At 69.3% G+C, this 49,892-nt stretch carries 55 protein-coding genes, 2 tRNA genes and 1 pseudogene; 30 read left to right on the top strand and 28 right to left on the bottom strand.

The features are described 5' to 3' along the window. Window positions 1-327 precede the first annotated feature (327 nt). From ABGB14_RS48490 to rpmH, 8 genes are all read right to left on the bottom strand, one after another. Window positions 328-1,290, bottom strand: coding sequence for a ParB/RepB/Spo0J family partition protein (locus ABGB14_RS48490; RefSeq protein ID WP_347650663.1), 963 nt, complete (start codon window positions 1,288-1,290; stop codon window positions 328-330). A 257-nt stretch (window positions 1,291-1,547) separates the two neighbouring features. Next, entirely contained in the window at window positions 1,548-2,483 is a 936-nt protein-coding gene (locus ABGB14_RS48485; protein ID WP_347650662.1) for a ParA family protein, read from the bottom strand. Window positions 2,484-2,620: 137 nt separating this feature from the next. Next, on the bottom strand, window positions 2,621-3,292 hold the full coding sequence (rsmG, locus tag ABGB14_RS48480) for a 16S rRNA (guanine(527)-N(7))-methyltransferase RsmG (RefSeq protein WP_347650661.1): 672 nt from the start codon (window positions 3,290-3,292) through the stop codon (window positions 2,621-2,623). A 284-nt stretch (window positions 3,293-3,576) separates the two neighbouring features. Beyond that, complete coding sequence (locus ABGB14_RS48475; RefSeq protein WP_347650660.1) at window positions 3,577-4,065, bottom strand: R3H domain-containing nucleic acid-binding protein; 489 nt, start codon at window positions 4,063-4,065, stop codon at window positions 3,577-3,579. A gap of 20 nt (window positions 4,066-4,085) precedes the next feature. Next, complete coding sequence (gene yidC, locus ABGB14_RS48470) at window positions 4,086-5,036, bottom strand: membrane protein insertase YidC (protein WP_347650659.1); 951 nt, start codon at window positions 5,034-5,036, stop codon at window positions 4,086-4,088. 4 nt (window positions 5,037-5,040) lie between these two features. Then, on the bottom strand, window positions 5,041-5,322 hold the full coding sequence (gene yidD, locus ABGB14_RS48465; protein WP_132632270.1) for a membrane protein insertion efficiency factor YidD: 282 nt from the start codon (window positions 5,320-5,322) through the stop codon (window positions 5,041-5,043). Next, window positions 5,319-5,684, bottom strand: a complete 366-nt coding sequence (gene rnpA, locus ABGB14_RS48460) for a ribonuclease P protein component (protein ID WP_347650658.1) — start codon at window positions 5,682-5,684, stop codon at window positions 5,319-5,321. Before rnpA ends, yidD begins: the two co-directional genes overlap by 4 nt. Window positions 5,685-5,746: 62 nt before the next feature. Continuing rightward, a complete protein-coding gene (rpmH, locus tag ABGB14_RS48455; RefSeq protein ID WP_043614899.1) occupies window positions 5,747-5,884 on the bottom strand; it encodes a 50S ribosomal protein L34 in 138 nt (45 codons plus the stop codon). A gap of 456 nt (window positions 5,885-6,340) precedes the next feature. On the opposite strand from rpmH, the gene dnaA reads away from it, so the two are divergent. From dnaA to ABGB14_RS48410, 9 genes are all read left to right on the top strand, one after another. Continuing rightward, the gene (gene dnaA / locus ABGB14_RS48450) at window positions 6,341-7,921 is read left to right on the top strand and encodes a chromosomal replication initiator protein DnaA (protein ID WP_347650657.1); all 1,581 of its coding nucleotides are present in this window, start codon (window positions 6,341-6,343) and stop codon (window positions 7,919-7,921) included. 543 nt (window positions 7,922-8,464) lie between these two features. Beyond that, window positions 8,465-9,604: a DNA polymerase III subunit beta gene (gene dnaN, locus ABGB14_RS48445; RefSeq protein WP_347650656.1), complete on the top strand. Its 1,140-nt coding sequence runs from the start codon at window positions 8,465-8,467 to the stop codon at window positions 9,602-9,604. Between the two features lie 46 nt (window positions 9,605-9,650). Further along, entirely contained in the window at window positions 9,651-10,595 is a 945-nt protein-coding gene (gene gnd / locus ABGB14_RS48440; protein ID WP_347650655.1) for a phosphogluconate dehydrogenase (NAD(+)-dependent, decarboxylating), read from the top strand. 73 nt (window positions 10,596-10,668) lie between these two features. Then, window positions 10,669-11,913 (top strand): DNA replication/repair protein RecF, encoded by a 1,245-nt coding sequence (gene recF / locus ABGB14_RS48435; RefSeq protein WP_347650654.1) that lies wholly within the window; start codon window positions 10,669-10,671, stop codon window positions 11,911-11,913. After that, a complete protein-coding gene (locus ABGB14_RS48430) occupies window positions 11,903-12,403 on the top strand; it encodes a DciA family protein (protein WP_347622925.1) in 501 nt (166 codons plus the stop codon). The genes recF and ABGB14_RS48430 overlap by 11 nt, the downstream gene beginning before the upstream one ends. A gap of 338 nt (window positions 12,404-12,741) precedes the next feature. Then, window positions 12,742-14,685, top strand: a complete 1,944-nt coding sequence (gyrB, locus tag ABGB14_RS48425; RefSeq protein WP_347650653.1) for a DNA topoisomerase (ATP-hydrolyzing) subunit B — start codon at window positions 12,742-12,744, stop codon at window positions 14,683-14,685. A gap of 84 nt (window positions 14,686-14,769) precedes the next feature. After that, window positions 14,770-17,268: a DNA gyrase subunit A gene (gene gyrA, locus ABGB14_RS48420; protein ID WP_347650652.1), complete on the top strand. Its 2,499-nt coding sequence runs from the start codon at window positions 14,770-14,772 to the stop codon at window positions 17,266-17,268. 2 nt (window positions 17,269-17,270) lie between these two features. Continuing rightward, the gene (locus ABGB14_RS48415) at window positions 17,271-17,945 is read left to right on the top strand and encodes a DUF3566 domain-containing protein (RefSeq protein ID WP_347650651.1); all 675 of its coding nucleotides are present in this window, start codon (window positions 17,271-17,273) and stop codon (window positions 17,943-17,945) included. A gap of 125 nt (window positions 17,946-18,070) precedes the next feature. Next, window positions 18,071-18,144: transfer RNA gene (locus ABGB14_RS48410), tRNA-Ile, on the top strand. Window positions 18,145-18,368: 224 nt separating this feature from the next. Here ABGB14_RS48410 and ABGB14_RS48405 read toward each other — a convergent pair. From ABGB14_RS48405 to ABGB14_RS48395, 3 genes are read right to left on the bottom strand one after another with little or no spacing between them, the layout of a single operon-like run. Further along, window positions 18,369-19,118: an ABC transporter permease gene (locus tag ABGB14_RS48405; protein WP_347650650.1), complete on the bottom strand. Its 750-nt coding sequence runs from the start codon at window positions 19,116-19,118 to the stop codon at window positions 18,369-18,371. Further along, on the bottom strand, window positions 19,115-19,993 hold the full coding sequence (locus ABGB14_RS48400) for an ATP-binding cassette domain-containing protein (RefSeq protein ID WP_347650649.1): 879 nt from the start codon (window positions 19,991-19,993) through the stop codon (window positions 19,115-19,117). Before ABGB14_RS48400 ends, ABGB14_RS48405 begins: the two co-directional genes overlap by 4 nt. Next, window positions 19,990-21,501: an alpha/beta fold hydrolase gene (locus ABGB14_RS48395; protein ID WP_347650648.1), complete on the bottom strand. Its 1,512-nt coding sequence runs from the start codon at window positions 21,499-21,501 to the stop codon at window positions 19,990-19,992. The genes ABGB14_RS48400 and ABGB14_RS48395 overlap by 4 nt, the downstream gene beginning before the upstream one ends. 170 nt (window positions 21,502-21,671) lie before the next feature. On the opposite strand from ABGB14_RS48395, the gene ABGB14_RS48390 reads away from it, so the two are divergent. From ABGB14_RS48390 to ABGB14_RS48380, 3 genes are all read left to right on the top strand, one after another. Next, window positions 21,672-22,961: a sensor histidine kinase gene (locus ABGB14_RS48390; protein WP_347650647.1), complete on the top strand. Its 1,290-nt coding sequence runs from the start codon at window positions 21,672-21,674 to the stop codon at window positions 22,959-22,961. Beyond that, entirely contained in the window at window positions 22,954-23,619 is a 666-nt protein-coding gene (locus ABGB14_RS48385) for a response regulator transcription factor (protein ID WP_347650646.1), read from the top strand. Before ABGB14_RS48390 ends, ABGB14_RS48385 begins: the two co-directional genes overlap by 8 nt. 200 nt (window positions 23,620-23,819) lie before the next feature. Next, window positions 23,820-24,158 carry a VOC family protein gene (locus tag ABGB14_RS48380; protein ID WP_347650645.1) on the top strand — a complete coding sequence of 113 codons (339 nt, stop codon included), beginning with the start codon at window positions 23,820-23,822 and terminating at the stop codon, window positions 24,156-24,158. A gap of 24 nt (window positions 24,159-24,182) precedes the next feature. Here ABGB14_RS48380 and ABGB14_RS48375 read toward each other — a convergent pair whose 3' ends face one another. The 4 genes from ABGB14_RS48375 to ABGB14_RS48360 form a co-directional block, all read right to left on the bottom strand. Beyond that, window positions 24,183-24,410 (bottom strand): hypothetical protein, encoded by a 228-nt coding sequence (locus ABGB14_RS48375; RefSeq protein WP_347650644.1) that lies wholly within the window; start codon window positions 24,408-24,410, stop codon window positions 24,183-24,185. Window positions 24,411-24,514: 104 nt separating this feature from the next. After that, window positions 24,515-24,940, bottom strand: coding sequence for a DUF5980 family protein (locus tag ABGB14_RS48370; protein ID WP_347650643.1), 426 nt, complete (start codon window positions 24,938-24,940; stop codon window positions 24,515-24,517). Between the two features lie 197 nt (window positions 24,941-25,137). Beyond that, a complete protein-coding gene (locus ABGB14_RS48365) occupies window positions 25,138-25,500 on the bottom strand; it encodes a hypothetical protein (protein WP_347650642.1) in 363 nt (120 codons plus the stop codon). A gap of 281 nt (window positions 25,501-25,781) precedes the next feature. Continuing rightward, the gene (locus ABGB14_RS48360; RefSeq protein WP_347650641.1) at window positions 25,782-25,991 is read right to left on the bottom strand and encodes a hypothetical protein; all 210 of its coding nucleotides are present in this window, start codon (window positions 25,989-25,991) and stop codon (window positions 25,782-25,784) included. 126 nt (window positions 25,992-26,117) lie between these two features. On the opposite strand from ABGB14_RS48360, the gene ABGB14_RS48355 reads away from it, so the two are divergent. The 4 genes from ABGB14_RS48355 to ABGB14_RS48340 all read left to right on the top strand — a co-directional run bounded on the left by ABGB14_RS48355 (window position 26,118) and on the right by ABGB14_RS48340 (window position 29,175). Further along, window positions 26,118-26,390, top strand: coding sequence for a hypothetical protein (locus ABGB14_RS48355; RefSeq protein ID WP_347650640.1), 273 nt, complete (start codon window positions 26,118-26,120; stop codon window positions 26,388-26,390). A 93-nt stretch (window positions 26,391-26,483) separates the two neighbouring features. Next, on the top strand, window positions 26,484-27,344 hold the full coding sequence (locus tag ABGB14_RS48350) for an enoyl-CoA hydratase (protein ID WP_347650639.1): 861 nt from the start codon (window positions 26,484-26,486) through the stop codon (window positions 27,342-27,344). Window positions 27,345-27,451: 107 nt separating this feature from the next. Beyond that, window positions 27,452-28,555, top strand: a complete 1,104-nt coding sequence (locus ABGB14_RS48345) for an LLM class flavin-dependent oxidoreductase (protein WP_347650638.1) — start codon at window positions 27,452-27,454, stop codon at window positions 28,553-28,555. Further along, window positions 28,552-29,175, top strand: a complete 624-nt coding sequence (locus ABGB14_RS48340) for an NAD(P)H-dependent oxidoreductase (protein ID WP_347650637.1) — start codon at window positions 28,552-28,554, stop codon at window positions 29,173-29,175. Before ABGB14_RS48345 ends, ABGB14_RS48340 begins: the two co-directional genes overlap by 4 nt. Here ABGB14_RS48340 and ABGB14_RS48335 read toward each other — a convergent pair. After that, window positions 29,158-29,502: a helix-turn-helix domain-containing protein gene (locus ABGB14_RS48335; protein WP_347650636.1), complete on the bottom strand. Its 345-nt coding sequence runs from the start codon at window positions 29,500-29,502 to the stop codon at window positions 29,158-29,160. The two genes, ABGB14_RS48340 and ABGB14_RS48335, sit on opposite strands and share 18 nt — an antisense overlap. A gap of 32 nt (window positions 29,503-29,534) precedes the next feature. Then, window positions 29,535-30,461: an LLM class F420-dependent oxidoreductase gene (locus ABGB14_RS48330; protein ID WP_347650635.1), complete on the bottom strand. Its 927-nt coding sequence runs from the start codon at window positions 30,459-30,461 to the stop codon at window positions 29,535-29,537. 266 nt (window positions 30,462-30,727) lie between these two features. On the opposite strand from ABGB14_RS48330, the gene ABGB14_RS48325 reads away from it, so the two are divergent. Then, window positions 30,728-31,201 (top strand): MarR family winged helix-turn-helix transcriptional regulator, encoded by a 474-nt coding sequence (locus ABGB14_RS48325; RefSeq protein ID WP_347650634.1) that lies wholly within the window; start codon window positions 30,728-30,730, stop codon window positions 31,199-31,201. A 158-nt stretch (window positions 31,202-31,359) separates the two neighbouring features. Here the strand turns inward: ABGB14_RS48325 and ABGB14_RS48320 are convergent, their stop codons facing one another. After that, window positions 31,360-33,201, bottom strand: coding sequence for a serine hydrolase domain-containing protein (locus ABGB14_RS48320; RefSeq protein ID WP_347650633.1), 1,842 nt, complete (start codon window positions 33,199-33,201; stop codon window positions 31,360-31,362). Between the two features lie 650 nt (window positions 33,202-33,851). On the opposite strand from ABGB14_RS48320, the gene ABGB14_RS48315 reads away from it, so the two are divergent. The 6 genes from ABGB14_RS48315 to ABGB14_RS48290 all read left to right on the top strand — a co-directional run bounded on the left by ABGB14_RS48315 (window position 33,852) and on the right by ABGB14_RS48290 (window position 37,724). Next, window positions 33,852-35,045 carry a histidine kinase gene (locus tag ABGB14_RS48315; RefSeq protein WP_347650632.1) on the top strand — a complete coding sequence of 398 codons (1,194 nt, stop codon included), beginning with the start codon at window positions 33,852-33,854 and terminating at the stop codon, window positions 35,043-35,045. Beyond that, window positions 35,042-35,725, top strand: a complete 684-nt coding sequence (locus ABGB14_RS48310; protein ID WP_347650631.1) for a response regulator transcription factor — start codon at window positions 35,042-35,044, stop codon at window positions 35,723-35,725. The genes ABGB14_RS48315 and ABGB14_RS48310 overlap by 4 nt, the downstream gene beginning before the upstream one ends. Window positions 35,726-35,793: 68 nt before the next feature. Further along, window positions 35,794-36,465, top strand: coding sequence for a class I SAM-dependent methyltransferase (locus ABGB14_RS48305; RefSeq protein ID WP_347650630.1), 672 nt, complete (start codon window positions 35,794-35,796; stop codon window positions 36,463-36,465). A 186-nt stretch (window positions 36,466-36,651) separates the two neighbouring features. Continuing rightward, entirely contained in the window at window positions 36,652-36,945 is a 294-nt protein-coding gene (locus tag ABGB14_RS48300) for a hypothetical protein (protein ID WP_347650629.1), read from the top strand. A gap of 58 nt (window positions 36,946-37,003) precedes the next feature. Beyond that, window positions 37,004-37,252, top strand: coding sequence for a hypothetical protein (locus ABGB14_RS48295; protein WP_347650628.1), 249 nt, complete (start codon window positions 37,004-37,006; stop codon window positions 37,250-37,252). 106 nt (window positions 37,253-37,358) lie between these two features. Then, window positions 37,359-37,724, top strand: coding sequence for a hypothetical protein (locus ABGB14_RS48290; RefSeq protein ID WP_347650627.1), 366 nt, complete (start codon window positions 37,359-37,361; stop codon window positions 37,722-37,724). Between the two features lie 180 nt (window positions 37,725-37,904). Here ABGB14_RS48290 and ABGB14_RS48285 read toward each other — a convergent pair whose 3' ends face one another. Both ABGB14_RS48285 and ABGB14_RS48280 read right to left on the bottom strand, forming a co-directional pair. After that, window positions 37,905-38,360: a transcriptional regulator gene (locus ABGB14_RS48285; RefSeq protein WP_347650626.1), complete on the bottom strand. Its 456-nt coding sequence runs from the start codon at window positions 38,358-38,360 to the stop codon at window positions 37,905-37,907. Between the two features lie 46 nt (window positions 38,361-38,406). After that, window positions 38,407-39,033: an FMN-binding negative transcriptional regulator gene (locus ABGB14_RS48280; RefSeq protein WP_347650625.1), complete on the bottom strand. Its 627-nt coding sequence runs from the start codon at window positions 39,031-39,033 to the stop codon at window positions 38,407-38,409. A gap of 34 nt (window positions 39,034-39,067) precedes the next feature. On the opposite strand from ABGB14_RS48280, the gene ABGB14_RS48275 reads away from it, so the two are divergent. Next, window positions 39,068-40,396, top strand: a complete 1,329-nt coding sequence (locus ABGB14_RS48275) for an aminotransferase class I/II-fold pyridoxal phosphate-dependent enzyme (protein WP_347650624.1) — start codon at window positions 39,068-39,070, stop codon at window positions 40,394-40,396. A 12-nt stretch (window positions 40,397-40,408) separates the two neighbouring features. Here the strand turns inward: ABGB14_RS48275 and ABGB14_RS48270 are convergent, their stop codons facing one another. From ABGB14_RS48270 to ABGB14_RS48260, 3 genes are all read right to left on the bottom strand, one after another. Next, a complete protein-coding gene (locus ABGB14_RS48270; RefSeq protein ID WP_347650623.1) occupies window positions 40,409-41,539 on the bottom strand; it encodes a Dyp-type peroxidase in 1,131 nt (376 codons plus the stop codon). Continuing rightward, window positions 41,536-42,063: a copper chaperone PCu(A)C gene (locus ABGB14_RS48265; RefSeq protein ID WP_347650622.1), complete on the bottom strand. Its 528-nt coding sequence runs from the start codon at window positions 42,061-42,063 to the stop codon at window positions 41,536-41,538. Before ABGB14_RS48265 ends, ABGB14_RS48270 begins: the two co-directional genes overlap by 4 nt. A gap of 87 nt (window positions 42,064-42,150) precedes the next feature. After that, entirely contained in the window at window positions 42,151-42,687 is a 537-nt protein-coding gene (locus ABGB14_RS48260; RefSeq protein ID WP_347650621.1) for an MFS transporter, read from the bottom strand. Between the two features lie 77 nt (window positions 42,688-42,764). On the opposite strand from ABGB14_RS48260, the gene ABGB14_RS48255 reads away from it, so the two are divergent. Further along, a complete protein-coding gene (locus tag ABGB14_RS48255) occupies window positions 42,765-43,478 on the top strand; it encodes a hypothetical protein (RefSeq protein ID WP_347650620.1) in 714 nt (237 codons plus the stop codon). Between the two features lie 116 nt (window positions 43,479-43,594). Further along, window positions 43,595-44,113: a universal stress protein gene (locus tag ABGB14_RS48250; protein ID WP_347650619.1), complete on the top strand. Its 519-nt coding sequence runs from the start codon at window positions 43,595-43,597 to the stop codon at window positions 44,111-44,113. Here the strand turns inward: ABGB14_RS48250 and ABGB14_RS48245 are convergent. Further along, on the bottom strand, window positions 44,069-45,475 hold the full coding sequence (locus ABGB14_RS48245; RefSeq protein WP_347650618.1) for a PLP-dependent aminotransferase family protein: 1,407 nt from the start codon (window positions 45,473-45,475) through the stop codon (window positions 44,069-44,071). The two genes, ABGB14_RS48250 and ABGB14_RS48245, sit on opposite strands and share 45 nt — an antisense overlap. 67 nt (window positions 45,476-45,542) lie before the next feature. Here ABGB14_RS48245 and ABGB14_RS48240 point away from each other — a divergent pair, with 67 nt between their 5' ends. Continuing rightward, the gene (locus tag ABGB14_RS48240) at window positions 45,543-46,793 is read left to right on the top strand and encodes an MFS transporter (protein WP_347650617.1); all 1,251 of its coding nucleotides are present in this window, start codon (window positions 45,543-45,545) and stop codon (window positions 46,791-46,793) included. 46 nt (window positions 46,794-46,839) lie between these two features. On the opposite strand, the gene ABGB14_RS48235 is transcribed toward ABGB14_RS48240, so the two are convergent. After that, window positions 46,840-47,052 (bottom strand): cation transporter, encoded by a 213-nt coding sequence (locus ABGB14_RS48235; RefSeq protein ID WP_347650616.1) that lies wholly within the window; start codon window positions 47,050-47,052, stop codon window positions 46,840-46,842. Window positions 47,053-47,555: 503 nt separating this feature from the next. Here ABGB14_RS48235 and ABGB14_RS48230 point away from each other — a divergent pair. The 3 genes from ABGB14_RS48230 (at window position 47,556) to ABGB14_RS48220 (ending at window position 48,510) form a co-directional block, all read left to right on the top strand. Further along, a complete protein-coding gene (locus ABGB14_RS48230) occupies window positions 47,556-47,675 on the top strand; it encodes a DLW-39 family protein (RefSeq protein WP_020542320.1) in 120 nt (39 codons plus the stop codon). 15 nt (window positions 47,676-47,690) lie between these two features. After that, window positions 47,691-48,419 (top strand): HAD family hydrolase, encoded by a 729-nt coding sequence (locus ABGB14_RS48225; protein ID WP_347650615.1) that lies wholly within the window; start codon window positions 47,691-47,693, stop codon window positions 48,417-48,419. A 15-nt stretch (window positions 48,420-48,434) separates the two neighbouring features. Further along, window positions 48,435-48,510 (top strand) — tRNA-Ala (locus ABGB14_RS48220). Window positions 48,511-48,786: 276 nt separating this feature from the next. On the opposite strand, the gene ABGB14_RS48215 is transcribed toward ABGB14_RS48220, so the two are convergent. The 3 genes and pseudogenes from ABGB14_RS48215 to ABGB14_RS48205 form a co-directional block, all read right to left on the bottom strand. Then, window positions 48,787-49,053: a transposase gene (locus ABGB14_RS48215; protein WP_347650614.1), complete on the bottom strand. Its 267-nt coding sequence runs from the start codon at window positions 49,051-49,053 to the stop codon at window positions 48,787-48,789. Window positions 49,054-49,115: 62 nt separating this feature from the next. Next, window positions 49,116-49,178, bottom strand: a pseudogene (locus ABGB14_RS48210) (hypothetical protein); the annotation flags it as partial. A 58-nt stretch (window positions 49,179-49,236) separates the two neighbouring features. Continuing rightward, window positions 49,237-49,623, bottom strand: coding sequence for an IS5 family transposase (locus tag ABGB14_RS48205; RefSeq protein WP_347650613.1), 387 nt, complete (start codon window positions 49,621-49,623; stop codon window positions 49,237-49,239). Window positions 49,624-49,892 lie beyond the last annotated feature (269 nt).

Below are 49,892 nucleotides of genomic sequence, written 5' to 3'. Positions count from 1 at the left end.
CCGCGTCCCCGCGTCCCCGCGTCCCCGCGTCCCCGCGTCCCCGCGTCCCCGCGTCCCCGCGTCCCCGCGTCCCCGCGTCCCCGCGTCCCCGCGTCCCCGCGTCCCCGCGTCCCCGCGTCCCCGCGTCGAGGATTATCGCGGTGGCTGGACGTACGTGAGCTGCGCACGTTTGACTCCGCGACGGTTCATCGCTCTCGGCGCTTCCATCTCCCGTCGAGGGTTGCGACGACGACCTGCCCGCTCTCCCTGGCGTGTGAAGCGAGGACGAGTGTTTCACGTGAAACAGCGCCTTACTCTCGGCGTGGTTTCACGTGAAACAGCCGTCGGTCACTCCTGCGCGTCCCGCATTGCCCGTACGGCCTCAGGCACCATGGTGTCGATGATGCGCTCAAGGTCATCGATCGTCGCGAACTCCACGACGATGCGGCCCTTGCGGCGTCCCAGATCGACTTTGACCTTGGTCTCGAAATGGTCGGAGAGGCGGTCGGCGAGATGCGTGAGCTCGGGGGCGGTGGGCTTGGCGGCCTGGCGTTCACGGGGGGCCTTCTGGGCGGCCTGGGCGCTCCCCATGGCGACGATCTCTTCGACCGCCCGCACCGAAAGGAGCTCCGCCACGATCCGCTGCGCGAGCTGGATCTGCTCCTCTACGGAGCTCAGCCCCAGCAGAGCTCGGGCATGGCCGGCACTGATGACACCGGCGGCAACCTTGGGCTGGATCTCGGGCGGGAGGTTCAGCAGGCGGAGGGTGTTGGTGATGTGAGAACGCGAGCGGCCGACCTTCTGTGCCAGCTGGTCGTGCGTTGCCTGGAAGTCGTCAAGAAGTTGCTGGTATGCCGCGGCCTCTTCCAGCGGGTTCAGCTGCTCACGCTGAAGGTTTTCGATGAGGGCGTCCCGCAGGAGGTCGGTGTTCTGCGTGTTGCGGACAATCGCGGGGACCGGGTCGAGACCGACCTGCTTGCACGCCCGCCAGCGCCGCTCCCCCATGATCAGCTCGTACTGTCCGCCGCCGACGGACCGCACCACGATCGGCTGCAGGAGCCCCACCTCGCGGATGGACTTCGCAAGCTCCTCAAGGCGTTCGCCGTCGAAGACCTCACGGGGCTGGCGCGGGTTGGGGACGATCGCCTCCAAGGCGATCTCCTTGAAGTACGCCCCGGCGACCGGCTTTGGGCCCGTCTCCGCCGTTGACCCGTTGGCCGGGGCCGGAACCGCCCCCGTGCCGTCAACGATGGGACCGGTCGGGATGAGCGCCCCGAGCCCCTTGCCCAATCCCCGCCGCTGCTGACTCACTGCGTCTCCTCATCCAGCCGGTCCATTCCGGTCACTCCTGGAGAGGTTACCGTTGCGCGCCGGACGGAGTGTCCGCTCGCCACACACCGTCCCGTTGGATTTACCCCGAGACGATCACAAATCTGCCCAACTCATGACCGCCCCCACGATCTCACGCTTCTCCCCCGCCCCAGCCGGCATCAGGTGACGTGAACGGGCGTGGCGCGCTCGGACGACGGTCGAGGCGCGGCGACCACGCCCTGGGGCAGGGCGTGAAGTCAGGCGACCGTGGCGCGGTGAGCGATCTCCCGGGCGGCGTCACTGTAGGCCATCGCACCGCTGGACCCCGGGTCGTACGTCATGACCGACTGGCCGTAGCTGGGCGCCTCCGACAGGCGGACGCTGCGCGGGATGACCGTGTTGAGCACCGTTTCGCCGAAGTGGGCCCGCACCTCGTCCGCCACCTGCGAGGCCAGCCGGGTGCGGCCGTCGTACATCGTGAGAACGATCGTCGACAGGTTGAGAGTCGGGTTGAGGTGCGCCTTGATCAGGTCAACGTTTCGCAGGAGCTGGCCGAGGCCTTCCAGCGCGTAGTATTCGCACTGGATGGGGATCATGACCTCGTCGGCGGCCACCAGGGCGTTCACGGTCAGGAGCCCCAGGGAGGGCGGGCAGTCGATGACGATGTAGTCGAGGTCGATCGCGTCGTAGGCCGCCAGCGCGCGGCGGAGGCGGGCTTCCCTCGCCACCAGGGAGACCAGCTCGATCTCCGCACCCGCCAGGTCGATGGTCGCCGGAGCGCAATAGAGGTTGGGCATGTCGGGCACTTGCTTGACGATGTCGGCCATGGGCAGGTCGTCCACAAGCACCTGATAGACATCAGGCACGTCGCCGCGGTGCTCCGTGGCCAGCGCGGTGGAAGCGTTGCCCTGAGGGTCGAGATCGACCACGAGGACTCGCTGGCCGTGCATCGACAGGGCGGCGGCGATGTTGACCGAGGTGGTGGTCTTGCCCACGCCGCCCTTCTGGTTGGCCACCGCGATCACCCTCGTCTTGGCCGGGCGAGGCCAGCTGCCGTCGCCGCCATTGGGGCTCTCGCCGGACTGGACGGCCGTGGGGGTTGCGGATGTTTCACGTGAAACCACTGAGCTGAGCGCCTCTCGTACCAACGGCGATTCGCCGGGGTTCAGGGGGGTCTGGGTCACGATGGCCATCCTTTCAACGAGTGGTGTGCCGGTGCCGGGAATTGGCTGTCGCGACACGCCCAATTCGGGCCAGCCAACTCCGGTTGGACTCTCGGACGGACGGCTGTCCGGCCAGCCAAGACCGCTTGACGCGACTGGCACAACCGTCACCTCCTTCGTCGCCGCCCGGCTCGCTCCGGCGCGCGACCCGCTACCACCCGAACCAATGTTGCAGGCGGCTCGACCTTACCGCGCCCGACGGTCACGAGCTCAGCCGTTCGGGCCCCGGTGGCGCGCAATTCGGCCTCCGCCTCGGCGAGCTCGCCCGCGGCACGCTCCCCCTTCATGGCGATCAGCTCGCCGCCTTCGCACAGCAGCGGCATGGCCCATCGGAGGAGGCGTTCGAGCGGGGCCACCGCGCGAGCGCTGGCGATGTCGTACTCGCGCTTGCCCGCCAGCTCCTCCGCCCGCCCGCGCAGCACCTCGACGTTACCGAGCTTGAGCGTGTCGACGCACTCCTGCAGGAACACGGTACGCCGAAGCAGCGGCTCCAGGAGTGTGACCGTGATGTCCGGACGGACGATCGCCAGCACGAGCCCCGGCAGCCCGGCGCCGGAGCCGATGTCCACCAGGCGCACATCAGGCGGCACGACCTCCGCCACGACCGCGCAGTTGAGCAGGTGGCGATCCCAGATCCGCGGCACCTCCCGCGGGCCCAGCAGCCCGCGGACGACTCCAGGACCCGCCAGCAGCTCGGCGTACGTGTTAGCACGCCCCCAAGCCTCCCCGGTGAAGACGTCACGCGCTATCTCCGGCGGCTCCGGAAGCTCATCGCTCACTGGTCGGTGGCCCTTTCTTGGTGCTTGGTCGAAGCCGGACGCCGATCGCCCTCGGGACAGCGAGGACGTCAGGAGTTCGTCCCCCACCCAAGGCTAGATGTGCGATCACAGGGGAAGACTAGCGGGCTGTCTCGCGGCTGACGCCGGGCCGCGCGAGCCGCGGGACCCGCGCGGCCGAGCGCGTCGACGTGGGTGCCCGCGTGGCGGCCGGTCACGATGGCTGAACATGCGAACGGCCGCCTGCCCCGCGTTCAGGCGGTGGGCAGGCGGCCGGTTGGGACGTGTCAAGCAGGCAGGACCACGACGTACCGCTGAGGCTCCTCGCCCTCCGACTCGCTGCGGAGCCCGGCGGTCGCCACGGCGTCGTGGACGATCTTGCGCTCGAACGGCGTCATCGGGTGCAGGGACTTCGGCTCGCCGCGTTCCCTGACCTGGTTGGCGACCTCGGTGCCGAGCTTGGTCAGCTCCGCCCTGCGGCGCTCGCGGTAGCCGGCCACGTCGAGCATCAACCTGGAACGCTCGCCGGTCTGCCGGTGCACGGCCAGGCGGGTCAGCTCCTGCAGCGCTTCGAGGACCTCTCCCCCGGGCCCCACCAGCTCCGTGCCCTTGAGCCCGACCACGGATACCAGGGCGCGGTCGCCCTCGACGTCCATGTCGATGTCGCCGTCGATGTCGGCGATGTCGAGAAGGCCCTCGACGTAGTCGGCAGCGATCTCGCCTTCCTGCTCCAGCGCGCTGAGATCAGGAGCCTTTTCCTGCTCGGCCTCGGTCATGGCCGGCCTCTCCTTCGTGTTCACGACTTCTTGCTGCCGGTGCGCTTGCTGCGGGACTGGCGGCTCGGCTGTTGCCTGATGATCTTAGGCTCCGGCGGGGGCGGCGGCGCCTGCTCCTCAGGGGGTGTCTTGCGAATCTTCGCGATCAGACCCTGCTTCGGCGGCACGGGGATCACGTTGCCCTTGGCGTCGTACTGCGGCATCGGGTGCCGGCTGTAGAACCAGTGCTGCTGGCCGAGCGTCCACACGTTGGTGGTGACCCAGTAGAGGATCAGGCCGAGGGGGAAGTTGAGGCTGAAGATGGCGAACAGCGGCGAGATGTACATCAGGATCTTCTGCTGCTGCGCCATGGGGTTGTCCGGCATCTGGGCCATGGACCGGGTGACGCTCTGCCGCACGGTGAGGAACGTGGTGAGCGAGCTGATCGCCACGAAGATGCCCAGCACGATCTTCGTCTGCACCGCGCCGGCCTGGAACGTCGCGAGCTGCTCGGCCGACATCCAGAAGTGGGCGGGCAGCGGGGCGCCGAAGATGTGGGCGCTTCTCGCGCTGTCGACCAGCTCCTGCGTCATGCCGTAGTCGGGCTCGCCGTTGGCCATCTTCTGGAGCACGGTGAACATGGAGATGAAGATGGGGAACTGCGCGACAACCGGCAGGCAGCCGCCGAGGGGGTTGGCTCCGGCGCCCTGGTAGAGCGCCATGACCTCCTGGTTCATCCGCTGCTTGTCGTTCTTGTAACGCTTGCGCAGCTCCTGCACCTTGGGGGCGAGTTCCTGCATCTTCCGCGAAGATCGCATCTGCTTCAGGAAGAGCGGGAAGATCAGGATCCGCATGAACACGGTCAGCGTGATGATCGTCAACGCCCAGGTCAGCCCGCTGTCCGGGTCGAGGACCGTGCTGAATGCAGTATGGATCCAGATGATGACTTGGGCTACGGCTTGGTACAGCCAGCTCAGCCAGGACAGCTCCACCGAGCTATCTCCCTTGCGTTTCGTGGGACCGGACCGGGCGTGGGGGCACCGGGTCAATACCTCCGGGATGGAATGGGTGGCACCGCCCGATGCGCCGGACAGTCAGCCACGTGCCGCGCAATGCTCCGTGCACGGCGATCGCCTCGAGTCCGTACGCGCTGCACGACGGATAGAACCGGCAGCGCGGACCGAGCATCGGGCCGATGAAGGCCCGGTAGAACCGGATGGGGAGGATGAGCGCCCGAGCGGCGGGGCTCGGCGCCACCACTTGCGGCTGCTCTGTCATCTCTGCTGTCCACCCGTCGAGGACTCGTGCCGCCTGAGCAAACGTTCCAGTGCGGAGTCGAGCTCGGCGGCCAGCTGCTCGAATCGCGCGGACGCGGCCGGTGGATTGGCGCGTACCACCAGAAGGCTACCTCGCGGCAGCCGGTCAAGACGGTCCCGCATCAGGTGTCGGAGCCGTCGCTTGACCTTGTTGCGCGTCACGGCGTCACCGACGGCCTTGCTCACCACGAAACCCACCAGGGGTTCGTTCTCCCCGGAAATGGTGAAATGCACCACTAGAGTCGGTCGGCCGGCGCGCTTGCCGCGCCGTACCGCCGCCTCGAACTCGTCCCCGCGTCGCATGCGGGATTGACGGGACAGCACCGTATACGCCTAACGCCCGCCGGCGAGATGCACCGGCGGGCCGACTATCAGGCGCGGGTCGATCAGGCCGACAGCTTCTCGCGGCCCTTACGGCGGCGAGCGGCGAGGATGGCGCGACCGGCCCGGGTGCGCATCCGCAGCCGGAAGCCGTGGGTCTTCGCGCGGCGACGGTTGTTCGGCTGGAAAGTACGCTTGCTCACGGGTGGGCTCCAGGCTTGATGATGCGCCACGACGGCGCTTAACACACAGGATGGCCTGTCAGGAAAGCGAGGGCACGCGAAATAGCCGTCGCGTGACAAGCCGACCGTCGTACGTTACGGGGGAAGCGCGGCCCAGGTCAAACCAGACCGGTTGTCCACTAATCCACAGGCGACTTTTCCACTGCCGCGCCAGCGTCCACAGTATGTGCACCCAGGTGCCACTACGCTGTGGACAACGCCTTGAACGCAGCTGTGCACATAGATACTGTCGGCCCTTCTGGGCCTGCTCCAAGGCTGTGCACAACCTGTGGATCTCCTGTGGAGGGCCTGTGGAGGCCGGGACGAGAAGCCCGGCAGCCACGCTGTGGACGAAGGGGTCGCCGAGAGCCGGAGGCGGCCCCGCCATGTGGATAACGATCGCGGGGGGCCGCGAGAGGGAGGAGGGGGAGCCGCATCATGAACGCTGTCGACCTCGGCACGGTATGGGCGAGGGCCTTGGCCAACTTCCTCAATGAGAACGTGCCGGTGCAGCAGCGCACATGGCTGTCGATGGTGCGTCCGATCGCCCTGGCCAACGACACGATCGTGCTCGGCGTCCCCAACGACTTCCTCAAGGACCTCATCGAGGGCAAGCTGCGCCCGCTCGTCGCGCACGCGCTGTCGCAGGAGCTCGGCCGGACGATGCGGCTGGCGGTGATGATCGACACGACGGCGCCTGAGCAGCCGCCCGGGGACGTTCATCAACAGCCTGTGACTCACAGTTATCCCCAGGATGTGGAGAGTCAGCCGCGTTATGCACAGCCTGCGCAACCGCAGCACAACCAGGCTTCCGAGCCTCCACAGTTCTATTCTCCACAGCCCGAGCCGCCCCAGATATCCACCGAATATCCACAGCAGAGCTTCTCTTTTGAACAGGCGCAGCCGTACACACCGCCTGTGGAAAAGAGCCCCGAGCCGGCGCCGAACCGCTGGGAGGCCAAGAGCAACAAGCCCAGCGAACCAGCCCGTCTCAACCAGAAATACACATTCGAGACATTCGTCATCGGCGCCAGCAACCGGTTCGCCCACGCGGCGGCCGTGGCGGTGGCCGAATCCCCCGCGAAGGCGTACAACCCTCTCTTCATCTACGGCGATTCGGGGCTGGGGAAGACGCATCTGCTGCACGCGATCGGGCACTACGCCCAGAGCTTGTACGACGGAGCGCGGGTCAGGTACGTGAGCTCGGAGGAGTTCACCAACGACTTCATCAACAGCATCCGCGACCACAAGGCCGACGGGTTCCGCGGCCGCTACCGCGCGATCGACATCCTGCTTGTGGACGACATCCAGTTCCTGGAGGGCAAGGAGCAGACGCAGGAGGAGTTCTTCCACACCTTCAACACGCTCCACAACGCCAACAAGCAGATCGTCATCTCCAGCGACCGGGCGCCGAAGCAGCTGATCACGCTGGAGGACCGGCTGCGCAACCGGTTCGAGTGGGGCCTGATCACCGACGTGCAGCCGCCCGAGCTGGAGACGCGGATCGCCATCCTCAGGAAGAAGGCCATCCAGGAAGGGCTGGCCGCGCCGCCCGAGGTGCTCGAATACATCGCGAGCCGCATCTCCACCAACATCCGCGAGCTGGAAGGCGCCCTGATCAGGGTCACCGCGTTCGCCAGCCTCAACCGGCAGGGCGTCGACCTGCAGCTCGCCGAGGTGGTGCTGAAGGACCTCATCACCTCGGAGTCCGACACCGAGATCACCATCGCGGCGATCATGAGCGAGACCGCCCAGTACTTCGGCATCAGCATCGACGACCTGTGCGGCACCTCCCGCAGCCGGGCGCTCGTCAACGCCAGGCAGATCGCCATGTATCTCGCCCGCGAGCTGACCGAGCTGTCGCTGCCGAAGATCGGCCAGCAGTTCGGGGGGCGCGACCACACCACCGTGATGCACGCCGAGCGCAAGATCCGCTCGCTCATCGCGGAGCGAAGGTCGATGTACAACCAGGTCAACGAGTTGACAATGCGGATCAAGCAGACACCCCGTGGATCTTGAGTTCATACACAGCCTGTGGAAAACACTGTGGACCAGCGGAAACGCAAAAATTCACTCGCCGTTCGCCCAACAATGCTGGGAAAAATCCGTCCACAATGGTTGGGGACAACGGTGGGGACATCCTGGGGAGAACCTGGGGACTACCAGTGGACAGTGTGTGGACAGACTGTGAACAACGGATCTGGGGCTCCAGAAGGGCCCTTAATACCCCGTGGATAACCTGTGGAAACCTCGTGGATAACCCCGGTCCGGCCGTGGATGAAGGCACCAAGATCTGGGGACGGCCTGTGGGCGAAGAATCTCTGTCCCCAGGCACGGAAGTTCTCCCCAGGCGTCACCCACAGCGGCAGTGGATGAAAATATGGCCGTTGACCTGCCAAGACGCTGGTTGTCCACAGGATCCACAGCCCCTAGTGTGATGACCTCCTATCTCTCTTACTAAGAAACTCAAAGACCCATAGAGGGGTTCTCCCGGAGCGCGAGTCCGGGAGGGTGGATCCTTGAGATCCTTGAAGCAACGACGAACCCAGGAGGCTGATCACCGTGATGTTCCGAATCGAGCGAGACGTCCTCGCTGAGGCGGTGGCATGGACGGCACGCAGTCTCCCGGCGCGGCCGTCGGTGCCCGTGCTCGCCGGCATGCGCCTCGAGGTCACCGACGAGCAGCAGCTCAAGCTCTCCGGATTCGACTACGAGGTCTCCGCCGAGGTGACGCTCGAGGTCCACACCGGCGAGCCGGGGGTCGTGCTCGTCTCGGGCAAGCTGCTCGCCGAGATCACCCGGTCGCTTCCCGCACAGCCTGTGGATTTCGTGGTGGACGGCGCCAAGGCGGTCGTCACGTGCGGCAGCGCGCGATTCACCCTGTTGACCATGCCTGTGGAGGACTACCCGTCGCTCCCCGCCATGCCGCCGGCCGCGGGCCGCGTCGGCAGCGACGTGTTCGCCTCGGCCGTCGGCCAGGTCGCCGTCGCCGCGGGCCGGGACGACACGCTGCCGATGCTCACAGGCGTGCGCATGGAGATCGAGGGCGACACGGTGACCCTCGCCGCGACCGACCGCTACCGGCTGGCCGTACGCGAGCTGAAGTGGCAGCCGGGGCAGCCCGACTTCTCCGCCATCGCGATGATCCCCGGCAAGACGCTCGCCGACACCGCCAAGGCGCTCGGCGCAACCGGTGCCGAGGTGGAGGTCGCGCTCAGCTCCGCCGGAGGCACCGGCGAAGGCATGATCGGCTTCTCCAGCGCCGGGCGGCGCACCACGACCCGGCTGCTCGACCCCGAGTTCCCCAAATACCGTTCGCTCCTGCCCACCGAGTTCTCCGCCCGCGCCGAGCTGTCCACAGGCCCGTTCGTCGAGGCGGTCAAGCGCGTGGCCCTGGTCGCCGAGCGCAACACCCCCGTACGGCTGGCGTTCAGGAGCGGCGAGGTCGTGCTGGAGGCGGGCAGCGGCGACGAGGCGCAGGCCGTCGAGGCGCTGCCCGTCGACTACGAGGGCGAGGAGATGAACATCGCCTTCAACCACCAGTTCCTGCTGGAAGGGCTGGGCGCCATCGACTCCGACGTGGCCCGGCTGCAGATGACCACCTCGACGAAGCCCGCTATCCTCACCGGTGGCAAGCCTGTGGACGACGCGGCCGCGGCGGACTATCGCTACCTGATCATGCCCATCCGCCTGTCAGGCTGACCCGGCCTTCGGGGATGATGGAAGCCTGACTAGGGGGTAGAACAACATGCAGATCGGCATGGTCGGACTGGGCAAGATGGGCGGCAACATGGCCGAGCGGCTGCGCCGCGGCGGCCATGAGGTCGTCGGCTACGACCGTGACCCGGCGATCAGCGACGTGGGCAGCCTGAAAGAGCTGGCCGAGCGCCTGCGAGCGCCCCGCGCCGTCTGGGTGATGGTGCCCGCGGGCAAGCCCACCCAGTCCACGATCGACGATCTCGGCGAGCTGCTGGACGAGGGCGACATCGTCGTCGACGGCGGAAACTCCCACTACGGCGACGACCAGAAGCACGCCGGCGAGCTGGCGGAGAAGGGCATCGGGTTCGTCGACTGCGGCGTGAGCGGCGGTGTCTGGGGCCTGGAGAACGGCTACGCGCTCATGTGCGGCGGCGACTCCGCCAACGTCGAGCGGCTGATGCCGATCTTCGACACGCTCAAGCCCGAGGGCGAGGACGGCTTCGTGCACGCCGGCGACGTCGGCGCCGGGCACTTCGCGAAGATGGTCCACAACGGCATCGAATACGGCATGATGCAGGCGTTCGCGGAGGGCTGGGAGCTGCTCGAGGCCTCCGACGTCGTCAAAGACGTCAAGGGCTCCTTCAGCAGCTGGCGCACCGGCACTGTGATCCGCTCCTGGCTGCTCGACCTGATGGTGCGCGCGCTCGACGACGACGAGCATCTCGACCAGCTCCGCGGCTACGCGCAAGACTCCGGCGAAGGCCGGTGGACGGTGCAGGCGGCCGTCGACCACGCCGTCCCGCTGCCGGTCATCACCGCCGCGCTCTACGCCAGGTTCGCCTCGCGCCAGGACGACTCCCCCGCGATGAAGGTCGTCGCGGCGCTGCGCAACCAGTTCGGCGGGCACGCGACCACCGCGGCGGAGGGCAGCACGGACAAGGGCGCCGACGCGCCGGGCGCCGACGTCACGCCGCCCCGCGAGAGCGAACGCTAGCCGTCACGGCCCCCGCCCGCCTTTCGCGAGCCGGTGACCCCGGGGGCGCGCGTGGCCCACTAACCTTCGTGGGGTGCATGTCGCCCACCTCTCGCTGACCGACTTCCGGTCCTACGCGTCCGTGGAGCTCGGCCTGGAGCCGGGCGTCACGGCGTTCGTCGGGCCCAACGGCCAGGGCAAGACCAACCTGGTCGAGGCCCTCGGCTACGTCGCGACGCACTCCAGCCACCGGGTGGCCGGCGACGCGCCCCTCGTCCAGCAGGGCGCCACGCGGGCGGTCATACGCTGCGCCGTGCAGCGCGACGACCGGCGGGCGCTCATCGAGCTGGAGATCAACCCGGGCCGTGCCAACCGTGCCAGGCTCAACCGCTCGCCCGTGCCGAGGGCGCGCGACGTCGTGGGCCTGCTGCGCACCGTGTTGTTCGCCCCCGAGGACCTGTCGCTGTCCAAGGGCGACCCGTCGGAGCGCCGCCGGTTCCTCGACGAGCTGCTGGTGGCCAGAGCTCCCAGGTTCGCCGGTGTGCGCGCCGACTACGACCGGGTGCTCAAGCAGCGCGGAGCCCTGCTCCGTACGGCCGCGCAGGCCCGCAGAGGCAGCAGGAGCGCCAGGAGGGCGGAGAGCGACACCGGGTTCGCCGCGGCCGGCGCGGGCGACGTGCTGAGCACACTGGAGGTGTGGGACGCCCACCTCGCCAGGCATGGCGCCGAGCTGTTGCGGGCCCGGCTCGAGCTCATCGAGGCGCTGCGCCCGCTGGTCGCGGGGGCCTACGCCGCGCTCGCCCCCGCCAGCGCGCCGGCGACGCTGGCCTATCGCAGCACGTTGTCCACAGGTGGGGATGACGGTGAGGGCGGCGGACTGCTCGAAGACGCCGGTGAGCGGGGATCTTCCGCTGCACAGACGTTATCCACAGACCTGGGGAAAACCCTTGAGGAGCGCATCCGCGAGCGCCTGCTCGAGGTGCGCCAGTCCGAGCTGGAACGAGGAGTCACACTCGTCGGCCCCCACCGCGACGACCTGATCCTCGGCCTCGGCGACCTGCCCGCCCGTGGCTACGCCAGCCACGGGGAGTCCTGGTCGTTCGCGCTGGCGCTGCGGCTGGCCGCCTACGACCTGCTGCGTGCCGACGGCGGCGATCCCGTGCTGATCCTCGACGACGTGTTCGCCGAGCTCGACACCCAGCGCAGGCGCCGCCTCGCCGAGATCGTCGCGCCGGCCGAGCAGGTGCTCATCACGGCAGCCGTGCCCGACGACGTGCCCAAGGAGCTGTCAGGAGGCAGATACGACGTCGCTGAGGGGGGAGTGACCCGTGTCCGCTGACGAGAACGCCACCGCCAGGGGCGCCGCGATGGCCAGGGAGAAGCTCGCCCAGGCCAAGGCCGACGCGGCCAAACGCGGCCAGCTCCCCCGGCGCGAGCCCAGGCGTAGGGCGGCGGGGCCGCGCCGTGAGGGCGGTGACCCCCAGCTTTTCGGTCGTGCCATCGCCGACCTGCTCGCCGACCGCGGCTGGGAACGCCCGGCGGCCGTCGGCGCGGTGTTCGGGCGCTGGGCCGACATCGTGGGCCCCGACCTGGCCGCCCACACCAGACCCGAGTCGTTCGACGACGGTGAGGTGCTGATCGCGGCCGACTCGACGGCCTGGGCCACGCAGGTACGGCTGCTCGCGCGCACCCTCGTACGCAGGCTCAACGAGGAGCTCGGCGACGGCACGGTGACGAAGGTCAAGGTCAGGGGGCCGCAGAACGCACCGCGCCCGTCAGGTGGATTGCGGGTGACCGGAAGTCGGGGTCCCGGCGACACTTATGGGTAGCCGCGCGCGACGTGTGCCCGGACGTTGTGGATAGGGGCCAAGGGCGATCAGAAAGCCACAGACGCGATAAGCCCCCCTATCCGGAGGGGGGATGCGGCCTGGGGGGCCAAACGAGCTAGCGGGCATCACAGGCGCGTTCATTGCCACCTTGAGGCTCCGGAGGCGGTAGAATGAAAAAGGATTCCGGACACGTCCGCTTGCGTGTCACCCCGGCAGCAAGCCGACTCCCCTGGGTGACCGCGCATCGGGGCACTCACGACGGTGACGGGCACGGCAGGGGCAGCTTGTGACATTCATGGCGACCCCCGCCGCGTGTCCGCGGCAGGAGGATTTCGCAGTTGTCCTACGACGCTAGCTCAATCACCGTACTCGAAGGGCTTGAGGCGGTTCGCAAGCGCCCGGGTATGTATATCGGCTCCACCGGGGAGCGAGGTCTGCACCACCTGGTCTACGAGATCGTGGACAACGCGGTGGACGAGGCCCTTGCCGGGTTCGCCAGCAGGATCGACATCACACTGCTCGCCGACAACGGTGTGCGCGTGGTCGACGACGGTCGCGGCATCCCCACCGGCATTCATCCTGTGGAGAAGCGCTCGGCGGTCGAGGTCGTGCTCACCACGCTGCACGCGGGCGGCAAGTTCGACAGCCAGGCCTACGCCGTCTCGGGCGGCCTGCACGGCGTCGGCTCGGCCGTCGTCAACGCGCTGTCCACCGCGATGGACGTCGAGGTCAAGCAGAACGGCCACTACTGGCGCGTGCGCTTCGACATGTCCAAGCCCACGGCGCCGCTGGCCAAGGGCGAGGCGACCGACGAGACCGGCACCACGATCACGTTCTGGCCCGACGCCGACGTCTTCGAGACCACGACGTGGAACTACGAGACGCTCTCGCGGCGCTTCCAGGAGATGGCCTTCCTCAACAAGGGCCTGACGATCACCCTGACCGACGAGCGCCCCGAGTACATCAACGGCGAGCCGCGCAAGGTCACCTACCTCTACGAGGGCGGCCTGGCCGACTTCGTCAAGCACCTCAACACCAAGAAGGAGCCGGCGCACGCGTCGATCATCTCCTTCGAGGAGGAGGGCGACGGCATCGCGGTCGAGATCGCCATGCAGTGGAACAACTCCTACTCCGAGTCGGTCTACACCTTCGCCAACACGATCAACACGGCCGAGGGCGGCACCCACGAGGAGGGCTTCCGAGCGGCGCTGACGTCGATCGTCAACCGTTACGCCCGCGAGCAGAAGTTCCTCAAAGAGGGCAAAGACGACAACCTCTCCGGTGAAGACGTCCGCGAGGGCCTGACCGCGATCATCTCCGTCAAGCTCTCCGACCCGCAGTTCGAGGGCCAGACCAAGACCAAGCTCGGCAACACCGAGGCCAAGTCGTTCGTCCAGAAGGCGTGCAACGACCACCTGCGCGACTGGCTCGAACGCAACCCCGGCGAGGCCAAGGACATCATCAACAAGTCGCTGCAGGCCTCCCGCGCCCGCCTCGCGGCCCGCCAGGCCCGCGACCTCACCAGGCGCAAGTCACTGCTCGAGTCGGGCAGCGGCCTGCCGGGCAAGCTGGCCGACTGCCAGTGGAACGACCCGGAGCGGTGCGAGTTGTTCATCGTCGAGGGCGACTCGGCCGGCGGCTCCGCCAAGGGCGGCCGCGACTCGCGTTTCCAGGCGATCCTGCCCATCCGCGGCAAGATCCTCAACGTCGAGAAGGCGCGGATCGACAAGGTCCTGAAGAACAACGAGGTCCAGGCGCTGATCACCGCGCTCGGCACCGGCGTCCACGACGAGTTCGACATCACCAAGCTGCGCTACCACAAGGTCATCCTGATGGCCGACGCCGACGTCGACGGCCAGCACATCAACACGCTGCTGCTGACGCTGCTGTTCAGGTTCATGAGGCCGCTGATCGAGGCGGGGCACGTCTACCTGTCCTGCCCGCCCCTCTACAAGATCAAATGGGACCGCAAGGGCGAGGACGCCTCCTACGCCTACTCCGACCCCGAGCGCGACGCGGTCATCGCCGAAGGCATCGCCAACGGCAAGCCCGACCCCCGGCCGCGCGACAACGTACAACGCTTCAAGGGCCTGGGCGAGATGAACGCGGCCCAGCTCTGGGAGACCACGATGAACCCGGAGACCCGGCTCCTGCGCCTGGTCACGCTCGACGACGCGGCCCAGGCCGACGACCTGTTCAGCGTGCTCATGGGCGAGGACGTCGAGGCCAGGCGCGACTTCATCATCCGCAACGCTCGCGATGTCCGTTTCCTCGACGTCTGAGCGACCGGCCGTGGGTGCAGATTCGGCTATTCGCGGTGAGCCGCAGGACCTGGCTCGCCGTTCCATGAAGAAGGACCTCAACCTGTGACGGACGTGAACACCACTCCCCCGGCTGACCGCATCGAGCCTGTGGACATCCAGTCCGAGATGCAGCGCAGTTACATGGACTATGCGATGTCCGTCATCGTGTCCAGGGCGCTGCCGGACGTGCGCGACGGGCTCAAACCGGTGCACCGCCGCGTGCTCTACGCGATGTACGACGGTGGCTACCGTCCCGACCGCGGTTACTTCAAGTGCGCCCGCGTCGTCGGCGACGTGATGGGCACCTACCACCCCCACGGCGACACCTCGATCTACGACGCGCTGGTGCGCCTGGCGCAGCCGTGGTCGCTGCGCTACCCGTTGGTCGACGGGCAGGGCAACTTCGGCTCGCCGGGCAACGACCCCGCGGCGGCGATGCGTTACACCGAGTGCAAGCTCGCGCCCATCGCCATGGAGATGCTGCGCGACATCGACAAGGAGACCGTCGACTTCCGGCCCAACTACGACGGAAAGTCACAGGAGCCGGACGTCCTGCCGGCGCGTTTCCCGCAGCTGCTGGTCAACGGCTCGGGCGGCATCGCCGTCGGCATGGCCACCAACATCCCGCCGCACAACCTGCGCGAGGTCGCCTCGGCGGTCAAGTGGGCGCTGGAAAACCCGGAGGCGAGCGACGAAGAGCTGCTCGAAGCCTCGATCAGGCTGGTCAAGGGGCCCGACTTCCCCACCAGCGCGCTGATCGTGGGCCGGCGCGGCATCGAAGACGCCTACCGCACCGGGCGCGGCTCGATCACCATGCGGGCCGTGGTCGAGGTCGAGGAGGACAAGGGGCGGCAGGCGCTCGTCGTCACCGAGCTGCCCTACCAGGTCAACCCCGACAACCTGGCGCTGAAGATCGCTGAGCTGGTGCGTGAGGGCAAGCTGACCGGCATCGCCGACGTACGCGACGAGAGCTCCTCGCGGGTCGGGCAGCGCCTGGTGATCGTGCTCAAGCGCGACGCGGTCGCCAAGGTCGTGCTCAACAACCTCTACAAGCACACCCAGCTCCAGGACACCTTCGGCGCCAACATGCTGGCCCTGGTCGACGGCGTGCCGCGCACGCTCAGGCTCGACCAGTTCATCCGGCACTACGTGGCCCACCAGATCGAGGTCATCGTCCGCAGGACCCGCTACCTCCTGCGCAAGGCCGAAGAGCGCGCCCACATCCTGCGCGGCCTGCTGGCGGCGCTCAACCGGCTCGACGAGGTCATCGCCCTCATCCGGGCCTCGGAGTCCGCCTCGGCCGCCCAGCAGGGCCTCATGGGGCTGCTGGGGATCGACGAGATCCAGGCGCAGGCCATTCTCGACATGCAGCTGCGCAAGCTGGCCGCCCTGGAACGGCAGTCGATCCAGGACGAGTACGACTCCCTGATGACGCAGATCGCCGAGTACAACGCGATCCTCGCCAGCGAGGCCCGCCAGCGCGAGATCGTCAACGACGAGCTGGCCGAGCTGGTCGGCCGCTACGGCGACGACCGCAAGACCGAGATCATCGCCTACGACGGCGACATGTCGATCGAAGACCTGATCGCCGAAGAGGAGATCGTCGTCACGATCACCCGGGGCGGCTACGCCAAGCGCACCCGTACCGACCTCTACCGCGCCCAGAAGCGCGGAGGCAAGGGTGTACGCGGCGCGCAGCTGCGCCAGGACGACATCGTCGACCACTTCTTCGTCACCACGACGCACCACTGGCTGCTGTTCTTCACGAACAAGGGCCGGGTCTACCGGGTCAAGGCGTACGAACTTCCCGACGCCGGCCGCGACGCCCGCGGCATGCACCTGGCCAACCTCCTGGCCATGCAGCCCGACGAGACCGTCATGGAGGTCCTCGACCTGCGTGACTACAACGTCGCCCCCTACCTGGTCCTCGCCACCCGCAGCGGGCTGGTCAAGAAGACGCGCCTGGCCGAGTACGACTCCCCCAGGTCCGGCGGTCTGATCGCGATCAACCTGCGCGACGACGACGAGGTCATCGGGGCACGCCTGGTCTCCGAGGAAGACGATCTGTTGCTCGTCTCCAAGGGGGCGCAGTCGATCCGGTTCACCGCTTCCGACGACGCGCTGCGGCCCATGGGCCGGGCGACCAGTGGGGTCATCGGGATGAGGTTCCTCGAAGGTGACGAACTTCTTGCCATGAATCGCATCGCCGACGGTCAACACGTGCTTATCGCCACGAAGGCTGGGTACGCAAAACGGACGCCAGTGGAGCAATATCCAGTTCAAGGACGTGGCGGTCGAGGCGTGCTTACTGCGAAAATCGTATCCTCCCGTGGCAAGCTGGTCGGAGCCGTCATGGTCAACCCAGAGGACGAGGTCTTCGCGATCACGTCAGCCGGCGGGGTGATCCGGACGAGTGCCGGTGAGATCAAACAGTCCGGCCGTCAGACCATGGGAGTGCGATTGATGAATCTCGCTGAAGGCGACAGCGTGGTGGCCCTCGCCCGGAACGCGGAGTCCATGGAGACTCCGATGGAGAGTGAGGAAGTCGGGGGAGGAGAATAGTCATGAGCGCCCAAGGTGGCTCCGCCAGAACAAAGGCGGCTTCGGGTAACGGACAGCAACCGAAGCGGCCCGCAGAGAAAGAGACCTTCGACGAAAGCCGGGACACCTCGCCCGCGCAGGGCAGGCCCTTCCCGGCCAAAGACGACTCCAAGCCCGCACCGCCACCTCCGCAGCCGCAGGCGCCGCAGCAGCCGGAGGGCAACGACACCGTCCGCATCCGCCCGTCGCTGGCCACGGAGGCTCCGCCGCCCGCGGTCGAGCTGCCCAAGAAGAAGTCGAGCGGCGCGGGGGCGCGGCTCCCCCGCAAGGCCCATCTGGTCCTGCGGCGCGTCGAACCGTGGTCGGCCATGAAGTTCAGCTTCGTGGTGTCCCTGGTCTGCTTCGTGGTGCTGTTCGTGGCGGTGGCCGTGCTCTACGGCGTGCTCTCCGCTCTGGGGGTGTTCGACTCGATCGTCGACCTGGTCAACCAGCTCGGCCAGGGTGAGCAGGGCCAGAACTCGATCCCGATCGACATCGCGTCCTGGTTCGAGCCCGTACGCATCCTCGGCTACACCGCCCTGATCGGAGCGGTCAACGTCGTGCTCATCACGGCGCTGGCCACGCTGGGGGCGGTCATCTACAACGTCGCCTCCGACCTGGTCGGGGGCGTCGAGGTGACCTTCAGCGAGGCCGAATAGCCCGTGGGCTCGCGCCGTGCCCTTCGCCGGCACGGCGCGAGCAGCACGCCGGACACGGTAAGCTCTTCTCGACCGAACAACCGGTTCGCCTCCGATCGCCGGATGCGATAACGTTCGGTGTGCACGGGGCTATAGCTCAGACGGTTAGAGCGCTTCCCTGATAAGGAAGAGGTCCCAGGTTCAAGTCCTGGTAGCCCCACAGAGTTTCACCAGCCAAGAGGTCGTTCTCGAATATCGGGAGGCGGCCTTTTGATCGTTCGTCACCATTTTTCCAAGATCGCCTGGCGTCAGGTGGCATAGATCAGTCGAAATCGATAGCAGACGAAGCTTCGACGGGGACCGATCGACGCCGAGTTGAATGGCGAGGGCTCACCCACGTTCGTCCAGGCGGTCACCGGCCACCCCGGTCAGAGGAGACCGGGCTCAGGCGTCCCGCCGGATGATCGCGACGACGCCGAGGCCAAGCGGGACGATCGCGTAGCAGACCAGCCCTACCAGCGCGCCGAGCGGGCCGAACTCGCCGGCGTCGGGGACGCTGGCGAGCTGTCGGACGAGCGCGGGCAGCGTCAGCGACTCCAGCCACCCGTACCAGGGAGACGGGGCGAATTGGGAGATCTGCGGCAACCCAAACAGGATCGTGAACAGTCCGACGATGGCCCCGGCGGTGGAGCGCAGTACGGTGCCCAGGCCGAGTCCGGTGAGCGCGGCCACGGCCATGCCCACACCGGTGACCAGCAGCTCCGGCAGCGTGGTCGGCTCGGCCAGGGGCGCACCGATCGTCCGGTCGCCGACGATCAGCTGGGCGGTCGCGTACATCGCGACGGTGAGGGTCTGGCCGGCGACCACCGTGACCGCGCCGACCACGACGGCTTTGGCGAGCAGCAGCGTTGCGCGCCGCCGCACCGTGGTGAGGCTCAGCCGGATCATCCCGGTGTTGTACTCGGCGGTGACGGAGAGCAGGCCGAGCAGGCCGAGCAGCCCGTAACCGACCGGGGCGGCGTAGGTCAGGCCGGTGCCGACCGTCTCAAAGTTCGAGCCTTGGTCCCAGGATCCGGATATCGCTTGCGCGACGTAGGCAGAGATGACGACACATGACAATGAGACGGCGAGGATAGCGTACGTGGAGCGAAGCGAGCGGAGCTTCACCCACTCCGCGGCGATGGCGTCGATCATCGGATGATCTCCATGAAGGCGTCTTCGAGGGAGGTGTGCTGCGGGGTCAGCTCGTGCAGCGGGCAACCGTGGCGCAACGCGAGGTCGCCGATCTGCTCTGTGGTCAGCCCGCGTACGCGCAGCTCGGCGGCCCCGTCCGGCGGATCCACCGCGCCGCCGGCCGCGGTCAGCACGCCCGCCAGCCGGGCCGCCTCCGGGGAGCGGACCAGCACCTCGTGGGGGAACCGGGCGCGCAGTTCCTCGACCGTGGTGTCCTCGACCAGGCGGCCTCGCGCGATGACGACGATCCGCTCGGCGATCAACGACATCTCGGTCATCAGGTGGCTGGAGACGAAGACGGTCCGCCCGTGGCCGGCCAAGGTGGTCAGCAGGCCGCGGATCCACCGGATTCCGTCCGGGTCCAAGGCATTGAGCGGCTCGTCCAAGATGAGGACGGCGGGGTCGCCGAGCAGCGCGGCGGCCACGCCGAGCCGCTGCTTCATGCCGTGGGAGAAGCCGCCGATCCGCTTCCGGGCGACCCCGGCCAGCCCGACCTGGTCGAGCACCTCGCCCACCCGCGCGGGAGCGACGCCGCCGGCGTAGGCCAGCGCCAGCAGGTGGTCGCGAGCGCTGCGACCGCCGTGCACCTCGGTCGCCTCGAGCAGCGCGCCGACCTCCTGCATGGGGCGCCGCAGCGCGCCACGGCGGACCCCGTTGATCAGCGCTGTTCCGGAGGTCGGCAGGTCCAGGCCGAGGATCGTCCGCATGGTGGTGGACTTGCCGGCGCCGTTCGGGCCGAGGAAGCCGGTGACATGTCCCGGCTCGACCGTGAAGGTCAGCCCGTCGACCGCGCGGGTCCTCCCGTACACCTTGGTCAGGTTGGAGATCTCGATCATTTTCCCACCCGGTGGATCTTCTCGGCCGGGCAGCGCTTCCCTCGCGGCGGCAGCACCCCGGTGGCCAGGTATGCGTTGGCATGCCGCCGTACGCATGCGTTGTCTCTCCAGGCGAAGTGGCCGTCGCCGTGCCACAGCACTCGGGCACCAGGGATCTGCGCAGCCACGTGCGCCTGCCCGAGCGGGTTGGTGTTGTTGTCCAGCTCCCCGATCGCGACCAGCACCGGCGGGACGTTCGCCGCCACCCGGAGCGGGTGGGGCGCCCACGACGGGCCGCCCGACGTCGGGCGGCCCCAGCACCAGCCCACCTGGTAGCGGCCCTCGATCCACCCGAATCGGGGGGCGATCGCGCGCAGCCGAGCCTCGATCGCCTGGAACCGCTGGTATGTGGGCGGCTCGGGCATGAGGTCGTTGCAGTGCATCACGTCGGACACGTCGAGGTCCCCCTTGGGCGGCGCCAGCACGGTCAGGAAGTCGGCGGCGTTCCCGTCGCGCGCCTTGCGCAGCGCGGTGGCGAACTCTGGCCATTTCCCCGGATTCAGCCCAAAAATCGCGCTGGCCAGCAATTGCCCCTCGGTCACTATCGGACTGCCGTTGGCGGCCGGCAGCGGCGCGCGGCGGGCCCGGGAGAGCAGCGCGTCAAAGACCTCGCCGGCGTCGTGGCCGTGCAGGGCGCAGTCGCGCCTGTCGGCGCACCAGTCGCGGAACCGGGTGAGTTGACGTTCCTGGGCCCGCGCAGCGTTGACCAGCCACGGCTCCAGGTCGGCGGAGGTGTGGTCACCGATGCTGTCGAGATACATCCGCCCCACCCGGCGCGGGAACAGCTCCAGGTAGGCCTGCCCGAACACCGTTCCGTACGAGTTGCCCGCGTAGCGTAGGGTGCGCTGGCCGAGCGCGGCACGCAACGCGTCGAGGTCGTGCGCGACCTGCCAGGACGTCAGGCCGTGCCACACCGGCCCGGCCATCTTGCGGCAGCTCGCGTAGTGCATCTTCATCTTGGCGGCGTGCGCGTCCCAGTCGCGCTTCGTACGGGCCGTGACCAGGCCGGTCACCGGCGGTGCCGGTTCGGGACAGGACACCGAGGGGCTCCGGCTGCTGGCCGACTCGGCCAGCCCGCGCGGGTCGATCGCGATGACGTCGAAGGTCTGGCTCAGCTCCCGCAGCAGCGCGGCCCTCTCCGGGTTGAAATGAGGGTCGTCCCTGAACCGCAGCCCCGCGGCGGTGCTTGCGGGGCCGCCGAGGTTGACGACCAGCGGGCCGACCCGGCGGGCGGGGTCTCTGGCCGGCAGCTTGGCCAGGTGGACCGATGTCGTCGGCCCGTCGGGGTCCGCCCAGTCCACGGGCACCACCATGTCGGCGCAACTCAGCCCGTCGCCGCAGTCCTTCCACACCAGCACCGGCGGCTGCCGCAGCGCCCAGGCGGTGGCCGCGGCGGCGGCCACCGCCGCGGTCAGCGGGAGCGTGAGGGCGATCGCCATCCCGGCCGCGATCAGGCTTCGGGTTCTCATGGGCTCCAGGCTCGGATACCGCAGCCGCCCGCCGCGTCGGAGACGGATCCGATTTCCGCATCGGCCGCAGGGCGGACGGCGCCGCTCGCACCGGGGCTCGGGTCAGACCAGGGGATGACGGACTCCGGTCGGACGACCGGGGACCTGCCGCGCTGCTACCGTCACGCTGTATGGGCGGCTTCCCAATGCGGTTCTGGAAGCGCTCGGCACCGGCCCCCGGGACGGGCACGGCACGCAGCGTGTTCGCCCGCCTGGTCGGTCACCGGGCGCTGATCGGCTACGACGTGGCCGTCGTCGTGCTGTTCGGCCTGCTCGGGGTGGTCCCCGAAGCCCTCACCTCCCGGAACGCCCCGCCGTCTGCGGGGTTCCTGATGAGCGTGGTGCTCGTCTCGGCGGCGGTGGCAGTGCCGATCGCGGTCCGCCGGGTGTGGCCGGTCCCCGCGTTCGCCGCCGGGCTGGTGGTCGGCACCGCGATCATGCTCGTGCCGACGAGCATGGCCGTCGGGCCTTTTCTCGTCGCGATGACGCTGTACACGGTGGCGCTCACCCCTGCGCGCCGGCGCGCGGTGACCGCCCTGCTGCTGGCGATGGCCGCCACCGGGCTCGGTTTGGGGCTCAGGATCGCCGGGATGCCACCGGATCCCTACACCGGCTCGCCGGGCCCTTACTACGCCATCGGCGGCACCTGGCTCGTGCTGGCGGCGGTGTGGACCATCGCCCGCGGCCAGCACGAGCGGCGGGCCCAAGCGATTCGCACCGCCCACCAGCTCGCGGACCGGGCGGTGGTCGAGGAGCGGCTGCGGATCGCCCGAGATCTGCACGACATCGTCGCGCACAGCATGAGCCTGATCGCTGTCAAGGCCGGGACTGCCGGCTACCTGCAGCGGCTGCGCCCGGACAAGGCCGACGACACGTTGCGGGTCATCGAGGCGGCGAGCCGCGGCGCGCTCATCGAGATGCGCCGGATGCTTCACGTGATGCGGTCCGACACAGACTCCGGCACCGACGACATGTCGGCCACGCTGGGGCCCATTCCCGGCATCGGCGGGCTGTCCTCGCTGGCCGATCAGGTTGCGGCCGCAGATGTGCTCGTCGACCTCGACGTGCACGACGTGGAGCGACTGCCGGACAGCGTCGGGCTCACGGTCTACCGCATCGTGCAGGAGGCCCTCACCAACGTGGTCAGGCACGCGGCGCCGGCGACGTGTCACGTCGTGATCAGCGGCCGCGCGCCCTCGGTAGAGATCGAGATCACCGATGACGGGCGCGGCGCCCCGCGGGTGTCCGGCGTTTCCGGCGACGGGCATGGTCTCATAGGCATGCGGGAGCGGGTCGCCACGTACGGCGGCGTGCTCACCGCGGGTCCTCGGCCCCAGGGCGGATTCGCGGTCCGCGCCAGCATCCCCTACGCGCCCGTCGACGAAGCCGTCCGTGAAGCCATGGGAGCCGGGCGTGAGTGATCCGATTCGGGTGCTCGTCGTCGACGACCAGGCGTTGCTGCGCGGCAGCTTCCGGGCACTGATCGACGCCGTACCTGGAATCACGGTTATCGGCGAGGCCGGCACCGGCGCCGCGGCCGTGGAGCTGGCCTCGCGCGAGCGTCCGGACGTCGTGCTGATGGACGTGCGGATGCCGGAGATGGATGGCATCGAAGCCACCCGCCGCATCTGCGCGGCGCCGGAGACGGCCAGCGTGCGTGTGCTCATCCTCACAACATTCGACCTGGACGCCTACGTCTACGCGGGGTTGCGCGCAGGCGCCAGCGGGTTCCTCCTCAAGGACACCCCGCCGGACGGCCTGCTCACCGCGATCCGGGTGGTCGCCGCCGGAGAAGCGCTGCTCGCCCCCACGGTCACCCGCCGGTTGATCGCCGAGTTCGCCCGGCGCCCGGCGACGCCGCCGTTCGCGCCGAGCCTGGACGGGGTCACCGACCGGGAACGCGAGGTGCTCACCCTGATCGCGCGCGGGCTGTCCAACGCCGAGATCTGCGCGCAACTGCACCTCAGCCCCGCCACCGTCAAGACCCACATCGGTCGGCTGCTGGCGAAGGTGCACGCTCGCGACCGCTCCCAGCTCGTCATCGCCGCCTACGAGGCCGGCCTGGTGACGCCCGGCTGACCCGGCCGCGCGGCCGGCCCGACGCGCGACCGTGCACGGCACCGCACCGACGTTCACGGGTGACTCGTGGCAGGCTGTCCAGAAAGCTCATGGTGGGTGAGGTGGCGGCGGTCGCCGTTGGTGCCGCCGGGCGGCGATGAGTTTTGGGCGCTTGCGGGGTCGGTATCGGTGACACATCGACCGTGCCTATGGAGGACGACATGGGGCAGTACCTCTTCGCCGGCATCCCCGTCACCGACTACGCGGCGGCGCTGCCGTGGTATGAGCGGCTTTTCGGCGGGCCGCCCTCGTTCCTGCCGAACGACATCGAGGCGGTCTGGGAGACGGCCGAGAACCGCTACATCTATATCATCCAGGACCCGGAGCGGGCGGGGAACGCGTTGGTGCTGCAGTTCGTCGACGACGTGGAGGGGCGGGTCGCCGAGATCGCCCGGCGCGGCATCGAGCCGGCCGGGCGCGAGACGTACGAGAGCGTGACCAAGGTGATCTACCGCGACGCGGAGGGCAATGAGATCAGCTTCGGCGGCGGCCCGGGATGACGTTCCCCGGCCGCGTGGGCTGTTTCAGCTGCGGGAGTCGTCGCCGTGCTCGATCAGGTACTGCTCTTCCAGGCCGGCCGTGTCCTCGCCCTCGGCTTCGTAGAGGCTGGTGGACCAGGGGATCGCACACGGCGGACGATGGCCGGGGTCGGGGCACAGCAGGCGCTGCACCTGCTCCTTGATCTCCCGCGCCTGCTCCTCGGTGGCGTACATCTCCACATGCAGGTCCCACCGGGTTCTGTCGTCTGCCATGCCTCTATCATCGCGGGCGGTCGGGAGTGTCCGGTTCGTGGCTCGCGTGCCGGTTCCGGACACTCCCGCCTGCTCCGCCAGGGATCACGTGGCGTCGATCATGCCTAGCACCAGGCCTTGACGTTGATGGTGACGGGGTTGGACTCGGTCCGCGTGCCGTCCGAGGCGGTTAACCGCGACTCGTACGTCCCGGCCGGTAGCGGCGGGAACGTCAGCCCGATCCAGCCGTTGATCGTGGTGGATCCGTCCTCCGGGTCGGTGTAGTTGGATCCGGGTGGGATCGGCGCGCTCTCGTCGGTCGAGCCGGGGGGCAGGTTCTTCATCCCCATGTGGATGGTCGTGGACCAGCTTCCGACGACCGCGGCAATGAGGTAGGTGCGGTGGCTGTAGTTGGCTTGCACACATATCTTCTGGTGGGAGTGCTTCAGTTCCCATGTGCTCGCCTGGGCCGGGGTGGTGCTGGACAGTGCGAGTGCCGCGCCGGCCGTCGCGCCGAGCGCCAGCCTGGCGGTTCGCTTGATCGTTCGCACGGCTGCCTCCATGGTGTCTCTGCTTCGGACGTCCTTGCCTGTTCAAAATTAAACTAGTCAAGGATCAAGGAAAAGGCCCTTGACGCCTTCCGTCTGGTGCAGGGCGGCTGCGTCGAGCCGTCGTGATCGTCTGGTAGCGGCGTCGGTCCGGCAGGTGTGTCGGTGATGAACTCCGTCATCGCCGGTTGGGGCGGGCCTCAGATCCGCAGCGCTCCCGTGGACCGGTAACGCACCTTCACCCAAGCAACCGCCTCTGGCGGAGGTCTGACGGACCTACTCCTGCCCCTCGCCAGAGGCGAGATGACCTTGAGCGCTGACTCCTTCGCACCGCCTTGACCTTGAGTGGGGAGAAGCTCGGCGAGGTGACATTGCCGCCTCGGGGCGTGCCCTTCCAAGTGCAGCTCCGGAAGGCCGACGTACACGTCGGTGCCGCTCGGGTCGGGGCCGGGGTCGCGCAGTGTGAACACCAGCACCATCCGCTCGGCCTGCAGCTGCCGCGCCACGAACGCGAGAGTCTGCGCGGAGGCCGCGTCCAGCCACTGCGCGTCGTCACCCGGCACAGCAGCTGTCGTTCCTCGGCGACCTCGGCCAGCAGGCTGAGCGTGGCCAGCCCGACCAGGAACCGATTCGGTGGATCGCCGGCGCGCAGCCCGAACGCCACACCCATGGCGGCCTGCTGCGGGTGCCAGCCGCCACTCCGCCGGGCTGTGCCCCTCGGAGATCTCTCGGTTTGCACTGATCATCGCGACTCTCCGGGCGCGTTGCGACGCCCACGATGAAGCTGATGGCGGCGTCTGCAGCGACTCCATCTTGTGAGCTCAGTGGTTGAGCCCATGGCCACTCAGACGCGCGGGATCTCGGAGGAGTTGTGGACCTGTCGTACGGCACGTACGTGCGCGGGCGCGGCGCGCTCGATGGTCGCTCGTCCTGTCTCGGTGATGCGGACGAAGGCGCCGCGGCCGTCCTCGGGGCAGCCCTGGCGGGACACCAGGTCCCGCTTCTCCATCCGGGCGACGTGGTGGGAGACCCGGCTGCGCCGTCGTTCAGCCACGGAATGTCGTTCGTCACAGCCACAGGGGACAGCGTAGCAGGGAAGGTGACACATCATGTATGGTCCATGTCATATAGGTGACGCATCACGCATATTGTGACGTGGTCTGACGTGAGGAGTACCGACGTGAGCAGCACCCCGACGACGACCGCGCGCGCCGCGGGCGTCTCACCAGAGACCCTCCGGAAGATCGAGACAGGCCGCGTGGCCACCTCCTCGGCCCCGACCATCGCTGCGATCGCCGACGCCGCCGTCGCCCGCATGATCCGCGCGGCCGGGTACGCACCGGTCCGCATCGGCGGCATCGGCCAGTCCATCCGCCTGGAAATCTTCGGCGACCCCCGCGAGGTCACCCTCGGCAGAACCCTCACCGAGGACGAGGCGCGCCGGCTCGTATGACGCAGCCGCTGGCGGCGACCGCTGACCAGCATGGCCACCGAGAAGCATCACCCATGAGAGAAGAGGACCGACATGACGACGAATGGACTTCCCGTGTCAGTGAAGCTCGGTGAGCGCGTGACCTACGACGTGCCCGTCGAGCGTGTCGCCCGCGCGACGCTCACCCGGTCCGAGCAGGGCAACCTGCAGGACGTCCACCTGCTCTACCAGCTCGACGCCGCCTACCGACGTGCCGCGGCCGACGACTCGATCTCCGTGCTCGTGCTCGCGGCAGAAGGGGACGACTTCTCGATCGGGCACGACGTAGAGGCCCTGTTCAGCACCGACGGGATGGACCAGGTGACGTTGGAGGGCGGTCTCGGCCTCGGCGGTGTCGAGGGTGACATGGCCTGGGAGAACGAGGTGTTCATCCAACTGCATTGGCGCTGGCGCAACTTCCCCAAGCCCGTGATCGCCGCTGTGCAGGGACGGGTCCTGGCCGGCGGCATGATGATCATGTGGCCTGCCGACCTGATTGTGGCCAGCGAGGACACGCGCTTCGCCGACCCGGTCACGGCGTTCGGCATCGGCCAGGTCGAGCTGTTCATGCACCCGTGGGAGTTCGGCGCCCGGAAGGCGAAGGAGCTGCTGTTCACCGGTGACGTCATCACCGCGTCCGAGGCGAAGGACCTCGGCATGGTCAGTCGGGTCGTCCCGCGCGCGGAGCTGGAAACGGCCGCGCTGGAGCTCGCGCGGCGGATCGCGACCCGCCCGACCGTGGGGCTGAAGATGGCGAAGAAGGCGGTGAACCAGACCCTGGACATCCAAGGCCAGTGGAACGCGGTGCAGGCAGCGTTCCACCTCCACACGCTCGGGCACGCGCACAGCCGCATCAAGCACAACGGCGCCTACATCGACCCCGCCGGGTTCGGACTGACGCGCGAGCTCTGGGGACTGCCCGACACCGACGTGTGACAGCAGGCGCCATAAGCCTGCCTGCACAGCCGCCATCGCGCGAGGGCCTTCCATCACCCACGACGAGTCGGCCCTCGCGCACCCACGACGCACCAGAAGGAACCAACATGAGTATCGCTGCCAGCAACGCTGCGACCGAGGCGCAGCCGTCCCCGTTCGACATCGGCTTCATGACGTTCGTCGAGATCACCGAGGACCCGCACACCGGCGCGCTCCCGTCACCGCACCAGCGGGCGCGGGAGACCATCGAGCAGGCCCGGCTCGCCGACCAGGTCGGCCTCGATCTGTTCGCTGTCGGGGAGCACCACCGCACCGACTTCGTCGGCTCGGCCCCGCCGATGGTCCTGGCCGCAGCCGCCGAGGCGACCGAGAAGATCCGCCTGACCAGCTCGGTCACAGTACTCAGCTCCGAGGACCCGGTCCGCGTGTGGGAGCAGTTCGCCACGCTCGACCAGTTCTCCGGCGGCCGGGCAGAGATCATCGCCGGCCGCGGCTCGTACACGGAGTCGTTCCCTCTGTTCGGCTATGCCCTGACCGACTACGCCGACTTGTTCCGCGAGAAGCTCGACCTCCTGCTCAAGATCCGCGCCCAGAACCCCATCACCTGGAACGGGCGGTTCCGCCCGGCGCTGGACAACGCCGACATCGGCCCACGCGCGCTCCAGGACGAGCTGCCGATATGGGTGGGCGTGGGCGGCACCCTGGCGTCCGCGATCAGCACCGGCCGCCTCGGGCTGCCCATGGCCATGGCCCTTTTGCTCGGGCCCATCACGTTCCACGAGCAGACGATCGAGATGTACCGCGCCGCCGCCCAGCAGGCCGGGCACGACCCTTCTACACTGCGCACCAGCATCAACCTGCACGGGCATGTCGGCCGCACCAGCCAACTCGCACGCGACATCATGTACCCGTACTTCGCCCAGGGCATGATGGACAACAACCACCAGCGCGGCAGTGGGTTCAGGATGCCCCGGGCTGCGTTCGACGCCCAGACCGCTCCGAACGCCGGCCTCGTCGTCGGGAGCCCGCAAGAGGTGATCGACAAGCTGCTCACCTACCACGAGATCTACGGCCTGGACCGCGCCCTCATCCAGATGGGCTTCGGCGGCATGCCGCAGAAGGACGTGCTCGACGCCATCGAACTCCTCGGCACCGAGGTGGCTCCCGTGGTGCGCCGCGAGGTCGCCGCAAGAAAGGAGAAGGTGGCGTGACCGCCGTACCCGACGCACCCGTCATCGTCAACGTCACCCCCGCCGACGGCACACCTGACCGCACGCTGCGCGTCGTGGTCGTCAACGGCAGCCCGAGCGAGAAGTCCAAGACCATGGGCCTGGTCGACGTCGTCCTCCAAAGCCTGAGCAGCACGCTCGCCCCCACGGGCGCCGCGGTCCACCAGACCCGGATAGACGTCTACCGGCTCGGCCCCGCGTTCACCGGAGCCGTCGAACGAGACCAGATCGCACCGGAGGTCGAGGCCGTACTCCGCCAGGCCGAGGAGGCCGACCTGCTGATCGCGGCCACCCCGGTGTTCCGCGGTTCGTACACCGGCCTGTTCAAGCACTTCTTCGACCTGATCGACCAGTACGCGCTCGCGAACAAGCTGGTCTTCCTGGCCGCCACCGGCGGCGGCGACCACCACGCACTCGTCCTGGAACACGCACTGCGACCCCTGTTCGGGTTCTTCCAGGCGATGACCGTCCCGGTGGCCGTCTTCGCTTCGTCGGGCGACTTCGACGGCACCACTCTGCTCAACCCTCGCGTCTACGGACGCATCGAGATGGCGATCACCGACGTGCTCGACCTGCTCAGCACCTCACAGACCAGGGGCTGACCACACGCAGACGGACGCCCTCTCGCCACACGTACCTGTTCGGCGGTCAGGCGCCGGACGTCCCAGATCAGCGCGGCAACGTGGGCGGCTGTCGGCGGGTGCGGTCGGCGGGTCCTCCGGCAGGCGCTCGCAGGCGGCGCGGTAGTGCTTCAGGCGCGGCCCGTAGAGGCCGTCCCTGTCGCCGAAGGCCGCGTACAAGGACCCCTGCCCGAGCCCCAGGAGCTGGGTCAGATCGCGCACGGTGGTCGCCTCGTAGCCGCGTGTCCAGAACAGCTCCATCGCGCGGCTCACCGCCGCCTCGGTGTCGAACTCCCGGGTCCTTGCCATGACCCGAGTCGTTGGAGGGCTTCTGCCGTGGTTCAGATCCCGGTTGCTCGCGCCTTCTCGTACACCTCGGCGGCGACGTCCTTGAACTCCTGGGCGTCGCGCGGACCCACCTGAAGGTCGATGAGGATCTCCTCGAAGCCGATCCCGGCGTGCGCGGCCAGGTCTTCGACGATCTGCTCGGTGTTGCCCTGGAAGAGGGCACGGTCGGGGCCCTCGTACGGCTTGGGCGTGTAGTCGGCATTCGCCCGCAGCACCGTCTGGATCGGCTTGGTGCGTCCACGCTCAGCCGCCAATTCCCGCAGGTCGCGCCACTGGGCAGCGGTCTGCTCAACACCCATGGCCAGGGGGAGCCAGCCGTCGGCGTGGTCGACGAGGCGGCGCTGGGCCTGCTTGTTGCCGCCGGCCAGCAGGATCGGGACCGGCCGGGCGGGCTTGGGACCAACCACGGCGGACGCGATCCGGGTGGTCTCGCCGTCGTACGTCACCGGGTCGCGGCCCCACACCGCCCGGCAGACGTTGATCACCTCGTCCAACGCCTTGCCGCGCTCTTCAAAGGGCCGGACGCCCGCGGCTGCGTACTCGTCGAGCGACCAGCCCGAGCCGAAGCCCGCGACCACGCGGCCGCCGCTCGCCGCGTCCAGCGTGGCGAGGGACTTGGCGAGTTGGAACGGCGGGTGCAGCGGCGCCACCAGCACGGACGTGCCCAGCCGTACCCGTTCGGTGACCGCGGCCGCCAGGGACAGCGTGATCAGGGGTTCGGCCACGGAGCGGTAGTAGTCGGGCCAGGCCAGGCCGGGAATGCCGAACAGGCCCTGCGTGGCGGGTTCGGGGAAGAGGGTGCGTTCGTAGGCCCACAGGCTCTGGTATCCGATCTGCTCGGCGGTGCGAGCCACGTCGGGCACGTCCTTGCCGGCGTACTGGCGGTTCTGAGGCAGGCCAAGTCCGAGTGCGGTTGCCATGATCTGTCAGTTCCTCACGTGGTTCTGTGCGCTATCGCTATCTGGTCGGGAGGGGACGACTTCGTTGACGTCTACGTCGGGTGGTTGCTCGATGGCGTAGGCGACGGCGGCCGCGATCGCGTCGGCGGAGGGGCGAGCCGTAGCGCGGTGGCGTGCCCGATGCCGCTGCTCGCCCCGGTGATAAGTGCCACTTTCAAGTCGTGATGCATCACCTATATGACATGGACCATACATGATGTATCACCTTCCCTGCTACGCTGTCCCCTGTGGCTGTGACGAACGACATTCCGTGGCTGAACGACGGCGAGCAGCACATGTGGCGCGAATGGATGCACCTCAACGCCGAACTGCTGGCGACGCTCAACCGCGACATGCAGACCGACTCCGGCCTGTCCAACCCCGACTACCAGGTGCTCGTCGTGCTGACCGACTCCGCAGACGGACGCAGCCGGATCTCCGACCTGGCCACGGAATTGCAGTGGGAACGCAGCAGGGTCTCCCACCACGTCGCCCGGATGGAGAAGCGGGACCTGGTGTCCCGCCAGGGCTGCCCCGAGGACGGCCGCGGCGCCTTCGTCCGCATCACCGAGACAGGACGAGCGGCCATCGAGCGCGCCGCGCCCGCGCACGTACGCGCCGTACGACACCTGGTCTTCGACGCGCTCACCGCCGACGAGGTGACCCAGCTCAGCGAGATCTTCCACCGACTACGGTCACGCGTCGCCCGATCGGCCGGATGAACGGGCCCACAACTCCTCCGAGATCCCGCGCGTCTGAGTCGATTCGAACGTGTCAAGAATGAAGGAAAAGGCCCTTGCCGCCTCCCGGTAGCCGGACCTCCAACCCGTCAAAGCCGAGGGGAGTTAGCGGTCCCCGCGTCGGCTGCCGTCCGTCTCGGTCAGGACCACCCGTAGACGGATCTGACGGCGGCGGCGATCTCGTTCACCAGGCCGAAGTCGTCGCCGTTGGCGAGGATCGCGTAGCCCGCCCCCAGCTCCGGATAGCCCTTGAACACCGACTTGAAGCCGTAGTTGGAGCCGTCATGGGTGTAGGCGAAGTTCTTGGTCCCGACGCCGGAGACGAACAGGCCGCGGCCCATGCCGCTCTGCGGACCGGGGCTGAGCAGGCTGCGCACGGACGCCCGGTTGAGCGGGCCGGCCACGTCGCCGGAGGCGGTCCAGGCCTTGTTGAGGTAGCACACGAGCCGGCACAGGTCCTGCACGGTGGTGTAGAGGCCGGCGGCGGCCGACTCGGGGTAGCGGTTGCGCTTGCCGGGAATGACCGCGCCCGTGGTGGTGTGGCCCGCGGCCCGCTCGAAGCCGGGCTCCAGCGCGTACGAGCTGGTCCTCATGCCGAGCGGGGTGAACACCTGCTGGTCCATGTACTGCGTCAGGGACTGTCCGGTCTCTTCCTCGATCATCCGCTGCAGCAGGACGAAGCCGGCTCCGGAGTAGTGGTATCCGGTGCCGGGATCGGTGGTGAGCTCGATCTCGGGGGTGTTGCCCTGGCCGTTCATGACCTGCAGCAAGGACGGCACGGTGACGCCGGGGCCGTACCCGGGGAAGCCGCCGCCCCCGGAGGAGAAGCCGGAGCAGGCGTCGAGCGGGTAGGTGGAGCCGCGCCCGGCGATGCCGGCGCGATGGGTGAGCACGCGCTCGATCGTCGGCGTCGCCTTGAGGGTGACGCAGTCGCGGCGTGGCAGCGTCCAGCCGAGGTAGGGGCGGATGTCGTCGGTCAGCGGCTTGCCGAGCGTCTGCATGAGGCGCAGCACGCCGACCGCGGCGACGGCCTTGCTGATCGATGCGGCCTGGAAGGCGCTTTCGGGATGTACGGCCGCCGCGCCGCCGGCCTCCAGCCGGCCGTAGCCGGTGGACCAGGCGATGCGGTTGCCGGTGACCACCGCGACGGCCACGCCGGGCGTCTTGTAGGTGCTCATACGCCGCCAGATGTCGGCGCCGCCCACCGCGTTCTCCACCTTGCGCACCGGGTCGGCCGGCAGGGCGGGCAGCGTGCCGCGCGAGCACAGCGACCAGCCGTCGTTCGCCGGCGAGAAGGCCACGTTGTGCACCTCCCAGCCGGCGGCGATCATGTCCTTCAGCTCGGTGCGGCACTCGCCGTCGATGTCACGGCCGTGGAACTCGTCCTGCGCGACGACCAGCCATCCTCCGGTGTACGGGAACGCGACCCGGGTGACGCGGCGGCCGCCCTGCTCCAGGTTGCGCATCATCTGGTAACACTCGTCGTCGATGCCCCGGGCGAAGGTGTCCCCGGCGGCCACCACCACCCACCGGTTGCCCCCTGACGGCGGGAAGGCGACGTGCCCCACCTGCTGTCCCGCGGCGTAGTAGGCGGTGATGCGCTGGTGGCACTCCTCCGGGATGTTCCGCGCCGACACCCCCTTGTCCGTGGTGATCAGCCACCGGTCGCCGCCCTCGGGCGGGAATGCCACGCAGTGGATGCGCCGGCCCGCGGTGACCAGCTTCTTCAGCTCGGTGAAGCAGGCGTCGGGGATGCCGCGGGCGAAATAGCGGCCGTCGGCTGTGACCATGACCCAGCCGTTGGACGGGGTGAAGGCGAATGAGGTGATGCGGTAGGGGGCCAGCTCCTTCATCTTGACGTGCGCCTCTTCGGGGATCCGCCGGTTGAACGACGGGTAGCCGGCGGCCAGCACGGGCTCCGCGAGCCCTCCGACGGCGGCGCCCGCGGCTCCGGCCAGCGTGAGAAAACGTCTCCTGTCCATCTGGGGTCACTCCTCAAGGTCAACGTTTGTCCTCGGGAATGCTGGCATGGAGGAGGCGGGCACGGGGAAATCTCGTGGCGCCCGCGCTGCCGGATGGGACACGATCTTCCCCATGACGACGCCCACCGTTCAGGTCCGGCCTGCCACGCGGGGCGATGCCGCGCGGCCGTTGTAGGGGTCGACGGGCACCGGAAAGGAGGCAGGCTGCCCCGGCCTCCACAGTGGCAAAAGTGGGGATGAATTTCGTCGCCGTGCGGCGTTGCGGGGAACAGCCGGCGCTCCTGTCGAGTTTCCGCGTTTTCGCAGTGAAACGCCGCGTGCCTCAGTTTCCCGTGGAGTTGGACGCCGTCACCGCACCGACCCGCAGCTGGGTCTCTTCCACCTTCACCATGACCGGGCGTCGTTTCATCGCTGCCCCTTCGTTGGATGGGTTCTCTGCCCTATCCTTGCCCACGCGCGGTCCATTGACAAACTTCACACCTGAATTGTCATCTGCATAGTCAGCACATTCACGAATGGATTCCCCCGTGGCCGGTCGATTTCCATCCGGCACGGCGTACGCGCTTGACACAGACTGATCGGAGAGGGGCTGACGCGCGAGGCAGGGAGATCGGGTGAGTGACCGGGTGAGACATGGTGCGCGGTGGGTCTTGGCGTTCGACGCGGAAGGCGCGGAAGGCGCGGGGCTCGCCCTGCCGCTCCGCTCGGCGGTGACCCTGCCGCTCGTGGGCGCTCTCGGGGTGGTGCTGGCCGCGATCGTCTGGCACACGCTGCTCGACGACTACGGCGTACGCAACGTGACGGCCGGCACGCTGGGGCTGGCGACGGCGATCGCGCTGATGGTGTCCCGCTTCCGGCCCAGGGCGGCGTGGTGGTTGTCGCTGGTCGCGGCCGTGGCGGCGGCGGTGACGTCCCATGCCCAGCTGGACGGGATGGTGTGGCCCGCGCCCGTGCTGGTCGCGCACGTGTCCGTGCTGGGCCTGGTGGGGTTCGGGTCCAGGCACGTGCTGCTGGCCGAGATGTGGCTAGGCACGCTGGCGGCCGGGATCGTCCTGTGGGCGGGGCTGCCGGGCGAGCAGACGCTGGTGAGCCTGATGGACATGTCGTTGTTGTCGGGCATGGTGTTGATCACCGTGGGAGCGCTCGGCGGTCATCGGGAGGCGTTGCGCCGGGTGGCCCTGGCGGACCAGAAGGCGCTGGCGGAGCAGACCCGCTCCGCCCTTCTGGAAGAGCGCGCCAGGATCGCGCGGGAGCTGCACGACGTGGTGGCCCACCACATGTCGGTCGTCGCGGTGCAGGCCGAGGCGGCACCCTACCGGGTGCCCGATCCTCCCCCGGAGCTGGCGAGGAGCTTCGCCACGATCCGGTCGAGCGCGGTGGAGGCGCTCACCGAGCTCCACCGCATTCTCGACCTGCTCAGGAACGGCACGGACGAGGCGAGCCCGCAGCCGACCCTCCACCGGCTGGGGGAGCTCGTGGGCCGGCTGCGGGCGGCCGGCACGCCGGTGACCCTGCGCGTCGACGGCGAACGCAGGCCGCTCCCTCCGGGGGTGGAGCTGTCGGCGTACCGGATCGTGCAGGAGGCGCTGAGCAACGCGCTCCAGCACGCTCCGGGCGCACAGGTCGGCGTCGAGGTGGCGTACGAACCTGGCGATCTTCGCATCCGCGTCGAGAACGACCCGCCACCCCACCCGCCTCCCCCGTCCGCCCGACCCGGGCACGGCCTGCTCGGCATGCGCGAGCGCGTGGCCATGCTGGCCGGTGACCTGCGGGTGGGGGCGCGGCCGGACGGAGGCTACGAGGTGACGGTACGGTTGCCGCTCGGCGGGACGGAGGCCAGGTGAGCATCCGGGTGCTGATCGCCGACGACCAGTCGATGGTCCGCGAGGCGTTCGCCGTGCTGCTCAACGCCCAGCCTGACATCGAGGTGGTGGGCGAGGCCGTCGACGGCGACGACGTGCTGGTCAAGGCCGCCGCGCTGACGCCCGACGTCGTGCTGATGGACGTGCGCATGCCGGGGACCGACGGGCTGGAGGCCACGCGCCGCCTCGCCGGGCGGACCAAGGTGCTGATGCTCACCACCTTCGACCTCGACGAGTACGTCTACGAGGCGCTGCGCGCCGGCGCCAGCGGCTTCCTGCTGAAGAAGGCCACGGCGCGGGAGCTGAGCGACGCCGTACGCATCGTCGCGAACGGGGACGCCATGCTGGCGCCGTCCGTCACCCGCCGGTTGATCAGTGCCTTCGCCCGGCTGGGCCCGCCACGGCCGTTCACCGGGGAGGCTCAGGGCCCGCTGACCCCGCGGGAGAGCGAGATCCTGACGCTCATCGCGCACGGCCTGTCCAACACCGAGATCGCCGGCAGTCTCGTCATCGCGGAGCAGACCGTGAAGAGCCACGTCAGCAACATCCTGACGAAGATCGGGGTGCGCGACCGCACCCAGGCGGCGGTGTACGCGTTCCAGACCGGGCTGGTCACCCCCTACGGCGGAGCTAGATCCCACGATCCCCCTGCAGCGCCATGACATGCCGGCGGTGCCGCTCGTAGGTTCGGGGCACGATCACTGCCGCGAAAGGTCTGGTGTCGTATCCCGTGTCCCGAATCCCCGAGCTGCTGCATCGCACCCTTTTCCGGACCGTCTCCCTTCTCGGCCCGCGGGCTCAGGGGAAGGTGCTGCACCGGTATTTCGACTGGTGGCATCGCCGGCCCGACCCGTGGTCGCTCGCCACGGACTCGTACGAGCGCCGTAAATACCGGGCCACGCTCGACCAGCTGCCCGAGGGGACGTACGCCCGCATCCTGGAGGTGGGGTGCGCCGAGGGCGTCTTCACGCAGATGCTGGCGACGGCCTGGCCGGATGCCGGGATCACGGGGCTCGACGTGTCGGAGAGGGCGCTGGGACGCGCCAGGGAGCGCGCGGTCGGGGATGGCGCGCGTGTCCGGTTCGTCCACGCCGACCTGCTCGGCTACGAGGAGCGGGACCGGTACGACCTGGTGTTCTGCGCGGAGACCCTCTACTACATCGGGCGTGGCGACAGGCTGCGCAGGGCCTCGGAGCGGCTGCGTTCGCTGCTGGCGCCTGGAGGTGTCCTCGTTCTCGTGCACCCGTGGCCGGAGGCGGAGCGGCTGCACGGGTTCATCGAGGGAAGCCCGGCGGTCACGAAGCTCGCCGAGCGGGTGGAACGGGACGCTTCACGGCCCTATGCCGTCTCCGTCTACCGGGCCGGCCCATCCCGCCCGCAGCTGACCGGGGCCGTCTCGTGACAGGGCCTCGGCCACCTCGCCAACGCCTACCATAGACGGAGATATCACCTCTAAGTAGTCAGGCGATGACATAGGGCAATGTAGCGTTCACGTGTGGTCTCCGGCTCACGAAGGATCGAGCGGCCTGGACGGAAGCGGTGGTTGACCCTTCTGATCGGGGTCGTCCTTTGTGTGGGCGTGTGGCCGATGCCGTGGCAGCCTGTGCACGCCGCCTCGGTCATCCACGGAGACTCCGTCCACGTCGACCACGGTGACGGGCGGGACGACTCGTGCCCGCCTCGACGCTCGGCGTTCAAGCGGCACGTCGGAAAACCGGCGGGCGGCAGGTGCGCCGGCGGCGGGGTCCTGGCGCCTCTGCCCTTTCCCGGACGCGATCACGAGCCTCCGCGTGCCCGGTTCAAGCCACCGCGCCCGCGGCTCGTCAGGCACTGGCGTACGGGCGTCGACCGGCTCACCCACCTGGGCATCTGGCGCATCTAGGCCGGCGGGAACACCTTCCTGCCCGTCTGACCGCGCCGATCCCAGGAGGCGATTCATCGTGCGCGAAACCGATTCATCTGTCGAGACCTGGTCATTCCAGTGCCAGAACTGCCACACCATCTGGCAGGACACCTACGAAGCCCGGCACCATGCGGACTTCGGCGGCGAGTTCATCGTCTGGCGGCACCGCGGCGCCATCAGCATGCCGCCCTGGTTGCACGCCGGCTGTTCCGCCTGCCCGGGCGCGTCCGTCAAGGTGATCCCGCTCGGGGGCAACGTGCCCTACCAGGGGCGCGCCGGCATGTGAGCGTGGCGGGGTACGCGGCGGACACCACGTACCCCGCCCTATGGTTCGAAGATTTTTCATGCGTGGTGGATCGATCCACCAGGGTCGGTAGCGTCCGCGTCGGCAAATGCTGATGCTGGACGGCTGGCGGGACAACGGCACCTCCTACACGGTTCGGGTGACGAAGGAGCAGATAGGCGACGCGAAGTGCACCAATCTGCGCACGTTCGCGACCTCCGGCCGGCAGCACTACGTGAAGTGGGGCATCCCCTCGACGGGCTACTGCGTCAGCTTCTCGGCCGTGAACGTAAACGCCCGGGGTTCCACACCAGATCACGCTGAAGGCGTGGGGAACGATGGACCTGGTGACCCGTGCCTGACGGACTGGTTGTCCACAGGGTTGTGGACAGGCCGGCGCACGGTGGACGGAGCCCTTGTCAGCCCATTCGGGCGAGGCGATATCAGGTTGTTACGCGCCAGACCCGGAGCGTGACGAATCATCGCATTAGGTGATGATGCAAGGTCAAAGGGGGTGTGCGGCGGATTCGGCGACGGGTTCTCCGCCGGCGTGGAGACCACTGGCCGTGCCGCGGCTCCGGCTCCGCCGGGCAGGGTCAAGGCTCCCGAGGTGACGGCGTTATCCACAGGGAGGGCTGGTTATCCACAGCGTTGTTCACTCCGCCCCTGCTTCGACCTGGTGGAGCGCGTCGGCGATGGATTTCCGGGCGGCTCGGATGCGCGCCGTCCGGGCCAGGTCGCGCCAGCCCAGCCGCAGGCCCTCGGCGGCCAGCTCGTCGAACGCGGCGAACACGGCCAGCTTCTGCCGGACGATCTTGGCCCAGGCGTCGTCCTCGATCGCGTAGTAGACGTTGCGCTCGCCGGTCTTGCGGAAACGGCGGATGAGCCTGTGGGACGTCAGCAGGTGCAGGTTGGTCGTCAGGGACGCGCGGCTGGCCCCGATGGTCCCGGCGATGTCGGACGCGGTCTGCTCCGGCGGGTCGCACACCATGAGCCAGCCCAGGATCCGGCCGCTGATGGGGGCGAGTCCCCACTCCTCGGAGACGAACGCCGCCACCCGCTCGACCCAGGCGAGGACCCGCTCACGGCCGGGACCATCCTGCTCGCTCATACGAACATTGTAACGCTAAGCAGTCATATCGGTACTTTCTGCTGTCTCATACCGCCCTGCTCAGCCGCCTGAGCTGCTGCTCCCTGGCGCCCGCGTCGTGCGGCAGGTCACGCGCGGCGAGTTCGGCGGCGATGCGCTCGCGCTGTTCCACCGGCCGGCGGTCGTCGAACTTGAACTTGGCCCGCACCCCCACCACCTCCAGCCGCAGCCCTCGAATGGCCGGCAACATCCGGTGGTACGGCCCCGAGTCCGCGCGCGTCTCGCCGTGGTCGCCGTCCGGCTGGTGGTGGGCGAGCTGGCGGCGCAGGATCTCCATCTTGCCCTCCTTGCCGTCCACGATCTCGGCCACGCAGGTGAGCTGCACCGACGCGTAGTAGCTGGTCGGCACGCCGGTCTCGGGCGAGTCGGCCCGCCAGCCGGTGGGGATGTAGGCGTAGTCGTCGTGCACGCTCACCACCACCGTGGGGCAGGCCTCGATCGCCGGCCAGATCGGGTTGGGCCTGGCCAGGTGGAGCACGACCTCCTTGCCGCCGTCGAACAGGAAGTGCGTGGGCACCAGGATCGGCGGGCCGCCGTTCACGCCGTTCGCGGCGAGCTGGCCGAAATCCCGCGCACGGAGCCAGGTCTGCCACTCTTCCCTGTCGCGGGCCGCGTCCCACGGATGAATCAGCACCCGAACCTCTTTGTATTAGTACATAATTAGATTTGTGCTAGAAACATACACGATTGCCGGTGGGTCGGCCAGCGAGATAGCGGCGGGGGTCGAGGCCGCCGTGTCCGAAGGGCGGCTGCCGCCCGGCCGCATGCTGCCACCCGTGCGCGAGGCGGCCGCGTCGGCCGGGGTCAGTCCCGGCACGGCGGCGGCGGCGTACCGGCTGCTGCGCGAGCGCGGGGTCGTTGAGACGGCCGGGCGGCGTGGCACGCGGGTCAGGCCGCGCCCGGCCAGCACGTTCCGTGAGGAGATCCGCATCGAGGTGCCTCCGGGGGTGCGCGACCTGTCCCAGGGCAACCCCGACCCAGCCCTGCTGCCCGCCCTGCACGAGGCCCTCGCCGCCGCGGCCCGCGCGCACGAGGAACGGCCCGCGCTGTACGGAACGGACGACGACGAGGAGCTGCTCGCCCTGGCCGGGGCCCGCCTGCAGGCGGACGGCCTGCCGCCCGCGCCGCTGGCGATCACCTCCGGCACCCTCGACGCCGTCGAACGGGTGCTCGCCGCCCACCTGCGCCCCGGTGACGCGGTCGCCGTCGAGGACCCCGGCTGGACGTCCCTGCTCGACCTGGTCACCGCCATGGGGCTGCGGATCGTGCCGATGCGGCTGGATGACGACGGGCCGCTGCCGGACGAGCTCGGCCGGGCCCTGCGGGCGGGGGCCCGCGCCGTGGTCGTCACGGCCCGCGCGCAGAACCCGACCGGCGCCGCCGTCTCCGCCGACCGCGCCGCCGCCCTGCGCGAGCTGCTGGCGGCGCACCCGGACGTGCTGCTCGTCGAGGACGACCACGGCTCGGGCTTCGTGGACCTGCCGCTGCACCCGCTGGCCGGCGTCACGCGGCGGTGGATCCTCGTCCGCTCGACCGCCAAGTCCCTCGGCCCCGACCTCCGCCTCGCCCTGGTCACCGGTGACCCGACCACGCTCGACCGGCTGCGCGGGCGCCAGCGGCTCGCGACCGGCTGGGTCAGCCACCTGCTGCAGCGCGCCGTCGCCCACCTCTGGCGTACGGAGGCGGTCGACACCGAGGCGGTGGCCGCGGCCTACGCGCGGCGCCGGGACGGCCTGGTGGAGGCGCTGGCCGTGCGCGGCATCACCGCGCACGGCCGCACCGGGCTCAACGTGTGGGTCCCCGTCGCCGACGAGTCCACGGCGATCACCCGGCTGCTGGCCCGCGGCTGGGCGGCCGCCCCCGGGGCCCGCAACCGGGTGGCCACGCCGCCGGCGCTGCGCCTCACCGCGGCCACGCTCGGGCAGGACGAGATCGGCGTGCTGGCCGACGACCTCGCCGCCGCCCTGCGTCCCGCCTCGACGGGCCGGTACGGCTGACCCGCTCCCCGGCTACCCCAGCAGCCCCTCCCCGATCCAGCCGCCGGGCGCGCACCCCGGCGGGATGGCGAAGACGGCCGAGCCGATCGCGGTGACCCACTCGTTGAGCAGGTCACCCTCGGCCAGCCGCCGCTGGATCGGCACGAACTGCCGCTCGATGTCCGCCTGGTAGGAGGCGAACAGCAGCCCGGAGTCCGACTCGCCGTCCTCGGTCAGACCCTCGTCGTAGTTGTACGGCCGGCGCAGGATCCGCTGCGCCGGATCCGCCACGTGGGCCCGCCTGATGTGGGCGTACTCGGAGATGACCGGGAACCCCAGGTGGTTCTTCCGGTCGAAGTCGGGCTCGTCGCGCTCGGCCCCGCCCGTCAGCGGGGCGCCGGTGTCGAGCCGCCGGCCGATGGTGAACTCCCTGGCCACGCGGTCGGCGGCGTCCCACGTCTCCAGGTGCATGCGCATCCTGCGCAACACCATCGTGGTGCCGCCGCGCATCCCGGCCGGGCCCTGATCGATCCAGACGGCTCTGTCCAGGTCGGTGGGGTTCACGGTGCCGTCGACCTGACCCATCAGATTGCGCTGCGTCCCCTCGCCGGCCCCGCCACGGAACCCGCGCTGGGTCCAGCGCACCCGGGTGAACGACCGCGCGTCCTTCACGATCATCCGTACGGCGTGCGCGACGGTCAGACCGTCGTCGGCGCACACCTGGACGAGCAGGTCGCCGCCGTTCCACCGCCTGTCCAGCTTGTCCGTCTCGAACGCGGGCAGCGGGCGGACCGGCGAATCCACCCCGGCCCTGTCGAACAGCCCCTCCCCGAACCCGAAGGTGATCGTCAGCCCGGCGGGGGCGGCGGCCAGCTCCGGCTCGGTGTCCGCCAGGGCGGGCCGGCCCTGGGTCAGGCGGGCGGCGTCGTCGGTGAGCAGCTGGAGCAACCGGACGACGGCCTCCCCGCGGATGCCCTTGCGCAGGTCGAACCCGACGAACACGGCGTGGACCTGCGGCGCCGTCGCCACGCCCGCCTGGTGCGGGCCGTGGAACGGCTCCACCCTCGCCCGCTCGGCGTGGGTCGGCGGCGGGGTCTCGCGGCGGGTGAAGGCGCCCGCCGCGGTGGCGGCTCCCCCGGCCAGCAGCCCCCTACGGCTGATCATTCGTGCCCCGGCTGGTAGTCCTCCTCGCCGCCGGCGAAGTCCTTGCCGACGGCGCTGAACTCGAGCGGCTGCCCGCCCTTCACCTGGAGCGTGAACGGCACCTTCGCCCCGGGCTTCACCTCTTCCGTGACGCCCATCAGCATGATGTGGTCGCCGCCGGGGTGGAGCTGGTGCGTGCCGCGCGCGGGCACCACGAACCCGCCCTCCTTGGGCCGCATGACCATCTTGCCGCCGGACTCGACGACCTCGTGCAGCTCGATGGTCGGCGACAGCGGCGACGCGCCGGACACGATGGTGACGTCGGTGTCGCCGTTGTTGACCAGCGTCCCGAAGGCCGCGGTCATCCCCTTCTTGACGGTCTTCACCCAGGGGTCGGTGATGGAGAGCCCGGCGGGCGCGGCCGCGGCCGCTGTCGTGGCGGTGGTGGCGGCGGGCGCGGACGCGGTGGTCGAGCCGCCGCCGCAGCCGGCCAGCGCCACCACGGCGGCGGCGAGCACGAGGGCATGACGAGAGAACATGGGCATGGCCTTTCTCCGCCCGGCAGGCCGAAGCAGGCCCTGCCGGGCGTGGGGTTGTCTATGGGAAGAAACCGTCCTGCCGCGACCCGGAGGTCAGGCGGCGACAACCCGCGGCGGACCCCTCCTGCTGACCACGTGGCGCAGCACGGCCGGGCGGAGCTCGCGCGGCTCCGCCGTCCACAGGGGTGTGGAGAAAGGAGTCGTGAGCGGCGGCAGCCAGATGACCAGCAGCCGCACGACCAGGCGTCGCAGCAGCGACCAGAGCGCGGCCTCGCCTCGGGCCAGCCACAGCGCGGTCATCGCGACCGCCCACCCGTGGGCGACCAGCATGCCGAGGTCGGGGACCAGCCCGGAGTGGAGGTGGCCGGCCATCTGGTGGGGCGTGGCCGCGTGCGACATCGAGAACAGCACGTGCATGACGACCTGGAGCGCCGCCAGCAGCGGCAGGATCACCGTGGTCGAGCGCTCGCGCCCGGCCAGCGCGTACGCGGCCACGAGCGCCACCGCCAGCCCGCCCCCAGCGGCCGGAGCCGGCACGGGGGCGCCGCCGAGCACGTGGGCCGCCACGCCCAGGCCCAGGCAGACCACGGCGAACACCGTGGTGCGGGCGAGGCGGAGCGGCGCGGCCATACGCTTAGCATTCCATGGGGTCAGGCCGGTCCGTCCGGCACTCCTCCATCCCCTTACACACCGGCATAATCCACCTGATGCCGAAATTTCATGACCTGTCGGAATATGCGGCGACGATCGCCCCGATCATTGACGCGGCCCACGTCAACCTGCACGCCGCGGCACTCCGATCGGTCACCGACCTGGCCGAGTCGTCAGGCGTGATCCCCGGCCTGCTGGTCGACCTGCGGTTCACCCTCCCCCTGCGCCCGCTCACCCGGCCACAGCTGGCCACGCTCTACCGCTACGGCGACGCCGCGCTCCGCGAACTCGACGACCACCTGGGCGAGGGCACCATGACCGAGGACCCCGGCGGCCTGCTCCGGCCGACGCGCGAAGGGCTCGCGTTCATCCACAGGCTGTACGACCTGCACGCCGCCGCGGCCGAACGTGCCTGGGCCGGCCACGACCTGCCCGCGCTGGCCGGTCTGGCGGGACGGGTGCTCGACTCGGCCGAGCGCGTGCCGGGCGGCGCGCTGGAGGTGGCGGCGCCGCCGTACGAACCGGAGGGGACCTCGCCGGGGGTGCTGCTGTTCAACCGCATCGCCGCGCTGCGCCACCACCGCGCCGACGCCCACGCCACGGCCTGGCAGGCGCAGGGCCTGACCGCGGCCGGGATCGTCGCCCTGGCGGACGGGCCGCTGCGCGCCAGGATCGAGGCGGACACCGACCAGCGGGCCGCGGCGGCGTACCGGACCCTGTCGGCGGACGAACGGGACACCCTGCACGGCGGCCTGCTGAAGCTGGTCTGAACGCGCCGGGAGCTTCCCTCTGGTTTTCCACGCGGCGACGCCAAGGTTCCAAAATGCCACCTCCCGGTAATCGACGGGTAGGCGCACTATGGTCGTACTTCTCAACAGGAGGCACCGTGGAACAGGAACTGCCCGTCGGTGCGAGGCTGATCGTCGGGGTCGACGAGTCGCCGTCATCGCGCTGGGCGCTCGCCTGGGCCATCGGCGCGGCCAGGCTGCACCGGATGGCCCTGGTCGCCGTGCACGTCAGCCGCGCGCCCGTCCACCCGTTCCCTGAGGCGCTGCCCGTGCAGCACGCCATCAGAGCGGGCGAGGAGGCGCGCTGCTCAGAGGTGATCACCGGCGTGTTCGACGACGTCGCGGGCGGAGTGCCCGAGGATCTCACGACGGCGGTGGTCGGCCGGGTCGGCGACCCCGGCTACCACCTCGTGGATCTGGCCCGCGAAGGTGATCTGCTGGTGCTGGGGCGAGGGAGACGCGGGCTGTTCAGCCGCATCTTCATGCCCTCGACCAGCATGTACTGCGCGCGACACGCCCGCACCACCGTAGTGATCGTGCGACAACCGACGTCGCCGGACGACCCGGAGATGTCAGGGGAGCGGGTTCGCGGGTTCTGGAGCCGCCGACATCCGTGACCGCAGCAGGCGCAGCCCTTCGGGGATGGCGTCCTTCGTGATCGCGCCGTAGCCCAGCACCAGCCCGGCCTGGGCCGGTGCATCCCCGCAGTACGCCTCCAGCCGCTCCACCGCCAGCTCCGGCGCGGGGCGTACGGACACGCCGGGCGCGAGGCGGGCACACAGGTGCAGGCCCGCCGTGGACGGCACCGGAAGCAGGCGGTCGTCGGCCGCCAGCGCCTCGGCGACCAGGGCGTGCCTGGCGGCGTACTCACGGGTGGCCCTCCTGATGTGCCTGGCCAGCAGGCCCTCGTCGATGAAGCGCGCCAGCGCCGCCTGCGTCGGCACCTCCCCGTGCCAGTCCGACAGCCGCCTGGCCGCGCGCAGCGCAGGCCCGAGCGAGGCGGGCGCCACCAGGAAGCCGAGCCTGAGCATCGGGAGCAGGGTCTTGGAGAACGAGCCCACGTAGACGACGCGGCCCGCCCGGTCGAGGCTCTGGAGGGGTTCGAGCGGGCGCTCGCCGAACCGGAACTCGCTGTCGTAGTCGTCCTCGATCACCACCGCCCGGCGGCGCTCCGCCCAGGCCAGCAGCGCGGCGCGGCGGGCCAGGGACATGGGCGTGCCCAGGGGGAACTGGTGCGACGGCGTGACGTACACGATGCGGGCGGAGCCGGGGATGGCTGGCACGTCGATGCCCTCCGCGTCGACGGGCACGCCCGCCACGCGCGCACCGAGCGAGCGGAACAGCAGGCGGGCGGGCGGATAGCCGGGCTCCTCGACGGCCACCGTGTCACCCGGCTCGATCAGGACCCGGCCGACGAGGTCGAGCGCCTGCTGCGCGCCGCCCGTGATGAGCACGTCGCCGGGGCCGGCATGCACGGAGCGGCTGAGGCCGATGTGCCGGGCGATCGCCTCCCGCAGGGGCTCGTATCCCGCGGGGTCGCCGTACGCCGCGGCGCTCACCCGCAGCTCGCGCGCCACCAGCCGGCGCCACGTCTCCATCGGGAACAGGCGCGCGTCCGGCACGCCGGCGCGGAAGTCGTACCGGGCGGACGGTGCGGACGGCGGGGACTGCGGGGTTTCGAGCTCCCGCCAGACCGCCCGCGGCCGCACCACGCCCTTCGGGGCCGCCCTGCCCCTGACCGGCTCCGCCGACACGAACGTCCCCGCGCCCGCCCGCCCCACCAGGAACCCGTCGGCGACCAGGCGGTCGTAGGCGAGCGCGACCGTGTTCCTGGAGATCTCCAGGCTGCGCGCCAGCTGCCTCGTCGGCGGCAGCCGCTCGCCCGACCTGAGCCGTCCGTCGAGGATGGCGTCGAGCAGTTGCCGGTAGACCTGCGCGGCCAGGTCACCCCTGCCGCCGAGGCTGATGTGAACGTCCATCTTGGCCCAATCATCTTGCCGGAAATTGGAGCTTATCCCGGGACAAGTTGCGCTCCAGGATGGCTGCATGACCGCACGAATGGACCTCGGGACGCAGGCCGTGGCCGGCTCGGACGCCTTCGTCGCCCGCGGCGCCGCCTGGAACCGGATGGGCGCCGTGAACCCCCGCCGCAACCTGGCCCGAGCCCAACTCGCGAACTCCGTCGGCGACGGCGTCTACCTCGTCACCTCCGCGTTCTACTTCGCCAGGATCGTCGGCCTGCCGCCCGCCCAGATCGGCCTCGGCCTCACGCTGGGCTGGGCGGTCGGCGCGGTGGCCGGCCTGCCGCTCGGCCACCTGGCCGACCGGCGGGGTCCGCGCGGCGTCGCCGTCCTGCTCGCACTGACGACCGCCGCAGCGGTCGCCGCGTTCATGTTCGTCCGCTCCTTCGAGCTCTTCGTGCTCGTCGCCTGCGTGTACGGCACCGCCCAGACCGGCCTGTCCGCCGCCCGCCAGGCGCTGCTGGCCGGGCTCGTGCCGCCGGAGCAACGCACCGCGGTACGTGCCGTCCTGCAGGCCACGCTCAACGGCGGCCTCGCCGCCGGCGCCGCCCTGGGCGGGCTCGCACTGCACGTCGACACGCCGGAGGCATACCTCGCGGCGTTCGCGCTCGACGCCCTGGCCTTCGTGACCGCCGCGGCCGTGCTGCTCCGGCTGCCCTCCGTACACCCCGCGCCGGCCCCCACCGGGCCACGGATGGCCGTGCTCGGGGACCGGCCGTACGCGCTCGTCACGCTGATCAACGCGGTGATGCTCTTCTACATGCCGCTGCTCAGCATCGTCGTGCCCCTCTGGATCGCCACCCGTACCTCAGCGCCCGCCTGGGTCGTCTCCGTCATGCTCGTGATCAACACCGGCAGCGTGCTGCTCTTCCAGGTGCGGGTGGCCAGGAGGGTGAAAGGCCTCGACGACGCCTCCGCGTCGGTGCGGCACGCGGGGCTGGTGATGTTCGCGGCGTGCGCGGTGTTCGCGCTGAGCCCGTACGGATGGGTGTTCCTGCTCGTCGCGACCGGCCTGCAGGTGCTCGCCGAGCTGCTGCTCGCGCCGGGCGCCTGGGAGATCAGCTTCGCGCTCGCCCCCGAGGACCGGCAGGGCCAGTATCAGGGCTTCTTCGGGACGGGCGTGCCGGTGGCCAGGATGCTCGGGCCCGTCGTGCTCACCACGCTCGTGCTCGGCGGCGGAACGCTCGGATGGCTGTTGCTCGGCGGCGCGTTCGCGGCGGCCGGCGCCGCGATGAGGCCGGCCGTCGCCTGGGCCCGCAGGCCACAGCCCGTCTGAGGGGGGCGCAGAGCGCATGGGCGGTGCCGGCCGCCCGGAGACCCAGTCAGGCCTTCCCGGTCATCTCGTAACCGGCTTCCTTCACCGCCGCGGCGACCTCGGCCGCGTCGACAGGACCGTCACTGCCGACCGTCAGCAGGCCACCCGCCAGGTCGACCTCCACGGACGTCACGCCCGCCACCTCGCTGACCTCTTCCTTGACCGAGCTCACGCAGTGGTCGCAGGTCATGCCGGTGACGGTGAAGGTGGCAGCGCTCATGACGATCTCCTCAGGAAGTGTGCGGCTGTTTCGATCACCATACCCCCCTGTGGTATCGTGACGAAACCGGACACGAGCATGTTCGTTCTGAGCCGACACCGTCCGTGCGGTGTCGCGCCTCCGTAATCCGGAATCCGACCCCCAAGCGGCTGGCAGGCACGCTCACCTCGGGTTACCCTCCTCCAGGGCACACATTTACCAGGATCAGGCTCACCAGCCTCCTCCCAGCAAGCACGAGCTGACTTTCGGCACGGACGTTTCGCGCATCCGCGCCGGATATTTGGCATGATCGAGCTGTTGCCCATGAGGGTTGCCGACAGATGGTTGGTCGAAGTTCGTCCGAGATGGGACAGCATTCGGGTCCCACCTGGGGCCGAACACTCGTCCATCGCACATTCCACACATCCGCAACACAGGTAGCGCAGCCATCCCTTGCTAGGCTGCTTGTCAACCGTTGGGTCTCACCCCGGCAGGTGAGACCGTCGAAGAAGTGGGGTCACACCGTGAAGAAGCTGCTCGTTCTGGCGCTGATCGCCCTTGGGGGGTTGCTGATCTGGCGTAAGGTGCAGGCCGACCGCGCAGAGCTTGATCTCTGGACCGAGGCGACCGGCAGCGAGAACTAACCGACCGGCGAGGCGATGAGTGACGTCGTCCCCATCAAGCTGGTGTGCCTGGACCTGGCAGGCACCACAGCCGGTGACATCGCCATGGTCGAGCGCGCCTTTGCCGAGGCGATCGCGACCCAGGGCATAGTGCCCGGGACCGGGGCTTACGCGCGTGCCATGGTTCACGTGCACCGGTCCCGGGGATGTCCCACGATCGATGTCTTCCGCGGGATCTTCCCCGGGAACGAAGCCCAGGCCCAGGCGGCGAACCTGACGTTCGAACGCTCCTACGAAGGCGCGCTCGAGCGGGCAGGTCTGACGCCCGTGCCCGGAGTCATGGAGGTCCTCGACAAACTCCGTGGCAACGGCCTCCAACTAGCCCTGATCACCGGCTTCAGCCGCGTCACGTTGAGCCGCGTGCTGAGCGTGCTCGGCTGGCACGACAAGATCGACCTGGCCATCTCCCCGGAAGACGCCGGCGGCCGCGGCCGCCCCTGGCCCGACATGGTGCTGCACGCGGTCCTCCGTACGGGGGTGGCGGACGTACGGCACGTGGCGGTGATCGGCGACTCGGAGAACGACATGCTGTGCGGCACGCGAGCCGGAGCATCGATCGTGGCCGGCATCCTGACGGGCGTCCACAGCCGGGAGCGCCTTCTGAAAGGCGGCGCCACCCACCTCATCGACTCGATCGCAGACTTCCCGAGCCTGGTGTTGAGCGACGACCTGGGTACGACGCAGGTCGCTTCGTCGGCCCGGTAAGCTATCTTCGTCGAAGGGGCCTTAGCTCAGTTGGCAGAGCGCCTGCTTTGCAAGCAGGAAGTCAGGAGTTCGAATCTCCTAGGCTCCACCAGGGAAAACTCACCCTCGCCGATCAGGGCGGGGCGGGGGTGAGTGACTAACTGTGTGACTACCGTGACCGTGGTCACGTGACTTCTGCCTGTGGAGAACCCTGTCTTGGGCGCCCTCTTTGCAAGAGACACCGACTATCTCATGGTCATGTACTCGATGGCACAGCCATGATGTGAAGCACGGTAAGCGAGCAGTCGCAGTACGCCGAGCTGAGCTCCGTCGGGAGCATTCTGCCCCAGCGCAGAGCGTGTTTGAGAAGATCGTTTGCGGCAGGATTTCAGTCGCAGATGTAGCGCGATTGGCGTTGGGCGGGGCTGCCTCGGGTGAGGCGGCGAGCCATGCCGGCGATAGCGGCCCAGCGGATGATCGCCTCGGAGACAGCCGGGTCCCGTTTGTAGTCACGAGCCAATCGACGGCATGCGGTCAGCCAGGCCAGCGTCCGCTCCACCACCCAACGGCGGGAGATGACGCTGACGCCGCGCCGGTCAGCGGGCTTGCGTACGATTTCCAGGGTAGTGCGCAGAGTGTCGCGGGCCCAGTCCACCAGCGACCGGCGAAGCCCTGGTCGGCGAAGACGTACCGGATCGGGGTGGTCAGGTACGCCGACAGCAGGGCGGTCTTGGCGCCGTCGCGGTCCTGCCAACTGGCCGCCAGCACTGTGACGGTGATGAGCAGGCCGGCGGTGTCGGTGATGATGAACCGCTTGCGACCGTTGACCTTCTTACCTTTATGACGGGGCCGTCATAATTACCTGCGTCGTAGCCGCGGCTGTCGCGGCCGACGGTGTCGGCGCCCTTGACGCTTTGCGAGTCGATGATTCCCGCTGACGGCTCGTCCTCGCGACCGCCTTGATGCGAAGCTCGGCCAGCAGCGCTTCGGTTACGCCGGCCTGTTCCCACTGCTGGAAGTACCAGTACACGGTCTGCCAGGGCGGCAGGTCGGTGGGCAGGTACCGCCACGGGCAGCCCGAGCGCACCACGTACAGGATCGCGTTGACAATCTCGCGGCGCGGATGCTTCTCCGGACGGCCGCCAGTGTTCGGCTTGGGCAGAAGCGACTCGATCAGCTCCCACTGCGCATCGGTCAGGTCCGAGGGGTAGCGATTCGGGGGCATCCGGCCACCCTGACGGCATCCACACCGTTCGTCACGCCGCCACACCGAACACGAATGATCTTCTCAAACACGCTCTGAGTTCGCGAGGCTGTCGCGATAACCACACTGGCCGGCGAAGAGATCAGCGTCTGTGCAAACTAGTCTACAGAGATTGAAAGTTCGGGGTGTCATGTCGATCTCGGGTTCGTGATCAGGCCGGTGTGTGCCAGAAAGGCGTCCAGGAGGTCGGGGCGGTACTGCAACTGCTTGAGCCGGCTGCGGATGACCGC

This window comes from Nonomuraea sp. B10E15 (genome assembly GCF_039871615.1).
Taxonomy (GTDB): domain Bacteria; phylum Actinomycetota; class Actinomycetes; order Streptosporangiales; family Streptosporangiaceae; genus Nonomuraea.
The sequence above is the reverse complement of the archived record's forward strand: the minus strand, read 5'-3'. Positions and strand labels throughout refer to the sequence as shown.

What these genes read in the sequence shown, in the direction of transcription:
- ABGB14_RS48485 (WP_347650662.1), bottom strand. Translation starts at nt 2,483, where the DNA reads ATGGCCATCGTGACCCAGACCCCCCTGAACCCCGGCGAATCGCCGTTG.
- ABGB14_RS48475 (WP_347650660.1), bottom strand. Translation starts at nt 4,065, where the DNA reads ATGACCGAGGCCGAGCAGGAAAAGGCTCCTGATCTCAGCGCGCTGGAG.
- yidD (WP_132632270.1), bottom strand. Translation starts at nt 5,322, where the DNA reads ATGACAGAGCAGCCGCAAGTGGTGGCGCCGAGCCCCGCCGCTCGGGCG.
- dnaA (WP_347650657.1), top strand. Translation starts at nt 6,341, where the DNA reads ATGAACGCTGTCGACCTCGGCACGGTATGGGCGAGGGCCTTGGCCAAC.
- gnd (WP_347650655.1), top strand. Translation starts at nt 9,651, where the DNA reads ATGCAGATCGGCATGGTCGGACTGGGCAAGATGGGCGGCAACATGGCC.
- ABGB14_RS48415 (WP_347650651.1), top strand. Translation starts at nt 17,271, where the DNA reads ATGAGCGCCCAAGGTGGCTCCGCCAGAACAAAGGCGGCTTCGGGTAAC.
- ABGB14_RS48405 (WP_347650650.1), bottom strand. Translation starts at nt 19,118, where the DNA reads ATGATCGACGCCATCGCCGCGGAGTGGGTGAAGCTCCGCTCGCTTCGC.
- ABGB14_RS48400 (WP_347650649.1), bottom strand. Translation starts at nt 19,993, where the DNA reads ATGATCGAGATCTCCAACCTGACCAAGGTGTACGGGAGGACCCGCGCG.
- ABGB14_RS48395 (WP_347650648.1), bottom strand. Translation starts at nt 21,501, where the DNA reads ATGAGAACCCGAAGCCTGATCGCGGCCGGGATGGCGATCGCCCTCACG.
- ABGB14_RS48390 (WP_347650647.1), top strand. Translation starts at nt 21,672, where the DNA reads ATGGGCGGCTTCCCAATGCGGTTCTGGAAGCGCTCGGCACCGGCCCCC.
- ABGB14_RS48380 (WP_347650645.1), top strand. Translation starts at nt 23,820, where the DNA reads ATGGGGCAGTACCTCTTCGCCGGCATCCCCGTCACCGACTACGCGGCG.
- ABGB14_RS48375 (WP_347650644.1), bottom strand. Translation starts at nt 24,410, where the DNA reads ATGGCAGACGACAGAACCCGGTGGGACCTGCATGTGGAGATGTACGCC.
- ABGB14_RS48345 (WP_347650638.1), top strand. Translation starts at nt 27,452, where the DNA reads ATGAGTATCGCTGCCAGCAACGCTGCGACCGAGGCGCAGCCGTCCCCG.
- ABGB14_RS48335 (WP_347650636.1), bottom strand. Translation starts at nt 29,502, where the DNA reads ATGGCAAGGACCCGGGAGTTCGACACCGAGGCGGCGGTGAGCCGCGCG.
- ABGB14_RS48330 (WP_347650635.1), bottom strand. Translation starts at nt 30,461, where the DNA reads ATGGCAACCGCACTCGGACTTGGCCTGCCTCAGAACCGCCAGTACGCC.
- ABGB14_RS48320 (WP_347650633.1), bottom strand. Translation starts at nt 33,201, where the DNA reads ATGGACAGGAGACGTTTTCTCACGCTGGCCGGAGCCGCGGGCGCCGCC.
- ABGB14_RS48300 (WP_347650629.1), top strand. Translation starts at nt 36,652, where the DNA reads ATGCCGTGGCAGCCTGTGCACGCCGCCTCGGTCATCCACGGAGACTCC.
- ABGB14_RS48290 (WP_347650627.1), top strand. Translation starts at nt 37,359, where the DNA reads ATGCTGATGCTGGACGGCTGGCGGGACAACGGCACCTCCTACACGGTT.
- ABGB14_RS48285 (WP_347650626.1), bottom strand. Translation starts at nt 38,360, where the DNA reads ATGAGCGAGCAGGATGGTCCCGGCCGTGAGCGGGTCCTCGCCTGGGTC.
- ABGB14_RS48270 (WP_347650623.1), bottom strand. Translation starts at nt 41,539, where the DNA reads ATGATCAGCCGTAGGGGGCTGCTGGCCGGGGGAGCCGCCACCGCGGCG.
- ABGB14_RS48265 (WP_347650622.1), bottom strand. Translation starts at nt 42,063, where the DNA reads ATGCCCATGTTCTCTCGTCATGCCCTCGTGCTCGCCGCCGCCGTGGTG.
- ABGB14_RS48260 (WP_347650621.1), bottom strand. Translation starts at nt 42,687, where the DNA reads ATGGCCGCGCCGCTCCGCCTCGCCCGCACCACGGTGTTCGCCGTGGTC.
- ABGB14_RS48255 (WP_347650620.1), top strand. Translation starts at nt 42,765, where the DNA reads ATGCCGAAATTTCATGACCTGTCGGAATATGCGGCGACGATCGCCCCG.
- ABGB14_RS48245 (WP_347650618.1), bottom strand. Translation starts at nt 45,475, where the DNA reads ATGGACGTTCACATCAGCCTCGGCGGCAGGGGTGACCTGGCCGCGCAG.
- ABGB14_RS48240 (WP_347650617.1), top strand. Translation starts at nt 45,543, where the DNA reads ATGACCGCACGAATGGACCTCGGGACGCAGGCCGTGGCCGGCTCGGAC.
- ABGB14_RS48235 (WP_347650616.1), bottom strand. Translation starts at nt 47,052, where the DNA reads ATGAGCGCTGCCACCTTCACCGTCACCGGCATGACCTGCGACCACTGC.
- ABGB14_RS48225 (WP_347650615.1), top strand. Translation starts at nt 47,691, where the DNA reads ATGAGTGACGTCGTCCCCATCAAGCTGGTGTGCCTGGACCTGGCAGGC.
- ABGB14_RS48205 (WP_347650613.1), bottom strand. Translation starts at nt 49,623, where the DNA reads ATGCCCCCGAATCGCTACCCCTCGGACCTGACCGATGCGCAGTGGGAG.